This window comes from Burkholderia sp. Bp9012 (genome assembly GCF_003853825.1).
In the GTDB taxonomy this organism is placed as follows: Bacteria; Pseudomonadota; Gammaproteobacteria; order Burkholderiales; family Burkholderiaceae; genus Burkholderia; species Burkholderia diffusa.
In genome coordinates, this window is sequence record NZ_QTQA01000039.1 from 1 (window position 1) to 50,596 (window position 50,596).

45 protein-coding genes and 2 pseudogenes are annotated in these 50,596 nt (G+C 68.2%); 27 read left to right on the forward strand and 20 right to left on the reverse strand.

The window, feature by feature from the left end:
* From glyA to DIE11_RS33030, 7 genes and pseudogenes are all read left to right on the forward strand, one after another.
* Positions 1–195, forward strand: a pseudogene (gene glyA / locus DIE11_RS33000) (serine hydroxymethyltransferase); the annotation flags it as partial.
* Positions 196–201: 6 nt separating this feature from the next.
* Positions 202–681: a transcriptional regulator NrdR gene (nrdR, locus tag DIE11_RS33005; RefSeq protein ID WP_006760615.1), complete on the forward strand. Its 480-nt coding sequence runs from the start codon at positions 202–204 to the stop codon at positions 679–681.
* A gap of 153 nt (positions 682–834) precedes the next feature.
* Positions 835–1,395: a GspH/FimT family pseudopilin gene (locus DIE11_RS33010; protein WP_124629540.1), complete on the forward strand. Its 561-nt coding sequence runs from the start codon at positions 835–837 to the stop codon at positions 1,393–1,395.
* Entirely contained in the window at positions 1,392–1,814 is a 423-nt protein-coding gene (locus tag DIE11_RS33015; protein WP_124629541.1) for a hypothetical protein, read from the forward strand. The genes DIE11_RS33010 and DIE11_RS33015 overlap by 4 nt, the downstream gene beginning before the upstream one ends.
* On the forward strand, positions 1,798–2,637 hold the full coding sequence (locus tag DIE11_RS33020) for a PilW family protein (RefSeq protein ID WP_124629542.1): 840 nt from the start codon (positions 1,798–1,800) through the stop codon (positions 2,635–2,637). Before DIE11_RS33015 ends, DIE11_RS33020 begins: the two co-directional genes overlap by 17 nt.
* A 106-nt stretch (positions 2,638–2,743) precedes the next feature.
* Positions 2,744–3,292, forward strand: a complete 549-nt coding sequence (locus DIE11_RS37295) for a pilus assembly protein (RefSeq protein ID WP_124629543.1) — start codon at positions 2,744–2,746, stop codon at positions 3,290–3,292.
* Positions 3,289–3,747: a type IV pilin protein gene (locus DIE11_RS33030; protein ID WP_124629544.1), complete on the forward strand. Its 459-nt coding sequence runs from the start codon at positions 3,289–3,291 to the stop codon at positions 3,745–3,747. The genes DIE11_RS37295 and DIE11_RS33030 overlap by 4 nt, the downstream gene beginning before the upstream one ends.
* Before the next feature lie 63 nt (positions 3,748–3,810).
* On the opposite strand, the gene DIE11_RS33035 is transcribed toward DIE11_RS33030, so the two are convergent.
* From DIE11_RS33035 to DIE11_RS33045, 3 genes are all read right to left on the reverse strand, one after another.
* Positions 3,811–4,254 carry a DUF3318 domain-containing protein gene (locus DIE11_RS33035; protein ID WP_124629545.1) on the reverse strand — a complete coding sequence of 148 codons (444 nt, stop codon included), beginning with the start codon at positions 4,252–4,254 and terminating at the stop codon, positions 3,811–3,813.
* A 43-nt stretch (positions 4,255–4,297) separates the two neighbouring features.
* Positions 4,298–4,687 carry a phage holin family protein gene (locus DIE11_RS33040; RefSeq protein WP_059604455.1) on the reverse strand — a complete coding sequence of 130 codons (390 nt, stop codon included), beginning with the start codon at positions 4,685–4,687 and terminating at the stop codon, positions 4,298–4,300.
* Between the two features lie 124 nt (positions 4,688–4,811).
* Positions 4,812–5,114 carry a YqjD family protein gene (locus DIE11_RS33045; RefSeq protein WP_006754606.1) on the reverse strand — a complete coding sequence of 101 codons (303 nt, stop codon included), beginning with the start codon at positions 5,112–5,114 and terminating at the stop codon, positions 4,812–4,814.
* Between the two features lie 318 nt (positions 5,115–5,432).
* Between DIE11_RS33045 and DIE11_RS33050 the strand changes: the two genes are divergently transcribed.
* Positions 5,433–6,071 (forward strand): peroxiredoxin, encoded by a 639-nt coding sequence (locus DIE11_RS33050; protein ID WP_034182833.1) that lies wholly within the window; start codon positions 5,433–5,435, stop codon positions 6,069–6,071.
* Positions 6,072–6,217: 146 nt separating this feature from the next.
* Here DIE11_RS33050 and DIE11_RS33055 read toward each other — a convergent pair whose 3' ends face one another.
* On the reverse strand, positions 6,218–7,405 hold the full coding sequence (locus DIE11_RS33055) for an acyl-CoA dehydrogenase (RefSeq protein ID WP_124629546.1): 1,188 nt from the start codon (positions 7,403–7,405) through the stop codon (positions 6,218–6,220).
* A 172-nt stretch (positions 7,406–7,577) separates the two neighbouring features.
* Between DIE11_RS33055 and DIE11_RS33060 the strand changes: the two genes are divergently transcribed.
* Together DIE11_RS33060 and DIE11_RS33065 are read left to right on the forward strand one after the other, a co-directional pair.
* Positions 7,578–8,369, forward strand: coding sequence for an IclR family transcriptional regulator (locus tag DIE11_RS33060; protein ID WP_059604464.1), 792 nt, complete (start codon positions 7,578–7,580; stop codon positions 8,367–8,369).
* 127 nt (positions 8,370–8,496) lie between these two features.
* Positions 8,497–8,907 carry a GFA family protein gene (locus DIE11_RS33065; protein WP_059604558.1) on the forward strand — a complete coding sequence of 137 codons (411 nt, stop codon included), beginning with the start codon at positions 8,497–8,499 and terminating at the stop codon, positions 8,905–8,907.
* 187 nt (positions 8,908–9,094) lie between these two features.
* Here DIE11_RS33065 and DIE11_RS33070 read toward each other — a convergent pair whose 3' ends face one another.
* The gene (locus DIE11_RS33070) at positions 9,095–9,898 is read right to left on the reverse strand and encodes an EAL domain-containing protein (RefSeq protein WP_124629547.1); all 804 of its coding nucleotides are present in this window, start codon (positions 9,896–9,898) and stop codon (positions 9,095–9,097) included.
* A gap of 380 nt (positions 9,899–10,278) precedes the next feature.
* On the opposite strand from DIE11_RS33070, the gene DIE11_RS33080 reads away from it, so the two are divergent.
* From DIE11_RS33080 to fahA, 5 genes are read left to right on the forward strand one after another with little or no spacing between them, the layout of a single operon-like run.
* On the forward strand, positions 10,279–11,967 hold the full coding sequence (locus DIE11_RS33080; protein WP_124629548.1) for an FAD-dependent oxidoreductase: 1,689 nt from the start codon (positions 10,279–10,281) through the stop codon (positions 11,965–11,967).
* Between the two features lie 29 nt (positions 11,968–11,996).
* Positions 11,997–12,227, forward strand: a complete 231-nt coding sequence (locus tag DIE11_RS33085; protein ID WP_014897947.1) for a DUF2783 domain-containing protein — start codon at positions 11,997–11,999, stop codon at positions 12,225–12,227.
* Positions 12,224–13,585: an MFS transporter gene (locus DIE11_RS33090; protein WP_124629549.1), complete on the forward strand. Its 1,362-nt coding sequence runs from the start codon at positions 12,224–12,226 to the stop codon at positions 13,583–13,585. The genes DIE11_RS33085 and DIE11_RS33090 overlap by 4 nt, the downstream gene beginning before the upstream one ends.
* Positions 13,586–13,600: 15 nt before the next feature.
* A complete protein-coding gene (hmgA, locus tag DIE11_RS33095; RefSeq protein WP_124629550.1) occupies positions 13,601–14,935 on the forward strand; it encodes a homogentisate 1,2-dioxygenase in 1,335 nt (444 codons plus the stop codon).
* Positions 14,932–16,236 (forward strand): fumarylacetoacetase, encoded by a 1,305-nt coding sequence (gene fahA, locus DIE11_RS33100; protein ID WP_124629551.1) that lies wholly within the window; start codon positions 14,932–14,934, stop codon positions 16,234–16,236. The genes hmgA and fahA overlap by 4 nt, the downstream gene beginning before the upstream one ends.
* 145 nt (positions 16,237–16,381) lie before the next feature.
* Here the strand turns inward: fahA and DIE11_RS33105 are convergent, their stop codons facing one another.
* From DIE11_RS33105 to DIE11_RS33125, 5 genes are all read right to left on the reverse strand, one after another.
* A complete protein-coding gene (locus tag DIE11_RS33105; RefSeq protein WP_124629552.1) occupies positions 16,382–17,542 on the reverse strand; it encodes an MFS transporter in 1,161 nt (386 codons plus the stop codon).
* 93 nt (positions 17,543–17,635) lie between these two features.
* Complete coding sequence (locus DIE11_RS33110) at positions 17,636–18,805, reverse strand: MFS transporter (RefSeq protein WP_124629553.1); 1,170 nt, start codon at positions 18,803–18,805, stop codon at positions 17,636–17,638.
* Positions 18,806–19,066: 261 nt separating this feature from the next.
* Positions 19,067–19,834: a 5,6-dimethylbenzimidazole synthase gene (gene bluB, locus DIE11_RS33115; RefSeq protein WP_059604489.1), complete on the reverse strand. Its 768-nt coding sequence runs from the start codon at positions 19,832–19,834 to the stop codon at positions 19,067–19,069.
* Positions 19,835–19,953: 119 nt separating this feature from the next.
* A complete protein-coding gene (locus DIE11_RS33120) occupies positions 19,954–20,952 on the reverse strand; it encodes a 2-hydroxyacid dehydrogenase (RefSeq protein ID WP_124629554.1) in 999 nt (332 codons plus the stop codon).
* A 30-nt stretch (positions 20,953–20,982) separates the two neighbouring features.
* Positions 20,983–21,969 (reverse strand): LysR family transcriptional regulator, encoded by a 987-nt coding sequence (locus DIE11_RS33125; protein ID WP_124629555.1) that lies wholly within the window; start codon positions 21,967–21,969, stop codon positions 20,983–20,985.
* Between the two features lie 755 nt (positions 21,970–22,724).
* On the opposite strand from DIE11_RS33125, the gene DIE11_RS33130 reads away from it, so the two are divergent.
* Positions 22,725–23,936 carry an alanine--glyoxylate aminotransferase family protein gene (locus DIE11_RS33130; protein WP_059604498.1) on the forward strand — a complete coding sequence of 404 codons (1,212 nt, stop codon included), beginning with the start codon at positions 22,725–22,727 and terminating at the stop codon, positions 23,934–23,936.
* A gap of 63 nt (positions 23,937–23,999) precedes the next feature.
* Here DIE11_RS33130 and DIE11_RS33135 read toward each other — a convergent pair whose 3' ends face one another.
* Positions 24,000–24,935: an AraC family transcriptional regulator gene (locus tag DIE11_RS33135; protein WP_059604501.1), complete on the reverse strand. Its 936-nt coding sequence runs from the start codon at positions 24,933–24,935 to the stop codon at positions 24,000–24,002.
* 133 nt (positions 24,936–25,068) lie between these two features.
* Between DIE11_RS33135 and DIE11_RS33140 the strand changes: the two genes are divergently transcribed.
* Positions 25,069–25,959 (forward strand): DMT family transporter, encoded by an 891-nt coding sequence (locus DIE11_RS33140; protein ID WP_108064726.1) that lies wholly within the window; start codon positions 25,069–25,071, stop codon positions 25,957–25,959.
* A gap of 113 nt (positions 25,960–26,072) precedes the next feature.
* On the opposite strand, the gene DIE11_RS33145 is transcribed toward DIE11_RS33140, so the two are convergent.
* Positions 26,073–27,287, reverse strand: a complete 1,215-nt coding sequence (locus DIE11_RS33145; RefSeq protein WP_124629556.1) for an MFS transporter — start codon at positions 27,285–27,287, stop codon at positions 26,073–26,075.
* 348 nt (positions 27,288–27,635) lie between these two features.
* On the opposite strand from DIE11_RS33145, the gene xdhA reads away from it, so the two are divergent.
* The 4 genes from xdhA to DIE11_RS33165 all read left to right on the forward strand — a co-directional run bounded on the left by xdhA (position 27,636) and on the right by DIE11_RS33165 (position 32,764).
* Positions 27,636–29,207 (forward strand): xanthine dehydrogenase small subunit, encoded by a 1,572-nt coding sequence (xdhA, locus tag DIE11_RS33150; protein WP_124629557.1) that lies wholly within the window; start codon positions 27,636–27,638, stop codon positions 29,205–29,207.
* Between the two features lie 18 nt (positions 29,208–29,225).
* Positions 29,226–31,589 carry a xanthine dehydrogenase molybdopterin binding subunit gene (gene xdhB, locus DIE11_RS33155; protein WP_124629558.1) on the forward strand — a complete coding sequence of 788 codons (2,364 nt, stop codon included), beginning with the start codon at positions 29,226–29,228 and terminating at the stop codon, positions 31,587–31,589.
* Position 31,590: 1 nt separating this feature from the next.
* Positions 31,591–32,265, forward strand: a complete 675-nt coding sequence (gene xdhC, locus DIE11_RS33160; protein ID WP_124629559.1) for a xanthine dehydrogenase accessory protein XdhC — start codon at positions 31,591–31,593, stop codon at positions 32,263–32,265.
* Positions 32,266–32,362: 97 nt separating this feature from the next.
* The gene (locus tag DIE11_RS33165; RefSeq protein WP_124629560.1) at positions 32,363–32,764 is read left to right on the forward strand and encodes a nuclear transport factor 2 family protein; all 402 of its coding nucleotides are present in this window, start codon (positions 32,363–32,365) and stop codon (positions 32,762–32,764) included.
* A gap of 43 nt (positions 32,765–32,807) precedes the next feature.
* On the opposite strand, the gene DIE11_RS33170 is transcribed toward DIE11_RS33165, so the two are convergent.
* The 3 genes from DIE11_RS33170 to DIE11_RS33180 all read right to left on the reverse strand — a co-directional run bounded on the left by DIE11_RS33170 (position 32,808) and on the right by DIE11_RS33180 (position 36,025).
* The gene (locus DIE11_RS33170) at positions 32,808–33,755 is read right to left on the reverse strand and encodes a LysR family transcriptional regulator (protein ID WP_059604519.1); all 948 of its coding nucleotides are present in this window, start codon (positions 33,753–33,755) and stop codon (positions 32,808–32,810) included.
* A gap of 69 nt (positions 33,756–33,824) precedes the next feature.
* Entirely contained in the window at positions 33,825–34,463 is a 639-nt protein-coding gene (locus DIE11_RS33175) for a 2-hydroxychromene-2-carboxylate isomerase (RefSeq protein ID WP_059604522.1), read from the reverse strand.
* A gap of 107 nt (positions 34,464–34,570) precedes the next feature.
* Complete coding sequence (locus tag DIE11_RS33180) at positions 34,571–36,025, reverse strand: TAXI family TRAP transporter solute-binding subunit (RefSeq protein ID WP_124629561.1); 1,455 nt, start codon at positions 36,023–36,025, stop codon at positions 34,571–34,573.
* A 454-nt stretch (positions 36,026–36,479) separates the two neighbouring features.
* Here DIE11_RS33180 and DIE11_RS33185 point away from each other — a divergent pair, with 454 nt between their 5' ends.
* The 3 genes from DIE11_RS33185 to DIE11_RS33200 all read left to right on the forward strand — a co-directional run bounded on the left by DIE11_RS33185 (position 36,480) and on the right by DIE11_RS33200 (position 41,618).
* A complete protein-coding gene (locus DIE11_RS33185) occupies positions 36,480–36,845 on the forward strand; it encodes a BON domain-containing protein (protein ID WP_124629562.1) in 366 nt (121 codons plus the stop codon).
* 236 nt (positions 36,846–37,081) lie between these two features.
* Positions 37,082–39,172, forward strand: coding sequence for a D-(-)-3-hydroxybutyrate oligomer hydrolase (locus DIE11_RS33190; protein WP_124629563.1), 2,091 nt, complete (start codon positions 37,082–37,084; stop codon positions 39,170–39,172).
* A gap of 610 nt (positions 39,173–39,782) precedes the next feature.
* Entirely contained in the window at positions 39,783–41,618 is a 1,836-nt protein-coding gene (locus tag DIE11_RS33200) for a S10 family peptidase (RefSeq protein WP_124629564.1), read from the forward strand.
* A gap of 153 nt (positions 41,619–41,771) precedes the next feature.
* Here the strand turns inward: DIE11_RS33200 and DIE11_RS33205 are convergent, their stop codons facing one another.
* The 5 genes from DIE11_RS33205 to DIE11_RS33225 form a co-directional block, all read right to left on the reverse strand.
* Positions 41,772–42,560 (reverse strand): sulfite exporter TauE/SafE family protein, encoded by a 789-nt coding sequence (locus tag DIE11_RS33205; RefSeq protein WP_124629565.1) that lies wholly within the window; start codon positions 42,558–42,560, stop codon positions 41,772–41,774.
* Between the two features lie 306 nt (positions 42,561–42,866).
* Complete coding sequence (locus DIE11_RS33210; protein ID WP_124629566.1) at positions 42,867–44,306, reverse strand: DHA2 family efflux MFS transporter permease subunit; 1,440 nt, start codon at positions 44,304–44,306, stop codon at positions 42,867–42,869.
* Positions 44,307–44,427: 121 nt separating this feature from the next.
* A complete protein-coding gene (locus tag DIE11_RS33215; RefSeq protein ID WP_124629567.1) occupies positions 44,428–45,159 on the reverse strand; it encodes a DsbA family oxidoreductase in 732 nt (243 codons plus the stop codon).
* A gap of 195 nt (positions 45,160–45,354) precedes the next feature.
* Complete coding sequence (locus DIE11_RS33220) at positions 45,355–46,149, reverse strand: transcriptional regulator (RefSeq protein ID WP_059604541.1); 795 nt, start codon at positions 46,147–46,149, stop codon at positions 45,355–45,357.
* Complete coding sequence (locus DIE11_RS33225) at positions 46,146–47,120, reverse strand: ornithine cyclodeaminase family protein (RefSeq protein ID WP_124629568.1); 975 nt, start codon at positions 47,118–47,120, stop codon at positions 46,146–46,148. Before DIE11_RS33225 ends, DIE11_RS33220 begins: the two co-directional genes overlap by 4 nt.
* Positions 47,121–47,452: 332 nt before the next feature.
* Between DIE11_RS33225 and DIE11_RS33230 the strand changes: the two genes are divergently transcribed.
* From DIE11_RS33230 to DIE11_RS33245, 3 genes and pseudogenes are all read left to right on the forward strand, one after another.
* A complete protein-coding gene (locus DIE11_RS33230; protein WP_124629569.1) occupies positions 47,453–48,232 on the forward strand; it encodes an ABC transporter substrate-binding protein in 780 nt (259 codons plus the stop codon).
* A 67-nt stretch (positions 48,233–48,299) separates the two neighbouring features.
* Complete coding sequence (locus DIE11_RS33235) at positions 48,300–49,544, forward strand: FAD-binding oxidoreductase (protein WP_124629570.1); 1,245 nt, start codon at positions 48,300–48,302, stop codon at positions 49,542–49,544.
* A 480-nt stretch (positions 49,545–50,024) separates the two neighbouring features.
* Positions 50,025–50,596: pseudogene (locus DIE11_RS33245) on the forward strand (hypothetical protein); the annotation flags it as partial.

The window sequence follows — 50,596 nt, forward strand, 5'->3', positions numbered from 1 at the left end:
GAAAAGCCGTTCGTGACGAGCGGGATCCGTCTGGGTTCGCCGGCGATGACGACGCGCGGCTTCGGCCCGGCGGAAGCCGAGCAGGTCGGCAACCTGATCGCCGACGTGCTCGAGAACCCGGAAGACGCAGCGACGATCGAGCGCGTGCGCGCGCAAGTAGCCGAGCTGACCAAGCGTTTCCCGGTTTATCGCTGATCCAGCATGCGCTGCCCGTTCTGCCGGCACGAGGACACGCAGGTCGTCGACTCGCGTGTGTCCGAAGATGGCGCCGCGATTCGTCGGCGCCGTCGTTGCTCGGCTTGCGACAAGCGCTTCACGACGTACGAGCGGGTCGAGCTGAACCTGCCGGCCGTCGTGAAGAAGGACGGCAGCCGCACGGAATTCGACCGTCGCAAGATCGTCGCCAGCATGCAACTCGCGCTGCGCAAGCGGCCGGTTGCGGCTGACGCGATCGACGCGGCGGTTGCCCGCATCGAATATCAACTGCTCGCGACCGGCGAGCGTGAAGTGCGTAGCGAGAAGCTTGGCGAACTCGTGATGAACGAGTTGCGCGGCCTCGATACGATCGCCTATGTCCGTTTCGCATCGGTTTACCGCCGGTTCGAGGATGTTTCCGAATTTGCCGACGTGATCGAAGAGTTCCGTCGCGCGTCCCCCTCCAAACCTCCGCGTAAGCGCTGACGCGCTGCGTCCGTTCATCGTCTTCTCCGTGGGTTCAGTTCGCGCCGATTGTGTCGGCCGCGATCGCATGTCGCCAGTCGGCCGTTCGGCTAATGGCGCGTGTCTGCTTGCGTCGCTACAGTCGTCGCATCACGTTGACGGAGGGCGATGGCGATGGGACTGCACCGACAGGGCGTTGAACAACGCGTGCGACGCTGCGGCGGCTTTACGCTCGTCGAGCTGATGGTCGCGATCGCGCTCGCAGCCGCGATCGGGCTATACGCAACACCTGCATTCGATCAGTGGCACATGCGTGAACGTGTGGATGCACGCACGCGTGCGTTGCTCGGCGCGCTGTCGTTCGCGCGCACCGAAGCAACACGTCTCGGCGTGCGCGTCACGCTGTGCAGGGCCGGGCGCGACGGCGGTTGCGTGCGTTCAGGCGAGCGGTGCGACCTGCCGGGATGGTCGTGCGGATGGATCGTCAGCGGGCAGTTCGACGGACGGTCGCGCGTGCTGCGGCGCTATCCGCGCGATGCCGACATCGCTGTCGCGGGGGCGGCGCACGATCTGGCATTTGCTCCGCCGGCGGGTCAGGTGCTTGGCGGGATCAGACGTTTCGAGTTGCGTCCGCAGCGCACGCTGTCCGGTGACGACACACGCGTGTCGCGCTGCGTCCGGATCGCGGCAGGCGGCCGGGCGCGCGTCGTCACCGGTCGTTGCGAAGCGGCATGAAGCGCGCGCGCAAATCGATGCACGGCACGTCGCTGCTCGAAGCGGTGCTGGCCGTCGCGCTACTTGCAACCGTGATGCTGGCCGTGGCCGGCAGCCAGCTTGCGATGACGCGCGCGCAGCGGGCGACGATCTGGCGTGAACGCGCGCTGTGGCTGGCCGATGCTCGCATTGAGCGCCGGCACGCAGCGGCAGGCGCGGACGACGGCATCGCGGCGCTCGCGTCCGCATCGTTGCCCGGCGGCACGACGGCGCTCGACGATGGGCCGGCGGGTGTCCGCTACGTGACGGTCGGCTGGCGTGACGCTCACGCCCATGCGCTGACATCGGCGCGCTGCGAAAGTGCGCGGGCAACGGTTGGGCCACCGTCGTGCGTGCGGATTCCGTTTCGGGAGGCCGAGGTCAATGCCGATGAACGGTGAGCGTCGCAGCCGCGCGCATACGCTGCTCGAAGTGATGATCGCGATGACGGTCGGTCTGCTGGTGCTTGCCGCTGCCGGTGCGCTGTATCACGCCCAGCGCGTCGCGCAGCGGCGAGCGGAAGACGGGTTCCGGATGCGCGATGCGGCCGCGACCGCACTGATGCTGATCGGCGAGCAGATCCAGATGGCCGGGTTTCGGCCGCTCGATGTCGAAGGGCCGCCATCGTTACCGCCCGTGTTCGGCTGTTCCGCGGGGCGCGTGCGAGGGAATGGAGCGCAGGTGCGCTGCGAAGCGATGCGCGCAGCGTCGGACGCATTGCTGGTTCGGTATGTCGGCGATGCCGTGTCGACGTGGCCGACGATTGGGGCACAGGTGTCGGATTGTCTCGGGCAGGGTGTTGGCGCGCCTGGTGAGCGGCCGCTCGTGGAAAATCGTTTCGACGCGCATGTCAGCCCGTCGACGGGTGAGCCCGAGTTGTACTGCGAGGGAAGCGGGCGCCCGGGTACGCCCCAACCCGTCGTGTCCGGCATCGATCAACTGCGCGTGCGTTACCTCCGTCGCGAAGCCGCGCAGTTCGTCGACGCGGGGGCGATGGGCAGCGGCGACTGGCGCGATGTCGTTGCCGTGCATGTGTGCGTGCGTGCGCGTGGCGAACCGATGCACGGGCCCGCGCGTCATGTCGATTGCGACGGCCGCACGGCCGTTTCGTCGGACGGTCGCGCGCATCTGGCGTTGCATCGAATCGTCGCGTTGCGCAATGCCGCGGTCGCATCCATCGATCCCGTGGGTGACGCGGCGCAGGATCATGAGGTGTTGCGATGATCGACGCGAACCGATTCGTCGACCAGCTCGCAATGCGAATCGCGGCAGGTTTCGACAGGCAGCGCGCCGTGGCGTTCCGCGACGTGCGGCACGCGGTGAGGGCCCCATGCTGAGCGGAACAACATCACGCACACGCTTTCCGTCCACCAGCCGCCACTGGCGTCGCGACGCAGGCCTTGCACTGCCTGCCGTGATCGCGGTTGGCGCGGCGGTCGCCGCGCTGACCGGCACATGGTTCGAATCCGCATTGACAGAATCGCGCCGCACACGTGCATTGTCGGACCGGCTGATTGCATTTCACGCAGCCGATGCGGCGGTCGCAGCCTGCACAGCGCGATTGCTCCGAGGCGGGGCGCCGTACATCGACGAGCTCGCGTCATCGGCCGAGCCGGACGCATGGCGGCGTGCGACCGCGCTGGGTGTCGCCGAAGCATTCGCGCCGTTCGCATCCTGGCCGATGGCGGCCCAGCCGCCGCGTTGCCTGATCGAAGCCTGGCGAGGCGTCGGCCCTCGAGGGAGTCGTGCTTACCTCGTCACCGCGCGTGGTGTCGGTAGCCATGCGTCAAGCGTGGTCTGGCTGCAGAGCCAGGTCGCGGTGCGACACGGACGCATCGTTGCACTGCGCTGGCGTCGCGTCGCGGCGGTTCATCGATGAAACAGCCTCCATTGCTGCGCCGATCGGTGGCGTTCACGTTGCTCGAACTGATGATCGTGCTCGCGATCGTCGCTGCGCTGGCCGGGTGGGGTATTCCGTCGTATCGCGAGCACGTCGCGTGCGTGCATCGCGCATCCGCGGTCGCTGCGCTCTACCGTGCGGCTCAGTATCTCGAAACGCTCGACGGCACGCCGCCACGGACGCTGCCAGACGCATATTCGCAGGCGCCCCCGGACGGGCAGGCGGTCTACGACATCGCGCTGCGGCGAGCAGCCGGCGACGATGCACCGGTGGCCTATGAACTCATTGCACGCCCGCTCGATGCAGGCCCAATGCGCGACGACGCATGCGGTGCTTTCACGCTGCGCGCGGACGGGACGAAAGGCAATGCAGGATCTAACGATGCGGACGCCGACGCCGACGCACGGGAGCGGACATGCTGGGGCGTGCGTTGATCACGCAATCACGCACGGAAAACGCGCAACGGCGCCGGGCCCATGCGCGCCTGTCGTTGCGTGTCAGTCGTCGTTCGTGGCAGGGTTGCGCTCGTCGCGCGACTGTTTCCAGATCCGATAGATCTCCCATGCAGCGAAGCCGACGGAGCCCCACTTCAGCGCGGGGCCAGCGCTCGCGCGTAGCAGCGAGCGTATGGGTTTCGCCAGCACGAGCGACGCGAGCGAACTCAACATCGGGTACTGGTTGACGAGTTGGCCGAGGCTCGCGTTCAGGTTCTTGGCGGACTGGCTGAAGCCGGTGCCCGACAGGCCGGGGACGAATACCTTGAGCCAACTGAAGCGCGTGACGGCGTGGCGCATTTCGGCGGCGGCTTCGGCAAGCTCGAGCCGTTCGACCTCGGATCGCAGGATCAGCAATTCCTTGCGGAGTGCGCGATGCTGCGACGCGCTCCAGTTCGATCGCGACGAATGGGGGCGGGTTGAATGGCCCGTGACGTTCTGGCTCATGGCGCGTCGGCGAAGTAGGTGAGGGAGGGGAACGCGACTGCGTTCACGGCTTGCCGCGGAAAATTTCGCGATCTTTATCGAGCTCGGCGAGCGTCGCCTCGAACACGGTCGGCGCGTCGCGCAGGCCCGAACGCGCTTTCAATGCACATCCGATGCCCGCGATCGCGTACAGCGCGGTGATGGCCGCGAGCGACTGCCAGCGATAGGTGTCCCAGAACGCGATCGTGACGAGCACGGTCAGGCTGATGAGCGCCATCGTCGCGAGCATCATGGCCGCGAGCCCGAGGAACAGCACGCCCATCAGGCGTTCCTTCTCCTCGGCGAGTTCGATGCCGACCAGTTCGAGGCGCGTTTGCAGGAGGCCGATTGCGGAGCCGACGAGGCGGCGCAGCGGTCCCTGGCCGGACGGCTGCGGGTGGGTGTCTGTCGTCATGGATGAGGCGCTTGTGCGCGCAATGAGCGGCTAGGGCAAAGCCGGCCGGGGGCGGACCGCCGGCTGGCTTCGGCACCCATACGCCGCACCGGGCGGCACATGGGGCGGAACGGCGTTGAGCGCGTTACTTGCGGTTGATCAGCAGGCCGATCAGCACGCCGACGCCGGCAGCGACGCCGATCGACGTCCACGGATGCTCGTGCACGTAGTCGTCGGTCGCGCGCGCGGCCTTCTTGCCTTTCTCGACCACCACGACCTGGACGTCGGTTGCCTTTTCCTTGGCCTGTTTCAGGCGCGACATGGCTTTCTCGCGCAGCTCGGCCGCACGGTCGCCCGTGCTGCTCGCTGCCTGCTTGAGCAGATCCTCGGCGTCCGCGAGAACGGTTTTGATATCCGACATCAGCTTCTCCTTGTTGATTTCCGACATTGCAACTCCCTTCATGCTGTCATGCTGCAGGTTCACATCGTAGCGAAACCCTTGCCTGCTGGCGAGCCGGGAAGACACGCGGCGGCGGTGCAAGACCACATGGTAAATGACTCGTAAGCATTGACAGAGCCACAAATGCTGCGAAAAGTTTCCCTTGTGGCCGTCGGTCGTGTCCCGATACCGGGTAAAAATGACAAAAAAGTATGAATATCAAACAGAATAATCGTTCGCGCCGTCCATTGCTTCCCGTAAGCTGATGGACTGTCCCGCGCCGTCCAGCGCGCGGTTTCAACCAGCATCGTTCGAGGAGGGAACATCATGAGTCTGCGTCTTGGTGACATCGCACCGGATTTCGAGCAGGAATCGAGCCTGGGCCCCATCAAGTTTCACGAGTGGCTGGGCGACAGCTGGGGCGTCCTGTTCTCGCACCCGGCCGACTACACGCCGGTGTGCACGACTGAACTCGGGCTGACCTCGAAGCTGAAGGGCGAATTCGAGAAACGCAACGTGAAGGTGATCGCGCTGTCGGTCGACGGCGTCGAATCGCACAAGGGCTGGATCAACGACATCAACGAAACGCAGTCGACCGTCGTCGGTTTCCCGATCATCGCCGACGCGGACCGCAAGGTGTCGCAGCTGTACGACATGATCCACCCGAACGCGAACGAAACGCTGACGGTGCGCTCGCTGTTCGTGATCGACCCGAACAAGAAGGTGCGGCTCACCATCACCTATCCGGCCAGCACCGGCCGCAACTTCGACGAAGTGCTGCGCGTGATCGACTCGCTGCAGCTGACCGACAACTACAAGGTCGCGACGCCCGGCAACTGGAAGGACGGCGACGACGTCGTGATCGTGCCGTCGCTGCAGGATCCGGAAGAGCTGAAGAAGCGTTTCCCGAAGGGCTTCAACGCTGTGCGTCCGTACCTGCGCCTCACGCCGCAGCCGAACAAGTAAGCAGCGGCGGGTGAACGCGGTACCGGGCCGGCGGCCCGAAGCGCGGATCCGATGAAAAACGGCCCGTCCGGCAGTCATGCCGGGCGGGCCGTATCTTTTTGCGCGTACGCCGCGGCACTGCCGCGTACGACGCCGCATCCGGACGATCAGAAGAACGCCTGGATGCCCGTCTGCGCACGGCCGAGGATCAGCGCGTGGATGTCGTGCGTGCCTTCGTACGTGTTCACCACTTCGAGGTTGACGAGATGGCGCGCGACGCCGAATTCGTCCGAGATGCCGTTGCCGCCGAGCATGTCGCGCGCGAGCCTCGCGATGTCGAGCGCCTTGCCGCACGAGTTGCGTTTCATGATCGACGTGATTTCGACGGCCGCCGTGCCTTCGTCCTTCATCCGGCCGAGACGCAGCACACCCTGCAGGCCGAGCGTGATTTCGGTCTGCATGTCGGCGAGCTTCTTCTGGATCAGCTGGTTCGCGGCGAGCGGCCGGCCGAACTGCTTGCGGTCGAGCACATACTGCCGCGCGGTGTGCCAGCACGACTCGGCCGCGCCGAGCGCGCCCCAGGCAATGCCGTAGCGCGCCGAGTTCAGGCACGTGAACGGGCCGCGCAGGCCGCTCACGTTCGGCATCAGGTTCTCTTCGGGCACGAACACTTCGTCGAGGACGATCTCGCCGGTGATCGACGCGCGCAGCCCGACCTTACCGTGGATCGCCGGCGCCGACAGGCCCTTCCAGCCCTTCTCGAGGATGAAGCCGCGGATCGCGTCCTTGCCGTTTTCTTCCAGTTTCGCCCACACGACGAACACGTCGGCGATCGGCGAGTTGGTGATCCACATCTTCGAGCCGGATAGGGAATAACCGCCGGCCACCTTCGTCGCGCGCGTGACCATGCTGCCCGGGTCGGAGCCATGGTTCGGCTCGGTCAGGCCGAAGCAGCCGATCCATTCGCCGGTCGCGAGCTTCGGCAAGTATTTCTGCTTCTGCGCGTCCGAGCCGAATTCGTGAATCGGCACCATCACGAGCGACGACTGAACGGACATCATCGAGCGGTAGCCGGAGTCGACGCGCTCGACTTCGCGCGCGATCAGCCCATAACTCACGTAATTGAGGCCGGGGCCGCCGTACTCTTCCGGAATCGTCGGGCCGAGCAGGCCGATCTCACCCATCTCGCGGAAGATCTCGGCGTCGGTGCGTTCATGGCGGAATGCCTCGGTGACGCGCGGCGCGAGCTTGTCCCGCGCATACGCGTGCGCGGCATCGCGCACCATCCGCTCTTCTTCGGTCAGTTGCTGGTCGAGCAACAGCGGATCGTCCCAATGAAAAGTTGCAGCGCTCATCGTGTCATCTCCTGTTGGCCAGGGTGGGCGCGTCAGCGCTTGCCCTGATCCCATGCTTTGCGGTCGGTCCCGGGTTGGCGCTTCGCGGCCTGCCCCGATATCTAACGTTCGCTTGACTATAGTTCCGCTGTGCGGAACAATGTTTTGCAAAACGAACCCAGTGTAGCATCACATGACGCTTTCAACCATCGACGAAACCACGATCGACGAGCGCAAGTTCGTCGTTGCGCTCGCGCGCGGGCTCGACCTGCTGCGCGCATTCCGGCCCGGCGAGACGATGCTCGGCAATCGCGACTTCGCGGAGCGCACCGGGCTGCCCAAGGCGACGGTGAACCGGCTCGCCTATACGCTGACCGTGCTCGGCTACCTGCGCTATGACGAGACGCTCGGAAAGTATGCGCTCGACGCCGGCGTGCTGTCGCTCGGCTACGCGCTGCTGTCCGGCTCGGGGACGCTCGATCTCGCCCGGCCGCACATGCAGGCGCTCGCGCGCGAGATCGGTGCGGCCGTGTCGCTCGGCTGCCGCGACGGGCTCGACATGATCTATCTGGAGACGATCCGCAGCGAAACCGCGCTGACGCTCGGGCTTGCGCCCGGCTCGCGGTTGTCGATGCTGACGAGCTCGATGGGGCGCGCGTACCTGGCCGTGCAACCGGAGGACGTGCGCCGCGCGCTCTATGCGGATCTGCACCGGGCCGCCGGCGGCGCGGCCGACGCGGATGCGCTCGTCGCGGCCGCTCGGGACGCGGTGGCCGAGTTCTCCGCGGGCGGATGCTGCTATTCGTTCCGCGCGTGGCACATGGACGTGAACGCGGCGGCCGTGCCGTTTCGCGAACCGCGCGAGGGGCGCTGGCTGATCCTGAGCTGCAGCGGGCCTGCGTCGTCGATGGACGAGGACGTGTTCCGCACGCAGGTCGGGCCGAAGCTGAAGGCGCTCGCGCAGCGGCTCGGGCAGACGGTCTGAAACGGTCGCGGCGAGCGGCGCGTCGGCGGGCCGACCGGGCACCGGAGGGGGCGCCGCAGCCGGTTGCACCGCGCGCGAACCGCGCTCATCATCGTCCACCGGTTCCCCGACGATAACGAGGTTCGCGATGTCCCACCCGGAAACCATGGAAGGCGGTTGCGCATGCGGGGCGATCCGCTACCGGATCGCCGGCATTCCGGCCGACGCAGGCTTTTGCCATTGCCGGCTCTGTCAGCGCACGACGGGGGCGGCGGTCGTCGCGTCGGCATCGGTGCCGCTCGACGCATTCGAATACCTGCGGGGTGAGCCGACGGTCTATGCGTCGAGCGCGTGGGGCGAGCGGCGCTTTTGCGGCCGCTGCGGCGCGCAGTTGGAGTACCGCCTGACCGATGCGCCGACGACCGTGGAAATCAACTACGCAACGCTCGACGAGCCGGCGCGGCTGCGTCCCGCGTGGCACGTCTGGTACGGGGATCGCTTCCCGGGCATCGAGATCGACGACGATCTGCCGAAATTCGACGATGGCGGAACGGCATAGGCTGCGGCCGTCGCCGTGCCGGCATCGAATCCGCGCGCAAGTGCGTTCTACCTTTCACGCATGAACGGAAGAGGAACCGGCCGGTTTCGGGCGGCGATGCCCGCCGCCCCCGATTCCCGAAGCAATCCGGGCGTCGGATTCCGCCATCCGGCGTGCCGCGCCCCGCGCGGGCCGGGCACCCGCCCGCTCAGGCCGGGACGACCTTCGCGAACACCGGCCCCTGCATGAACCGCACGTCGTGCTGGCGCAGCAGCTCGCACTGCGTCTCGTCGACGACGCCGTCGAAGATCAGCGGAATCCGCACGCGCTGCGCATACGCGACCAGCGCCTTCACCATCCCGTCGCGCAGCGCGATGCCCGCATCCATCTTGATGTAGTCGGGCCGCGCCATCTCCGATTCAACCGCGAGGATCCGGCCCGGGTCGGGCAGCTTGTCCGCGACCTTGAAGCCGTGATGCTGGTAGCTGCGCGTCAGGTAGCCGAGGAAGGTCTTGTGCGCGACCGCGACCGCCGGCAGCTCGATCACGATTCGCTCGGTCGGCAGCCCGAAGCGCTGCAGCACCGACGAAAAATGCTTGCCGTGGTCGTACTTCACGCTCTTGAGCAGCCGTTCGTGTACGCGCAGGAACAGCAGCCCGTGTCGTTGCGCGCCGAAGAAGTTGATCGCGTGCAGCGCGCGCGACAGCCGGTCGATCGCGACGAGCGTCTGGTCGTCGACAGCGGAGTCGACCGGGTCGTGCGGCGTGCCCGTGACCAGCGTGACGGCCTGGAAGCCGAGTTCGTCGCCGTAGCGCTCGATCGCGTCAGCAAACGACGTCGACTGCGGCGCGCCGGGCATCGTCACGTCGTAGATCGGTTCATAGGCGCTCGCGAGCGTGCGCTCCGGCAGGATTGCGCACGCGGTGCCGCCCTCGGCGAGCGCGAGGTGTTCCCGCAGATACGGCAATTGCCCGGCACGGACGATCAGCTCGGGAATGTTGGGCGGAATCATCGGCGTAGGAAGGAAAAATGGCGGCCGAAAGGGCCGCCTCGTGCCTTGATATTAGCAGCGCGCGCCCGGCTCGGCTTGGCGTTTCGCTCATATGGTTATCCCGTCCTCGAGCCGATGGCTAGGGTTTACGTTGATTTCACTATTCGTAATTGGTTTTACTATTCGTAAATCCAAAGATTTGTCGCCGATCAAGAAAAGCGGCGTTCGGGCGCCCGGAGCGGCGGCCGTTTCCCGAATCGAATCAACAGGAAGCAAGGAGCGAGACGTGGCGGTTGACAGCAAGTGGGCGAGGCAGGGCGGGCCGCGGCAGCGGCGGGCAACGGGCATGAGCGGGACGACGCGACGCGCGTCGGCGCACGGACGGCAGGGCTGAGGAGCGGATGGCGACCATGAGCATCGATTACCAGACGCTGAAGTTCGACTACCGGCCGCGCGCGACGCGGGGCGCCGGCGATGACACCGCCATCCACCCGGTGGTGGTGGTCGGGGCGGGCCCGGTGGGCCTGTCGGCCGCGATCGACCTCGCGCAGCAGGGCGTGCCGGTCGTGCTGCTCGACGACGACGACACGCTGTCGACGGGCTCGCGCGCGATCTGCTTCGCGAAGCGCACGCTCGAGATCTTCGATCGTCTCGGCTGCGGCGAGCGTTTCGTCGACAAGGGCGTGAGCTGGCACGTCGGCAAGGTGTTCCTGCAGGACGAACAGCTGTATGCGTTCGACCTGCTGCCGGAGGAAGGCCATGCGCGTCCCGCATTCATCAACCTGCAGCAGTACTACGTCGAAGGCTATCTGGCCGAGCGCGCGTTCGCGCTGCCGAACATCGACATCCGCTGGAAGCACAAGGTGACGGGTGTCGCGCAATCGGCGGAACACGCCACGCTCACCGTCGAGACGCCGGAAGGCATCGAGACGCTGCGCGCGCAGTACGTGATCGCGGCCGACGGCTCGCGCAGCCCGATGCGCGCCGCAATGGGCCTCGAGAGCCGCGGCCGCACATTCAAGGACCGCTTCCTGATCGCCGACGTGAAGATGAAGGCGGAATTCCCGACCGAGCGCTGGTTCTGGTTCGATCCGCCGTTCCACCGCAACCAGTCGGTGCTGCTGCACCGCCAGCCCGACAACGTCTGGCGCATCGACTTCCAGCTCGGCTGGGACGCCGATCCGGTCGCCGAGAAGCAGCCGGAGCGCGTGATCCCGCGCGTGCGCGCGCTGCTCGGGCCGGACGCCGAGTTCGAGCTGGAATGGGTGAGCGTCTATACGTTCCGCTGCCAGCGGATGGATACGTTCCGGCACGGCCGCGTGCTGTTCGCGGGCGATTCCGCGCACGGCGTGTCGCCGTTCGGCGCGCGCGGCGCGAACAGCGGCGTGCAGGACGCGGACAACCTCGCGTGGAAACTGAAGCTCGTGCTCGACGGCCGCGCGGACGACCGCCTGCTCGACACCTATGCGAGCGAGCGCGAGTTCGCGGCTGACGAGAACATCCGCAACTCGACGCGCTCGACCGACTTCATCACGCCGAAGAGCGCGGTGTCGCGCGTGTTCCGCGACGCGACGCTGAAGCTCGCGCGTGACTGCGAGTTCGCGCGCAAGCTCGTGAACAGCGGCCGCCTGTCCGTGCCGGCCGTGCTGGCCGATTCGCCGCTGAATACGCCGGACCGCAACGGCGACGCGTTCGCGTGCGCGATGCGGCCGGGCGCGGCGGCGGCCGATGCGCCGGTGCGCGCGCACGGCGCGTCGGGCTGGCTGCTGCGGCACCTGGGCGACGGCTTCGCGGGCATGCTGTTCGGCCTGCCGGGCGACGCCGCCGCGCTCGCGCAGGCACTCGACGGCCTGGCGCTGCCGGTGCGGCCGGTGCTGGTCGTGCCGGCCGGACACGCGCAACCGGTGGCTGGCGTCGACGTCGTGGAGGACGTCGACGGTTTCGCCGCGCAACGCTACGACGCGAAGCCCGGCACGTTCTACCTGCTGCGCCCCGACCAGCACGTCTGCGCGCGGATGCGCTCGCTCGAGCGCCAGGCGATCGCCGACGCGCTGGCGCGCGCGACCTGCGCGCGCGGAACACCGCATTGAACACGACAACGATACCGGAGACACCCGTCATGCCCCGACTCGATACCCGCCCGCGCCTGGCCGATCCGGACGCGTTCTACGAAGCGCTGATCGACATGCATCGCGATCTGTCCGACGCCGACAGCCAGCTCGTCAACGCGAAGCTGATCCTGCTGCTCGCGAACCAGATCGGCGATGCCGACGTGCTGCGCGAAGCGATGGCGCTCGCGCGCCAGGGCGTGACACCGCCCGTGCATCCGGCCGCCGAGGTGGCGCAATGAGCGCGGCGCCGGCCGACGCGCGCGTGCTCGAAGTCGAGCGCGTGATCGACGAGACTCATCGCCCTGGCTTTCACTGGATGCTGCTCGCGTTGTGCGGGCTGTGTCTCGTGATCGACGGCTTCGATGCGCAGGCGATGGGCTACGTCGCGCCGAGCGTGATCGCCGAATGGGGCGTGCCGAAGCAGGCGCTCGGCCCGGTGTTCAGCGCGAGCCTGTTCGGGATGCTGCTCGGCGCGCTCGGGCTGTCGGTGCTGGCCGACCGGATCGGGCGGCGCCCGGTGCTGATCGGCTCGACGCTGTTCTTCGCGGTGACGATGCTCGCGACGCCGTTCGCAAGCTCGATTCCCGTGCTGATGGCGCTGCGCTTCGTCACGGGCCTCGGCCTCGGCTGCATCATGCCGAACGCGATGGCGCTGGTCGGCGAATTCAGCCCGGCCGCGCATCGCGTGAAGCGGATGATGATCGTGTCGTGCGGCTTCACGCTCGGCGCCGCGATCGGCGGCTTCATCAGCGCCGCGCTGATTCCGGCGCTCGGCTGGCGCTCGGTGTTCTTCGTCGGCGGCGCGGTGCCGCTCGTGCTCACGCTCGCGATGCTCGCGCGGCTGCCCGAGTCGCTGCAGTTCCTGGTGCTGAAAGGGCGCGACGCGCAGGCCCGCGCCTGGCTCGCGCGCTTCGCGCCGCAGGCCGGCATCGACGCGAGCACGCGCCTCGTCGTGCGCGAGCGCGCGGCGAGCGGCGCGCCGGTCGCCGAGCTGTTCCGCCATGGCCGCCTGCCGGTCACGCTGCTGTTGTGGGCCATCAGCTTCATGAACCTGATCGACCTGTACTTCCTGTCGAACTGGCTGCCGACCGTGATGCGCGACGCGGGCTATTCGCCGGGCACGGCGGTGATCGTCGGCACGGTGCTGCAGACGGGCGGCGTGATCGGCACGCTGTCGCTCGGCTGGTTCATCGAACGCTACGGCTTCATGCGCGTGCTGTTCGCGTGCTTCGCGTGCGCGGCCGTCTCGGTCGGACTGATCGGCTCGGTCGCCCATGCGCTGCCGTGGCTGCTGATTGTCGTGTTCGCGGGCGGATTCTGCGTGGTCGGCGGGCAGCCAGCCGTGAATGCGCTCGCGGGCCAGTATTACCCGACGTCGCTGCGCTCGACCGGCATCGGCTGGAGCCTCGGCATCGGCCGGATCGGCTCGGTGCTCGGGCCGCTCGTCGGCGGACAACTGATTGCGCTCAACTGGACCAACGGCGCGCTGTTCCACGCAGCCGCGGTGCCCGTGCTGTGCTCGGCGCTGTTCGTGCTGGGACTGGCCGGCGTAACGCGGCGCAGCGGTGCGCAGGCGCCGAATGCCGCCATGAATTGATGGAGAAAGGAAACGATGACGCTTGACCTGTCGAAACCGGCGAACGCCGGCTACCTGAGCGGTTTCGCGAACGAATTCGCGACCGAGGCACTGCCCGGCGCGCTGCCGCATGGCCGCAACTCGCCGCAGCGCGCGCCGTACGGACTGTATGCGGAGCAACTGTCGGGCACCGCGTTTACCGCGCCACGCAGCCACAATCGCCGCTCGTGGCTGTACCGGATCCGGCCCGCGGCCGTGCACCGGCCGTTCGAGCCGTTCACGGGCACGCAGCGGCTCGTGTCGGAATTCGGCGACTCGGCCGACGTGCCGCCGACGCCGCCGAACCAGCTGCGCTGGGATCCGCTGCCGATGCCGGCCGAACCGACCGATTTCGTCGAAGGGCTCGTGACGATGGCCGGCAACGGCTCGGCGGCCGCGATGAACGGCTGCGCGATCCACCTGTACGCCGCGAACCGCTCGATGCAGGACCGCTTCTTCTACAGCGCCGACGGCGAACTGCTGATCGTGCCGCAGCAGGGGCGGCTCTTCATCGCGACCGAGTTCGGCCAGCTCGACGTCGAGCCGTTCGAGATCGCGGTGATCCCGCGCGGCGTGCGGTTTTCCGTCGCGCTGCCGAACGGCGATGCGCGCGGTTACATCTGCGAGAACTTCGGCGCGCTGCTGCGCCTGCCGGACCTCGGCCCCATCGGCTCGAACGGGCTCGCGAACCCGCGCGATTTCCTCACGCCGCAGGCCGCGTACGAGGATCGCGAGGGCGCATTCGAGCTGGTCGCGAAGCTGAACGGGCGCCTGTGGCGCGCGGATATCGGACATTCGCCGTTCGACGTCGTCGCGTGGCACGGCAACTACGCGCCGTACAAATACGACCTGCGGCTGTTCAACACGATCGGCTCGATCAGCTTCGACCATCCCGATCCGTCGATCTTCCTCGTGCTGCAGTCGCCGAGCGACACGCCCGGCGTCGACTCGATCGATTTCGTGATCTTCCCGCCGCGCTGGCTCGCGGCCGAGGATACGTTCCGCCCGCCCTGGTTCCACCGCAACGTCGCGAGCGAGTTCATGGGGCTCGTGCACGGCGCGTACGACGCGAAGGCCGAAGGCTTCGTGCCGGGTGGCGCGAGCCTGCACAACTGCATGTCGGGCCACGGGCCGGATGCGGACACGTTCGAGAAGGCATCGGCGAGCGACACGACGAAGCCGCACAAGGTCGACGCGACGATGGCGTTCATGTTCGAAACCCGCACGCTGATCCGGCCGACGCGCTACGCGCTCGACACCGCGCAGCTGCAGGCCGACTACTTCGAATGTTGGCAAGGCATCAAGAAACACTTCAATCCGGAGCAACGATGAGCGATACCCAAGACTGGCGCGCGACGCTCGACCCGGCCCGCAAGAGCTGGGTCGAGACGGCGAACGATCCCGCCTGCGATTTCCCGATCCAGAACCTGCCGTTCGGGATCTTCAGCGATGCGAAGCAACCGGCGCGCCGCGCGGGCGTCGCGCTCGGCGACCAGATCGTCGACCTCGCCGCGCTCGCGCGTGCGGGCCTCGTGACGCTGCCGGCCGGCGCCGATGCGTTCGCTGCACCGACGCTCAACGCATTCATCGCGCTCGGCCGCGACGCATGGCGCAGCGTGCGCGTGCAACTGTCGGACCTGTTCTCGCGCGAGAACGCGCGGCTGCGTGACGATGCGGCGCTGCGCGCGCAGGTGCTCGTCGCGCAGCGCGACGCGACGCTTCACCTGCCGGTCGACATTCCCGGCTACACCGATTTCTATTCGTCGAAAGAGCATGCGACCAACGTCGGTTCGATGTTCCGTGATCCGAAAAATGCGCTGTTGCCGAACTGGTCGGAGATGCCGATCGGCTACAACGGCCGAGCGTCGTCGGTGGTCGTGAGCGGCACGCCGGTGCGGCGCCCGAACGGCCAATTGAAGCTGCCCGACCAGGAGCGTCCGGTGTTCGGCGCATGCCGCAAGCTCGACATCGAACTGGAAACGGGCTTCATCGTCGGCCGCGGCAACGCGCTCGGCGAGCCGATCGCGTGTGAGGATGCCGAAGCACATATCTTCGGGATGGTGCTGCTGAACGACTGGAGCGCGCGCGATATCCAGCAGTGGGAATACGTGCCGCTCGGCCCGTTCAACGCGAAGACTTTCGCGACGACGACCTCGCCGTGGATCGTCACGCTCGACGCGCTCGAACCGTTTCGCGTCGAGCAGCCCGAACAGTCGCCGCAGCCGCTCGCGTATCTACGGCACGCGGGCAAGCATGCGTTCGACATCGCGCTCGAAGTGACGCTGCGCGCGGAGGGTGCCGCCGAAGCGACGTCGATCTGCCGCACCAACTTCAAGCACATGTACTGGACGATGGCGCAGCAGCTCGCGCATCACACGGTCGCGGGCTGCAACACGCGCGTCGGCGACCTGATGGGATCGGGCACGATCAGCGGGCCGACGAAAGATTCGTTCGGCAGCCTGCTCGAACTGACGTGGAACGGCAAGGAGCCGCTCGCGCTGAACGGCGGCGGCAGCCGCGCGTTCATCGAGGACGGCGACGAGCTCACGCTCGCCGGATGGTGCCAGGGCGACGGCTATCGCGTCGGCTTCGGCACGTGTGCCGGCAAGATCTTGCCGGCGTTGAAGGCGTAACGCGCAACGTAGCGATCATGAGCACGACGGCCCGCATTGCGCGGGCCGTCGTCGTTTTTGCAGTGTGACCGGCGTATCCGTGGCCCGGCGGCGCGTGTTCGCGCCGTCGTCGTCCGGGCGGCGCGCTGCGGCGGGCGCGCCAATGTCAGACCGCGCGCTGCAACGCGGCGCGTCGTTCCCACAGCGCGGCCGCGACGAACGCGGCGGCGCAGACGACCAGCACGCCGATCAGCGCGTTGCTGCCCAGTTGCTCCATCAACGCGCCGGCAACCAGCGGGCCGCCGAAGCTCGCGGCGCTCCACGATGCCGACACGAGCGAACTCGCGGTGACGAGCGCCGCGCCGCGGAAGCGTTCGCCGCATGCGACCAGCGACAGCGTGTAGATGCTGCCGGCCGCCGCGCCGAGCACGAACAGCAGCGGCCAGCACAGCCACGGATCGGCGATCACGAGCGGCAGCAGCGGCAGGCCGGCGAGCACGATCCAGCCGGCGCCGAGGTGCACGCGTTCGCGGCCGAGCTTGTCCGCGAGCCAGCCGATCGGGAACTGCATCGCCGTATCGCCGAACAGCATGATCGATGCGAGCAGCACGGCGGTCGCGCTCGCGACGCCGTGATCCATCGCATAGAGCGGCAGCAGCGACAGCGCGAGCGTATCGAACAGCGCGAAGAAGCCGGTGCCGATGATCAGCGCGGGCATGCGCGGCAGCACGGCGAGCCAGCTGTCGTGCGCTGCGTGATGCGCGTCGTCGCCGGCGAGCGGCGCGCGCCGGATCGTCGCGAGCGTCGGCAGTGCGAGCAGGAACAGTGCGCCACACAGCGCGAAGCGGATGCTCGTCGCGCCGGCGATCTGGCTGACGAGCACGGGGCCCGCCATCTGGAACAGCGTGAAATTCGTCGCGTAGATCGCGACCACGCGGCCGCGCGTCGAATCGTCGGCGAGCTGGTTGACCCACGCCTCGCCGATCGTGAACAGCAACATCAGCGCCGCGCCGCACAGCACGCGCAGCACGCCCCATACGATCAGGTTCGACGTGAACTGCATCAGCGCGGTGGCTGCAGCAAGCAGTACGACCGACACGACGATCGCGCGTCGCGAGCCGATGTGTCGCGCGAGCGCGGTGACGAACGGGACGATTGCGAGGCCCCCCAGGGCCTGCGCGGCTGTCAGCATGCCGACGACGTTGGTGCCGTGTCCGGCCTCGGTCAGCGCGAGCGCAGTGAGCGGCAGTGTGGCGCCGGTGCCGAGACCGACGACCGCGACGCTCAGGATCAGCGCAAGGAAATCACGGTTGAGAATGGCTTTCATCGGGCGCGATGCTACACCGCGGACCCTGAAAGGTCCATGAAGGCCATCAGGTTCGCATGGAGTTGTGCGCGCAACGATTGCAGCAGGGTTGCGTTACACGTACTCGGTCGGCACGGCGACCGGGCGGCGTTCGAGCGACGCCGACCACAGCGTGAGCGCCAGTGCCGCGACAGCCATCGCGACGCCGACCCACGGCAGGTTCACGAGCGACATGCCGGAGCCGATCGCCATGCCGCCGAGCCAGGCGCCCGTCGCATTGCCGAGGTTGAACGCGCCCTGGTTCAGCGTCGACGCGAGGTTCGGCGCGTCGCTCGCGCGATCGACGATCAGGATCTGCAGCGGCGGCACGATCGCGAACGCGAGGATGCCCCACACGAAGATCGTCGCGAGCGCCGCGAACGGCAAATGCATCGTGCCCGCGAACAGTGCGAGGACGATGCCGATCAGCGCGAGCGTCGCGATCAGCGACGGCATCCGGCGCCAGTCGGCGAGCTTGCCGCCGAGCGTGCCGCCGACCGTCAGGCCGAGGCCGAACAGCAGCAATACGTAGGTGACTTGACGCGGCGAGAAGCCCGTCACGTCCTCGAGGATCGGCGTGATGTACGTGAACACGCTGAACAGGCTCGCGGAAGCAAGCACGCTGATGCCGAGCACCATCAGCACCTGCGGGTGCTTCAGCACGCTGAATTCCCGCGTGATGCTGGTGTCGGGCATCGCGAGGTTCTTCGGCAGGCAGACCGCGAGCGCGGCGGCCGCGGCGATGCCGATGCCGGTGACGGCCCAGAACGTCGCGCGCCAGCCGAACGCCTGGCCGAGCGCGGTGCCGAGCGGCACGCCGAGCACGTTCGCGAGCGTGAGGCCGGTGAACATCAGCGCGATCGCCTGCGCGCGCCGGTTCGGCGCGACCAGGTTGCTCGCGACCACCGAACCGATCCCGAAGAACGCGCCATGGCAGAACGCGGTGACGACGCGCGCGGCCATCAGCACCGCGTAGCCGGGCGCGATCGCGCAGAACAGGTTGCCCGCGATGAACAGCCCGATCAGGCCCATCAACGCGCGCTTGCGCGGCATCTTCGCGGTGACGATCGCGAGGATCGGCGCGCCGATCGTCACGCCGAGCGCGTAGCCCGACACGAGCATGCCGGCGGCCGGGATCGACACGCCGAGGTCGCGGGCGACGTTGGGCAGCAGCCCCATGATCACGAACTCGGTGGTACCGATTCCAAATGCGGCAACGGCAAGGGCGAAGAGAGGTAACGGCATCGCGGTGGGCTACGGAAAGGCCGCGGCCCGAGGTCGGCGCGGGATGCGCGGGGCGGGCGGGGCGGAGAGGCATCAGCCGCGATTCTACTTCAGTGAAAACCCCTATGCTCGGGGCCAAAACGGATGTTGCCGGCGTGCGACGCGGTAACGGCCGGGGGCGCCTCACAGTGTGGGATTGGGCGGGTCCAGCGGCGGCGCGCGGCGAAATTCGGGTCGGAGCGACGCCGGTGGAGCGGCGCCTTACGCGCGCTGTGGGTTCGGTCAGCGTTCGGGCAGGGCGCCGGCGGGTGCCGAGTCTGAGCGGTCGTCCGGTTCGGCAACTGCGGGCGACGGCGATGGCGACGATCCGGCTGTCGCGCCGGCGTTTGCCGTGCAATCGGCGGCCTGCATCACCGGTGCGTCCCAGCCGTTTTCGAACAGGCATGCCTCGATCGGCATCCGCGCGGCCCAGCGCTCCTCCTCGAGCATCGGCTTCGCGTAGAACGCATCGACATGCCCGACGCACAGCACGGCGATCGGCTTCGCGCCGGCCGGCATGCCGAGCAGCGTGCGCAGCGCGTCGACGTCGAACAGCGACACCCAGCCCATCCCGAGCCCTTCCGCGCGCGCGGCGAGCCACATGTTCTGAATCGCGCAGGCGGCGGACGCGAGGTCCATCTCCGGCAGCGTGCGGCGGCCGAACACGTGGCGCTCGCGATCGTCGGTCAGCGCGACGACCAGCAACTCGCCGCATTCGCGCACCCCTTCGACCTTCAGCCGCATGAATTCGTCCTGCCGCTCGCCGAGTGCGTCGGCGGTCGCGCGGCGCTCGGCCTCGACCAGCGCGTGGATCGCGGTGCGCAGCGCGGGATCGGTGATGCGGATGAAGCGCCATGGCTGCATGAAGCCGACGCTCGGCGCGTGGTGCGCGGCGCGCAGCAGCCGCGCGAGCGTGGCCGGATCGACGGGCGCCGGCGTGAAGTGGCGCATGTCGCGCCGTTCGAAGATCGCGCGGTAGACCGCGGCAATGGCGGAGTCGTCGAAACGCATGAGCGGCAGAAGCAAGGGGGAAGTCGGCGCAACGATAGCAGACGCCGGACGGGCGGCGTTACATCAGTCAAAACAAAATGATGAATCGTTGACGGATCACGTGCGCCGAGCGCCGAGGATCAGCGCCCCGTCGTGACGACGTTGGTCGGCGTGCCGGCGTGCCACGCCTCGATGTTCAGCAGCGTCGTGTGCGCGATCTCGGCGAGCGCCTCGCGCGTGAAGAACGCCTGGTGCGACGTGACGATCACGTTCGGGAACGTCAGCAGGCGCGCGAGGACGTCGTCCTGCAGCGGCAGGTCGGAGTGATCCTCGAAGAACAGACCGCTCTCCTCCTCGTACACGTCGAGCCCGAGATGGCCGAGCTGGCCGCTCTTGAGCGCGTTGACCAGCGCCTGCGCGTCGACGAGGCCGCCGCGGCCGGTATTGATCAGCATCGCGCCGTGCTTCATCCGCGCGAGTGTCTGCGCGTTGATCAGATGGTGCGTCGACGGCAGCAGGGGGCAGTGCAGGCTGACGATGTCCGAATGGTGCAGCAGCTCGTCGAGTTCGACGTAGCGCGCGCCGAACGCGATCAATTCGTCGTCGTACGGCGGCATCGAGTGCGCGAGCACGTGCATCCCGAAGCCCATCATGATCTTCGCGAACACACTGCCGATCAGGCCGGTGCCAATCACGCCGACGGTCTTGCCGTGCAGGTCGAAGCCCAGCAGGCCGTTCAGCGAGAAGTCGCCTTCGCGCGTGCGTGCGACCGCGCGCGGCAGCCGGCGGTTGAGTGCAAGGATCAATGCGACCGCGTGTTCGGCAACCGCATGCGGCGAATACGCCGGCACGCGCACGACGGCGATGCCGAGCCGCTCCGCGGCCGCCAGGTCGACGTGGTTGAAACCCGCCGAGCGCAGCGCGATCAGGCGCGTGCCGCCGTCAGCGAGCCGTTGGAGCACGGCCGCGTCGACGGTGTCGTTGACGAACGGACAGACGACCTCGAAGCCGTGCGCGAGGATCGCGGTCTCCGCGTCGAGGTGCGACGGCTGGAAGTGCAGCCGATAGCCGAATTGCCGGTTGGCGGCGGTAAACGATTCGTCGTCGTACTGCCGGCTGCTGAACAGGATTACACGCACGCTGCACCTCCGATGGCTGTCGCGTGCAGTTTACTGCAGGCCCGTCTGCCGGCCGGTGGCGATGTCGGTGCGATCGGGCGTGCGCAGGAAGCCGTAGCCGGTCCGCTCGCGGGCCGCTTGTGCGCCGAAATGCTCGAGCGCGTGCTCGACGAAGCTTCGCGTGCGGGCCGGCACGTACTGGCGGTTCGGGTAGACGAGGGACAGCTGCGTGTCCGTGTCGTCGATCCGGTAGGCGGGCAGGAGCCGCACGAGCGTGCCGGTGGCGAGCGCGTCGACGATGCTCGCCTCGGGCAGCACCGCGATGCCGGACCCGGCGACGGCCGCCGCCTGCACGAGCGCCAGCTGGTTGACCGTGCAGGTCGGGCGCACCGTGATCGAATGCGTGACGCCGTCGTGGCCGACCAGCCGCCACGCGGGCGCATGCTGGTGCGGCGCGAGCGCGACCCAGTCGTGGCCCGGCAGGTCGTCGGGTGCGCGCGGCTCGCCGCGCCGTTCGAGATACGCGGGCGCCGCGCAGGCGACGAACGGGTTCGGTGCGAGTGCGTGGCCGATCAGGGTCGGGTTGCCGTCGAGCCGGTTGCCCGTCGCGATGCCGACGTCGTAGCCGGATTCGAGCACGTCGAGCGGCCCTTCGGCGACGGTAAGCTGCACGCGCAGTTCCGGGTAGCGGTGCCGGAAACTGCTGACGAGCGGGGTGAGCGCAAGCGGCGACAGCAGGCCCGACGCGACCACGCGCAGCGTGCCGGCCGGCTCGCGCACGGCGTGCGCGACGGACGCCTCGAGATGATCGAATTCCTCGAGCAGCGCACGGCAGCCGTCGAGGTAGCGCAGGCCGGCCTCGGTCAGCGACAGGTTGCGCGTGGTGCGGTGGATCAACCGCGTGTTCAGGTGAGACTCGAGCATCGCGATCGAGCGCGTGACGAGCGCATTGGATACGCCTAGATGGTGCGCCGCGCGCCGGAAGCTCTGCTGTTCGGCGACGCAGACGAACACACGCATGGTCTGAATCTGGTTCATGGCTCGCGAATTTCTGGCCCGGTTGATTGATTTTGGTTGTGATTTTTCGTTGCGCGACCTGGAAAAGCGTCGCGTGACACCAGGTTCTGGCCCATATCGAAAAATCGGATTTCGATTCTGCAGACGATTGTTCATTACAGAACCGATATCCGTCAACCTGAGAAAAAGGGCGGGTTGCGTAAAATCGAAATCGCGGGTATCGATTTAGCGGGGAAGTGGCGTGTGTGTGTGCGGGGGATAGCCGGAAGTGTATTGAGTGAAACTGCCGGCGGTTTGAATATTTGTCATGTAAATCAATGTATTGTGCGTGATCGTGTGTGGCGGGGTGCGGTATTGGGTGAAATCGCTCACCAATTGATGCCGCGATAATGGATGTTTTTTGCCCGGGTCTGGTTTTCGTGGGCCGATTCCACTCTGCACGATTTTCATCGTGATGGCCGGTATTCCGGTTGATGCATGTATCGTGCAGAACGCGGGCATCCGGAGCGCGTCGCAATACTGCGCGAGAAAATCGCGGACATCGAACCGCGGATGGAACCGTTTCGCATGCGCACGGCAATGCTGCGGGATTGCGCAACCCGGTCGTGCGACGCAGGCCCGGCTGGCTGGCCCGGTCCGTCGACCGGGCCAGCGTCACGCTGTCCGGCCGCGCGTGCCTCTTGCGCGCGAGCGCGGAACGCGGAATGATCGACCAGTTGGCCGTGCCGTGCGGCGAACGACGTCCGAGCGTTTTCTTCCTACCTCCCTTGCCTGCCATGTCCATCGATTACTCGCCGATTCCCTGTCCCGTCGTCGTGCCGCTCGACGCGATCCTGCCCGAAGAACCGCTGCTGATGATGGGGGCCGGCCCGGTCCCGATCCCGGCCGCCGTCGCGAAGGCGAACACGATCGTGATCAACCACCTCGGCGCGACGATGGCGAAGATCATCGAGCAGGTGAAGGAGATGGCGCGCTACGTGTTCCAGACCCGCACGAAGTGGGTGCTCGGCGTTGCCGGCCCCGGCTCGGCCGCGATGGAGATGGCGATTTCGAACCTCGCGTGGCGCGGTACGCGCGTGCTGTCGATCCGCAACGGGTTCTTCAGCGCGCGGATGGCCGAGATGGCCACGCGCGTCGGCGCCGACGTCGCCACGCTCGAGGTGGCCGACCGCTCGGTCGCGAGCCTCGACGAAATCGCGGACGCGATCGCGCGGGAGCGGCCCGAGATCGTCACGATCGTGCAGGGCGAGACGTCGAACACCGTGTGGAACCGCGATCTGCGCGACATCGCGGCGCTCGCGAAGGCGGCCGGTGCGCTGGTCGTGGTCGACGCGGTGTGCACGCTGTCGACGATGCCGCTCGAGATGGACGCGTGGGGCATCGACGCGGTGATCACGGGGGGCCAGAAGGGGCTGTCGTCGATCCCCGGTGTGTCGCTGATCGCATTCTCCGACGCCGCGTGGGAGCGCATGAAGCATCGTCCGGAACCGAACGCGCACTGGTGCCTCGACATGGCGCTCGCGGAGAACTTCTGGCACAACGCGGGCTATCACTACACGGCGCCGGTGTCGGGCGTGCTCGCGCTGCACGAGGCGCTGCGGCTCGTCTGCGCGGAGACGCTCGAAAGTCGCTTCGCGCGCCACCTGCGCTGCTCGCTCGCGCTGCAGGCGGGCGTCGAGGCGATGGGGCTCGCGCTCTATGCGCCGAAGGACTGCCGGCTCAACTCGGTGGTCGGGATCGAGACGCCCGAAGGGCTCACGCCCGGGATGGTGTGCGGCCATATCTCGAAGCAGTACCAGGTCGAGATTTCGGGCTCGTTCGGGCTGCCGATCGTGCGGATCGGGCAGATGGGCGAACAGTGCCGCGAACACAACCTGTTCCGCACGCTGCACGCGTTCGGCCGCACGATGGTCGACCTGAAGGTGCCGGTCGACCTGCCGGCCGGCGTGGCTGCGCTCGAGCAGGAACTGTCGCGGCGCGGTACGTGAGCGGAGAGACGCGAGGCGGGTGCGCGGCACGAAACCGCCTCGTCGACAGCCGGGGTGCGGCGTTCAGCCGCCCTGCATCGCGCGCCGGTACGCGTTCGGCGTCGTGCCGTGCGCGTCGCGAAAGCGGTGGCTGAAGTGGCCGGCGTTCGCGTAGCCGCATTCGGCCGCGACCTGCGCGAGCGGTAGCGCCGTCGTGCGCAGCAGCAGGCGCGCCCGCGCGAGCCGCTGCTCGGCCACCCACGCGTGCGGCGCGCGGCCGAACGACAGCCTGAACATCCGCGAGAAATGGTATTCGGACAGCGCGGCGACGTTCGCCAGCTCGCCGAGCGTCAGCGGCTGCGACAGGTAGCTGTCGATATAGTCGCGCACGCGGCGGCGCACGGCCGGCGCGAGTCCGCCGCGGAACGGCACATCGGTGCGCGTCGTGCTCTGGCCGCGCAGCAGCAGGCTCAGCACGTCGTGCGCGGCTTCGTTGACGCGCAGCCGTCCGTCGGCATCGTCCCAGCGTTCGAGCGCAAGCGAACGGAACTGTGCCGCGACGCGTGCATCCTCGAAATAGGTGCGGTCGGCGAGCTTCAGCTCGCGCGGCTCGCGATCGAGCTCGCGGATCGCGCGCTGCGTGAAGTGCTCGGGCAGGAAGTAAAGGTGGATGAAGTGCATCTCGCCGCGCACCCACCAGCGCGACTCATGGTCGCCCGGCAGCGCGCACAGCAGGCTCGGCGCGCCGTAGCGCGGCACGCGTTCGCGCTCCGTCCGGTAGCCGCCGTCCAGATAGCACGACAGCGTGTGGTGGCCGGGCTGTTCGTAGATCGTTTCGCTTTCGTCGGTGATGCGCGTCCATTCGGCGATCGCGAGATGGTCGCCGAGCCACGTGAAGCGCTCGAGCGTCGCGTTCGCCTCGGCGAGCGTGCGGCACACCGACTGCAGGCCGAACGGCATCGCACCGCCGGCAAGGGCAGCCGCGTGGTCGATGGGCGGGGCGTACAGGGGCGAACTCATGATGGGGCGAGTATAAGCGCGCGCGAAGCGCGCCGTGCGGCCACCCGAAAAAGACCGCAATTCCGGACAATCCGCGCGGGCAGGGTGGCGGCACAGTCGGAGTCCGCTTCACTCGTTCCGCTTCGTTGCCGCCATGAACCTGTCGCTCTATTTCGTTACCGTGCTGATCTGGGGCACCACCTGGATCGCGATCAAATGGCAGCTCGGCGCCGTGCCGCCGCCCGTGTCGATCGCGTGGCGCTTCTGGCTCGCGGCCGCCGTGCTGTTCGCGCTGCTGCGCGTGATGCGCCGGCCGGTGCGCCCGCCGCGCGAGGCGTGGCGCTACCTCGTCGCGCAGGGCTTCGCGCTGTTCTGCCTGAATTTCCTGTGCTTCTACTATTCGGAGCAGGTCGTGCCAAGCGGCCTCGTCGCCGTGATCTTCTCGACCGCTCCGCTGCTGAACTCGATCAACGGCCGGCTGTTCATGGGCCGCCCGCTGCGGCCGTCCGCGATCGCCGGCGCGCTGCTCGGGCTGACCGGCATCGCATGCCTGTTCTGGCAGCAGATGGCCGGCCATCTCGACGATCACGCGACCTGGACGGGCCTCGCGATCGCGTTCGCGGGCACGATGTGCTTCTCGGCCGGCAACCTGCTGTCGAGCCGGATGCAGTCGATGGGCCTGCACCCGCTCGTGACCAACGGCTGGGCGATGCTGATCGGCGCGGCGATCCTGACGGTCGGCAGCGCGATGGCCGGGCTGCCGTTCATGATCGACCCGAGCCCGCGCTATCTCGGCGCGCTCCTCTATCTGGCCGTGCCGGGCTCGGTGATCGGGTTCACTGCTTACCTGACCCTCGTCGGCCGGATCGGGCCCGAGCGCGCCGCATACTGCACGGTGCTGTTCCCGATCGTCGCGCTTGCCGTGTCGACGGTCTTCGAGGGCTACCAGTGGTCGCCGCTCGCGGTGGTCGGGCTGTTGCTCGTGGTGGCCGGCAATCTCGTCGCGTTCGACCTGACGCGACGGTTGTTCCTGCGAACGGCCTGACCGGGGCGGCCCGTCGCGATGGCCGCCGGAAACAAAAAAACGCCCGCGCGATGCGGGCGTTTTCCTTTGGGCGCCAGGGCAGCCGCCGCCTGGTCGTCCGGCGAGCGGCTCGCTCAAGCCGCCGCGCCGCTCCCCGCGACCCGCGCCTGCCGCTGATACAGCACCATCGACAGCGCGACGCCTGCCGCCGCGGCCACCGCCGCGAACAGGAACACCTGCGGATAGCCGAACTCACCGGCCACATAGCCCGCGAGCGGGCCCGTGATGCCGAGCGAGAGGTCGAGGAACACCGAATACGCGGACAGCGCCGCGCCGCGGCTTGCCGGCGGCACGAGCCCGACGGCCTCGACGCCGAGCGCCGGGAAGATCAGGGCGAAGCCGAAGCCGGTCAGCGCGGCGCCGACGAGCGCGACGTGCGGCACCGGCGCGAGCCACAGCAGCACGAGGCCCGAGCATTCGAACGCGAACGACACGATCGCGACGCGGAAGCCGCCGTAAGTCTTGATCGTGTTCGCGAACAGCAGGCGCGCGCCGATGAACAGCGTGCCGAACACGGTCAGCGACAGCGCGGCGTTCGGCCAGTGGCGCGCCGCGTAGTACAGCGTGACGAAGGTCGCGATCGAGCCGAAGCCGGCGGAGCCGAGCGCGAGACCGAGGCCGTGCGGCAGCACGCGCGTGAACACGCTCGCATACGACATCCGTTCGCCGTGCACGAGCGGCACGGAATCGATCAGGCGTGCAAGGTAGAAGCCGGTCGCGGCGAGCGCGATCACGATCACGCCGATCAGCGCCGGATTCAACGTATGCGCGATCGCGACGCCGACGGGCGCGCCGAGCGCGAGTGCGCCGTAGGTCGCGATGCCGTTCCACGAAATCACTTTCGCGTTGTGCGCGACGCCGACCCGGCCGATGCCCCAGAGGATCGCGCCGGTGCCGCACAGGCTCTCGCCGACGCCGAGCACGAGCCGGCTCGCGACCAGCAGCACGAGGCTCGCGACCGGCCAGTGGGCCAGCAGCAGCGCGACGAGCAGCAGAACGCCCGACACGCCGCAGCCGATCAGCCCGCGCAGCACCGTCTGCTTCGGCCCGAGTGTGTCGGCGAAGCGCCCGGCGAGCGGGCGCGACGCGAGGGTCGCGAAATACTGGACGCTGATTGCGCCGCCCGCGACGATGGCGGAAAAGCCGAGGTCGTCGTGGACGAAGCCCGGCAGCACCGCGAGCGGCAGGCCGATGGTCAGGTAGCAGATGAACGTGAAGCAGACGACGGACACGATTTGCAGCGTGACCGCGAACCCGCTGCGCGGCGGTGTGGCGGAATCGGTTGACATGGGGTCGGAACGAATGGGCGAAACGGGCGGAAGACGGCGAAAAAGGGAATCGGGATTTTCCCATGGAACCGGTTTTCATGCAGGTACCATTTAGTTAATCGCGACCCGTTTCCGTTGCCGAAGAATCGCTGACGGAACGGTGCCGGCAGGCCTGGAACCCAGATGGGGCAAGGTGCTCGACGCCCGCCGTGCGGCCTCGGCGCCCATATCGCGGCAGTTATATGGGCCCCATGCGTGATGGGCTATGGGTTGCGGAATTTGATGGTGATAGCGTGCAAACTGTCAGAGAAACGTCGGTCGAGCGCCCCGCGCAGGCCGCCTTGCCCCCACTTGAAGAACGATAGAGACATGAGTGAGCCGATCCGCTTCTACCATCGTCACGCGGTCCGCGAAGTCAGCGGCGCGGACGTCACCCGCACCGTGCTGCAATACCTGCGCGAGGACGCGCACTGCACCGGCACCAAGGAAGGCTGCGCGGAAGGCGACTGCGGCGCGTGCACGGTCGTGGTCGGCGAGCTGACCGACGCGGGCACCGTCGCGTTCAAGGCCGTCAACGCCTGCATCCAGTTCCTGCCGACGCTCGACGGCAAGGCGCTGCTCACGGTGGAAGACCTGCGCCAGCCGGACGGTTCGCTGCACCCGGTGCAGCAGGCGATGGTCGATTGCCACGGGTCGCAATGCGGGTTCTGCACACCCGGTTTCGTGATGTCGATGTGGGCGCTGTACGAGAAGCATGGCCACGAAGGCTGCGGCAGTGCGTGTGCAAAGGCGAAGGACGTGCCGACGCGCACCGAGATCGCCGATGCGCTGACCGGCAACCTGTGCCGCTGCACCGGCTACCGCCCGATCGTCGACGCGGCCGTGCAGATGTTCGACGCAACCGGCGAAGGTGCGCCGGCGTCTACCGCGCCGGTCGACACGGCCACGCTCGCCCGTACGCTCGCAACGCTCAAGCGCGACGACACGTTCGACTACACGACGGCCGACGGCGCGCGCTTCGCGGCGCCGCGCACGCTCGACGCGCTGGCCGCGCTGAAAGCCGAGCGTCCCGCTGCGCGGATCCTCGCCGGCAGCACCGACATCGGCCTGTGGGTCACCAAGCAGATGCGCCGGCTGGACGACCTGATCTACGTCGGCCAGATCGCCGAACTGCAGAACGTCGTGCGCGGCGACGACTGGATCGAGATCGGCGCGGGCGTGACGGTCGAGAACGGGTATGCGGCGCTCGCCGACACGTATCCGGAACTGACGGAAATGTGGAAGCGCTTCGCGTCGCTGCCGATCCGCAACGCGGGGACGATCGGCGGCAACGTCGCGAACGGTTCGCCGATCGGCGACTCGATGCCGGGCCTGATCGCGCTCGGCGCGCGGGTCGTGCTGCGCGGCGGCGACACGGTGCGCGAGCTGCCGCTCGAGGCGCTCTACACCGGCTATCAGCAAAAGGACATGGCGCCGCACGAATTCGTCGTCGGCCTGAAGGTGCCGACCCGCACCGGCGCGCGTGCGAAGCTGCAGTTCCGGACGTACAAGCTGTCGAAGCGCTTCGACTCCGACATTTCGGCGGTGTGCGCGGCGTTCGCGTTCATCGCGGACGGCGAACTGATCCGCGAGCCGCGCATCGCGTTCGGCGGGATGGCCGCGACGCCGAAGCGCGCGACGCACACGGAAAGCCTGCTCGACGGCGCGCAATGGCACGAAGCCACCGCGCAGGCCGCGATGCAGGCGCTCGAGCGCGACTACCAGCCGCTCACCGACATGCGTGCGACGAGCGCGTATCGCCTCGATACCGCGAAGAACCTGATGTATCGATTCTGGCTGGAGACGCGTCCGCACGACCCGCTGCCGCCGCAAGCCCTGAATGTGCGTGAAGTGGCCGCCGAAGCCGGCGCCGACGTTGCCGATGTCGCGGCGCGCGTCTGAAGACGGAGAACACCGAAGATGAACCAGCAAGCAGAACCGTTCCTGAACACCCTCGACCCGCAGGCCGACGCCGCGCAGGTGCACGTCTCGCGCGCGCACGAATCGGCCCACCTGCACGTGAGCGGGCGCGCGACCTACACCGACGACATCCCGCTCGTCGCGGGCACGCTGCACGCGGCGCTCGGGTTGTCCGCGAAGCCGCACGCGAAGATCGTGTCGATGAACTTCGACGCGGTGCGCGCGACGCCCGGCGTGGTCGCCGTGTTCACGGCCGACGACATCCCCGGCGTCAACGATTGCGGCCCGATCATCCACGACGACCCGGTGCTCGCCAAGGGCATCGTGCAGTTCGTCGGCCAGCCGATGTTCATCGTCGTCGCGACGTCGCACGAAATCGCGCGGCTCGCCGCGCGCCGCGCGCAGGTCGACTACGAGGAGCTGCCCGCGATCCTGACCGCGCAGGATGCGCGCAAGGCCGAAACCTACGTGATCCCGCCGCTGAAGCTCGCGCGCGGCGACGCGGCCGCGCGGCTCGCCGCCGCGCCGCATCGCGAGTCGGGCGAGATGCTGCTCGGCGGCCAGGAGCAGTTCTACCTGGAAGGTCAGATCGCCTACGCGGTGCCGAAGGACGACGACGGGATGCATGTGTATTGCTCGACGCAGCACCCGAGCGAGATGCAGCATCTCGTCGCGCACGTGCTCGGCGTCGCGTCGCACAACGTGCTGGTCGAATGCCGCCGGATGGGCGGCGGGTTCGGCGGCAAGGAATCGCAGTCGGGCCTGTTCGCGTGCTGCGCGGCGCTCGCCGCCTGGAAGCTGCTGTGCCCGGTGAAGCTGCGTCCGGACCGCGACGACGACATGATGATCACCGGCAAGCGGCACGATTTCCATTACCGCTTCGACGTCGGCTACGACGACGACGGCCGCCTCGATGGCGTCGCCCTGGACATGACGTCGCGCTGCGGCTTCTCGGCGGACCTGTCGGGCCCGGTGATGACGCGCGCGGTGTGCCACTTCGACAACGCGTACTGGCTCGGCGACGTCGACATCGCCGGCTACTGCGGCAAGACCAACACGCAGTCGAACACCGCGTTCCGCGGCTTCGGCGGCCCGCAGGGCGCGTTCGCGATCGAATACATCCTCGACGACGTCGCGCGCTCGCTCGGCCGCGATCCGCTCGACGTGCGCTACGCGAACCTGTACGGCAAGACCGAACGCAACGTGACGCCTTACGGGCAGACGGTCGAGGACAACGTGCTGCATGAACTGCTCGGCGAACTCGAAACGACGAGCGACTACCGCGCACGGCGCGCGGGCGTGCGCGAATTCAACGCACGCAACGCGGTGCTGAAGAAGGGCATCGCGCTCACGCCGGTGAAGTTCGGCATCGCGTTCAACGTCACGCACTTCAACCAGGCCGGCGCGCTGGTGCACATCTACACCGACGGCTCGGTGCTCGTGAACCACGGCGGCACGGAGATGGGGCAGGGGCTCAACACGAAGGTCGCGCAAGTGGTCGCGCACGAGCTCGGCATCCGCTTCGGCCGGATCCGCGTGACGGCGACCGACACGAGCAAGGTCGCGAACACGTCCGCGACGGCCGCGTCGACGGGCTCCGACCTGAACGGCAAGGCCGCGCAGGATGCGGCGCGCCAGCTACGCGAGCGCCTCGCGGCGTTCGCGGCGAAGCAGTTCGGCGACGGCAAGATCGATGCGGCCGACGTGAAGTTCGGCAACGATGTCGTGTGGGTCGGCGGCCACGGCGTGCCGTTCGGCGAAGTGATCGCGAAGGCCTACCTTGCACGTGTGCAGTTGTGGTCCGACGGTTTCTACGCGACGCCGAAGCTGCACTGGGATCAGTCGAAGCTGCAGGGCCGGCCGTTCTACTACTACTCGTACGGCGCGGCCGTGTCGGAAGTCGTGATCGACACGCTGACGGGCGAGATGCGCACGCTGCGCGTCGACGCGTTGCACGACGTGGGCGCTTCGCTGAACCCGGCACTCGACATCGGCCAGGTCGAAGGCGCATTCATCCAGGGGATGGGCTGGCTCACGACCGAGGAGCTGTGGTGGAACGCGGGTGGCAAGCTGATGACGCACGCGCCGTCCACGTACAAGATTCCGACCGTCAACGACACGCCGCCCGAGTTCAACGTGCGGCTGTTCCAGAACCGCAACGTCGAGGACAGCATCCACCGGTCGAAGGCCGTCGGCGAGCCGCCGCTGCTGCTGCCGTTCTCGGTGTTCTTCGCGGTGCGCGACGCGATTGCCGCGGTCGGCGACTACCGGGTGAATCCGCCGCTCGACGCGCCGGCCACCGGCGAGTCGATCCTGCGTGCGGTGAATGCGGTGCGCGCGGCGGGCGCCGCGCGGGCAGGCTGATATGAACCGGCCCCCATGCTCACTGCGCTCGCAGCATGCCGCGTCGCATGCGCCCGCCGCCGGTTGCAACGGCGCGTGCGACAACGCGCCGTCGATCGAGACGTTCGCACCGGGCACCGGCCGGCGCAACCGCGCGAGCGCGGCGCAGCCGCCGATGCACGTCGTGCTGTTCGGCGCGGGGCACGTCGGTCATGCGCTGGTCACGCTGCTCGGCGCACTGCCGTGCGTCGTGCAGTGGGTCGACACGCGCGACGAGCTGTTCCCGGACGAATGTCCGCCGAACGTGCAGCCGGAATCGACCGACACGCCGGAGGCCGTTGTCGACGCGGCGCCGCCCGGCGCGTACTTTCTCGTGATGACGCACAATCATGCGCTCGATTTCTCGCTCGCCGCGCAGATCATGCGGCGGCGCGACTTCGCGTACTTCGGGATGATCGGTTCGCGCACCAAGCGCGTGAAGTTCGAGCGCCGGCTCGCGGCGCGCGGCGTCGATCCGGCGCGGCTCGCGGAGATGGTGTGCCCGATCGGCATCGCGGGCATCGTCGACAAGGCGCCCGGCGCGATCGCGGTGGCCGTCTGCGCGGAACTGCTGCAGGCCCGCTCGGGCATGCCGGTGGCCGATGCGAAGGCGGCCGCGGCGGGGCGCGTGCGCGACGACGTGAGCTGCGCGCGGTGACGACGCGGGCCGGCACGCCCGACGCACGTCCGCCGGTTTTTGCCTACACTGCACGGATCGCGCGGCATCGGGCCGCGCGTCTTTTCGTGCAGGCACCATGTCCGATCCCCAGGTCTATCTCGACGCACTCGATGCAAGCGTCGTCGACATCGAGCGCTGGCTGTCCGGCACCGATACTTCACCCGCGGCGCTCGAGGCGCTGATTGCACCTTTTTCCGCCGATTTCACGATGATCATGACCGACGGCCACGCGCTCGACCGCGACGGCACGCGTGCACTGTTCGCGAGGCTCGGCGGCGCGAAGCCGGGGCTGCGCATCGCGCTGTCGGACATCCGCGTGCTCGCGGCCGACGCATCGCATGCGGTGCTCACCTATCTCGAAGCGCAGCATGCGGCATCGGGCGAACTGCCCGCGCGTCGCGCGACCGCCGTGTTCGCGCGCGACGCGGCAGGCATCGTGCGCTGGACGCATCTGCAGGAAACCTTCTGCACGGCCTGAGCGGCGGGGCTGCGTCGTCGCGCGCAGGCCGTGCCGCGCGGTGTCACCGCTTGCGGCCGCGTGCGGCAGTCAGCTCGTCGGACACGCTCTGCATCAGCGCGCACAGCCACGCGATGTCGGTCGGGCGATCGGGGTGCGGGTGCGTGAGCAGGTAGCTCTTGATGCGCGGGAACGGCACGGGCGGCGTGACGACGACGAGCGGCAGCAGTTGCGCATAGTGCGTCGCGAAGCGGCGCGTCGTCGTGAAGATCAGGTCCGACTGCAGCAGCACCTGCGGCACGATCCCGAAATACGGCAGCGTCGTCACGATCCGCCGCGTGAGGCGCGCGCGTGCGAGGCCGATCTCGATCGCGTTTCGCTTGTCGCCGGTGTAGGGCGTCGGCGCGACGTGCGCGGCCGACGCGTACGCTTCGCGCGTCAGCGGTGCACGGGCGAGCGGATGCGCATCGCGCATCAGGCACACGATCGTGTCGGAGAACAGGTCCTGGCGCGCGAACCGCGGGTCGGGCTTCGGCCAGTTGCCGATCACGAGATCGAGCGCGCCCGATTCGAGCGCCTCCGCATGATCGAGCGCGGGATTCAGCGAGTCGATTTCCAGATGTGCATGCGGCGCCGCGTCGCGAAAGCGTTCGATCAGCGTCGGCATGAAGAAATCGTTCAGGTAGTCGGGCGCGGCGACGCGGAACGTGCGCCGCGCCGACGACGGGTCGAAGTCGCCGTGCGGCGTCGCGATGAAGTCGACCTCGCGCAGCGCGCGCGACGCCGCGCCGAGCAGCGACGCGCCGTACTCGGTCGGCACCATCCCGGACTTGCCGCGCACGAGAATCGGGTCGTTCAGCGTCTCGCGCAGCTTGCGCAGCGCGGTGCTGATCGCGGGCTGGGTCTGGTTCAGCCGCAGTGCGGTCTGCGTGACGCTGCGCTCGAGCAGCAGCGTGCGCAATACGCGCACGAGCCAGATATCGAGCGAGGCGGTACGGTCGTCGTCTTCCATTGGTGCGCGGTGATTCGGGAGAAGCGTAACCTTACCGCAGCCACGTGTCGCGGTGCGTGATACCGGCCATCACGCGCGCCCCTTCGGCAGCGTGCTGATCCGCTTGACCTCGCGCGATTCGAGCCAGTTCGGCGTGCGCGCGCAGTACAGCACCATTGGCAGCGCGTCCTCGCCCCAGAACAGCTGCTGGTTCATCCAGAACGTCGGCACGCCGAACACGCCGAGCGCGATCGCGTCGTCGGTGTTGCGGCGCAACTGCGCGCTCGTTTCCTCGAATTCGATCAACTCGTCACCGTGCCCGACGCCGACGCGCTCGCACAGCGCGGCGAACCCGTCCGGCGTCGACGGATCGTTGCCGTCGTGCCAGATGAAGCGGAACATTTCGAGCACGGTCGCGATGTCGGCGCGCAGCGCGATCGCGAGGCGCAGCACCTTGTCGGTGTCGAACGGATGCGCGGGCGGCATCTTGAAGCGGATGCCGAGCTGTTCGGCGCGAAACAGCGCATGGCGGTACGTGAACATGCGCTTGGCCGGCACGTCGGCGCTCGGGCGCTGTCCCCAGTGGCGCTGCAGGTCGGGCAGCGACACGGCGACGGGGTCGAACGGCACGTCCGGCCACTTGTCGTGCTGTTCGAGCAGCAGGTAGGAGAACGGCGACACGAAGTCGAAGAACCAGGCGGGTTGGGCAGTGTCGAGGCCGGTTGTCATGGCGATCTCCAGAGAATGGGGCGTGTGCGCCTCGCGGCGGCCTTCATGTTAAGCGGCGGCGCGCGGATGCAGCCGCGCGTATGCAGCAATGATCGTGGATCGGCCGCTCATGCGGAACCGGGAGTCGCCCGAGGGGGCTCGCCGGCCGGCGACGCGGCCGCGCCGCCGCGCGCCGCCGCGAGGCCGCCGGCGCCGGGTGTGCCCGACGTGCCGGACGCGGCGTCGTGGTCGTGCGCGGTGAGCCGCTCGCGCACGAAGCCGATGTGCTCGCGCAGCACGTAGAACTGCCCCGCATACGCGAGCGGCATCTTCATCCGGTTCACGGCTTCCTCGATGTCGTCGAGCTCGTCGAGCAGATGGACGCGCTCCTCGGCCGTATGCTCGCCGAGCGCGCGGCGCTCGAGCGCGATCAGCGCGCCGTACCAGCGGTAGATACGCGAACGTACGCGCCAGCCATACAGCGACGGCACCAGCCGCAGCCCGGGGATCAGCACGACGATCAGCGGCACCACCACGACCAGCAGCCGGTCGACGAGACTCGCGACCCAGAACGGCAGCCGCCGGTACAGGAAGGTCTTGCCCGACTTGTAATAGCGCGCCGCGTCGTCGGACAGCGGGAAGCCGCGCGTGACGGCCGACGGGAATTCGCCCGCGTGCTGCAGGATTGTCGCGTGGCCGTGCACCTCGCGCGCGGCCTCGATCAGCAGGTCGGACAACGCGGGGTGCAGCGAGTCGCGCGCGACCAGCTCGATCGTCGGCGCGACCGTATGGATGTCGGCGGGCGGCAGGTTGCGGCCGAGATCGTAGACGCCCATCGGCAGCGTGATCGCGGTCAGGTACGGGAAGCGCCGCGCGTACGCCTCGGCCTGCGTGAACGAGTACACGTGCACGCCGGGCGCGCGGAACAGTTTCGCCATGACCGGGATCTGCGTCGAGTCGCCGGACAGGAATGCGGCGTCGATCCTGCCGTCGAGCAGCGCGGTTGCCGCGTCCTCGCCGGCCGTCGGCAGCAGCTCGGTGGAGCCGCCCGGCACGATGCCGTTCATCTTCAGCAGCGCGAGGCTCAATTCGCGCGCGCCGCTGCCTTCGGCGCCGAGCGCGAGCCGCTTGCCCTTGAAGTCGGACAGGCGCGCGACCACCGGGCCGCGGTACATGATCGCGAGCGGCACGTAGCCGATGCTGCCGAGCGATACCAGGTGCTCGTCGCGCTCCTTCGGGCCGATGCCGCTCTGCACGAAGCCGACGTCGACCGGCGCGTTCGGGTTCGACAGCCGCTCGAGGTTCTGCGCGGATCCTTCGGATGACTGGACGTCGAGCGTGACGCCGTTCTTCGCGAGGATCGCCTTGTATTTCTGCGCGGCGTTCCAGTAGGTGCTGCCGGGCGGACCGGACGAAATCACGAGCGTGGACGGCGGCGCCGGCTGGATCAGCTTGACCGCGAGCCAGACCGCCGCGACCGCGAGCAGCACGGTGGGGCCGATCGACAGCGCGAGGTCGCGCCACGACACCGCGACGAAGCGGGCGAGGATGCGGCGGGGCGGGCGAGGGCTGGCTGGCTTCATGGAGTCGACGGATGACACGGGCGTGACGCGTCGGTGACGCGCGTCACGGACGATGTACGCGATGCAGGTTCTGGCGGCGATGGTACCCGGTTTCGCCCGGCATGCGCGAGTCCGGCCCCGTGGCGCGGCCGCGGACTCGGGCGCGCGAGCCCGCGGCCGCCGGGTGGTCGCGCGTCAAAAGCTTTGCGCTTCGGCGGGCGCTGGATTACATTGTGCGTCGCAGCCGCGACCGATTCGCGCGCGACCCGGCACGCAATGAGACCGGGCGCGTCCGGCCGGCGGCTGTCCGGCCCGGCCGGCCCGCATTCGCGTGCGCCGGTCGCCGGCCCGCGTCGCCTCTCTCGCATCGCCGTGGAAATCATCGGCCGTCCCGCCCGTTCGCGCGCGGGCCGGCTGCCTTTGGGGGTATCCGGCCGTACTGTGCGCGGCCGTTCCGAAGTCATAAGGAGATAGCATGAAGTCGATCGTGTTGAGAGCGTTGGGTGTTGCGGCCGTGGCTGCCTGTCTGTCGGGCAGCGTATATGCGCAGTCGAGCGATGCGGCGGCAACCGAGGCGCCGGCTGCGGCAGCGAGCTCGCCGAAGGCCGCGGCCAAGACCGCGAAGAAGGCGAACCGCAAGCTCGGCTACGCGGTGCGCAAGGCAATTACGAAGGCAGGCGGCATCGACGTGGCGAACCTCGTCGTGCGCTCGAAGGGCGGCGCGATCTCGCTGGAGGGCACGGTGCCCGACCAGGCACAGATCGACAAGGCGGAAGAGGCAGCGAAGAGCGTGCAGGGCGTGACGTCGGTCACGAACAAGCTGACGGTCCAGCAGCAATGATGCCGGGCGGCGGCGCGCCAGCGCCGCGCGCCCGCTTGCGGCGGGCCCCGGCGTACCGGGGCCCGTTTGCGCTTTAGAATGCCTTGGGCCTGCCGCTTTGCGCCAGGCCCCCCCGAACGGGTATCCCCAAGGGACTTCCTTCGGGACGGAAAGCGCTGGACGGCCCCGCGTTCTTCAGAGGCCGTGAGCCGCGCACGACGCAGCGGCGGACCGATAACGATATCGAGAGGGCGGCAATGACGACGCACGGGTGGGGCAGTCGGATTCTCTTGGGCGCGGCGCTGGTCGCGGTCGCGATGCTCGGTGCCTGCAACGGTGACGATTCGGGCGAGCGCAACCGGTTGCCGGGTTTCGTGTCCGGCAGCGTGCGCACGACCGCCTATGACGGCACGAGCGACGATCTGCTGACGGCCGGCCTCGGCAAGACCGGGCTCGCCGCCGCCAGCGCGCCCGCGTTCGCGAATCCGTCCCGGCCGACGAGCGCCGAGCTGCGCCGGGTCGCGATCTGGTCGAACTACCGCGCGCTCGTCGACATGAGCGTCAATGGCGGCTACGGCCGTTTCTGGGGGCCGAACGTCGATCTCGACGGCAACGACACGCTCGGCGAAGGCAAGATCCCCGGCACCGAATATCTCGCGTATTCCGACGACGGCAGCGGCCGCAAGAACGTGACGCTGCTCGTGCAGGTGCCCGCGGGTTTCGATCCCGCGCAGCCGTGCATCGTCACGGCGACGTCGTCCGGTTCGCGCGGCGTGTACGGCGCGATTTCGGCGGCCGGCGAGTGGGGCCTCAAGCGCGGCTGCGCGGTCGCATACAACGACAAGGGCGGCGGCAACGGCGCGCACGAACTCGGCTCCGACACGATCACGCTGATTGACGGCACGCTCGCCGACGCCGTGCTCGCCGGCAACGCCAGTCTCTTTACCGCCAACGTGACGAGCGGCGACCTGGCCGCCTTCAACAGCCGCTTCCCGAACCGCTACGCGTTCAAGCACGCGCATTCGCAGCAGAATCCCGAACAGGACTGGGGGCATGTGACGCTGCAGTCGGTCGAATTCGCGTACTGGGCACTCAACGAGCAGTTCGGGCCGCTGCTCGACAGCTCGCATCACGGCGTGCGCTACCGCCCGGGCGACATCACGACGATCGCCGCGTCCGTCAGCAACGGCGGCGGCGCGGCGCTCGCGGCGGCCGAGCAGGACACGCGTCGCTGGATCACCGCGGTCGTGGTCGGCGAGCCGCAGGTCAACGTGCGGATGGCGCCGAACGCGGTCGTGCGCGAGGGCGGCCAGCCGGTGCCGTCGTTCGGCCGGCCGCTGGCCGACTACGCGACGCTCGCGAACCTGCTGGAGCCGTGCGCGGCCGCATCGGCGTCGCTCGCGGGCGCGCCGTACCTGAGCGCGCTGCCGGCCGCCACCACGCAGTCGATCCGCACGCAGCGCTGCGCGACGCTCGCCGCGGCGGGGCTCGTGTCGGGTGCCGATACACAAAGCCAGGCCGCCGACGCGCTCGCGCAACTGCATGCGGCCGGCTATCTCGCCGATTCCGACCTGCTGCAGGCGCCGATGTGGGATTCGCAGGCGATTCCTGCGATCGCGGTCACCTATGCGAACGCGTACACGCGCTCGCGCGTGACCGACAACCTGTGCAATTTCAGCTTCGCGACCACCAGCGCGGCGACGGGCGCGGTCGCGCCGCCCGCTACGTCGCCGATGCCGGCCGTGTTCGGTCTCGGCAACGGCGTCCCGCCGACCGCCGGCGTCAGTCTCGTGTTCAACACCGGCGCGGGTGTCGACCACCGGCTCGCGACGCCCGACGCGAGTTTCGCGGGCGCGCTGTGCCTGCGGCAGCTGTGGACCAACGGGATGCTCGACATGCCGGCGAACGTCGACGCAGTGCGCGTGAACGCGAACCTGCAGGGCAAGCCCGCGATCATCGTGCAGGGCCGCAGCGACGCGCTCGTGCCCGTGAATCATGCGTCGCGCGCATACGTCGCGCAGAACGGCATCAGCGAAGGCGGCCGCAGCCAGCTCGTGTTCTACGAGGTGACGAACGGACAGCACTTCGATGCGTTCCTGCCCGTCGCGGGCTTCGACACGCGCTTCGTGCCGGTCCACTACTACAATCTGCAGGCGCTGAACCTGATGTGGCGGCACCTGAAGAGCGGTGCCGCGCTGCCGCCGTCGCAGGTGATCCGCACGGTGCCGCGCGGCGGCACGCCGGGCGCCGCGCCGGCGCTGACGAGCGCGAACCTGCCGCCGATCTCGGCGTCCCCCGGCGCGAACACGATCACGACCGGCGCTGGCGCGATCGACGTGCCGCTCTGACGGCGCCGCCGCGCCGCGATACGGAAGCCGGACACTCGTCCGGCTTTTTTATTTTCGGCACCTGGAATCGGTCCCGCACTGGCCTTTTTCGGAATGGCACGCGCTGTAACAAATTATTACTTTACGACGTAAAACCCGGAATCTATTATGCGCCGATATTTTCACTTAATTTAATAAATTACCGTAAAGACAATATTCCTTTCCGTATAGTTAATCGATCCTTTCGATTTTATTAAATCGGCTCGAGCTGCGATTCGTCGCCGCTTTGCGATTGATCGGCATTTCGCCGAGGGGGTCGTTCGTCTCTTGGAGGCGAAGGCGCCTTTTCTGGTGGGCTTCGCGGGGAATGCTTTTGCTTGCTGTTTCTGGCGCATGCGGATGACGGGGCGGAATTCGCATTGCCGGGCATTATTGAATCGTCGTTTGCAATGGAATTGATTCCATTGTGCGGTCGAGGAATATGGGTGGGGTAAATCGTGCCGGTCGGTATTCGCCGATCCGGTAAAAAACTCGGAGTGCATCGCAAAACGAATGCGCTCCCGGTGCGGAGCGCCGGCGCAAATGATCCTTTGCGACCGGCGGTATTTATCGTTCTGTTCGAGAGGCAATAATGACGACACTGAAGTCCTTGAAAGACGGTTTCGCGCTATTTGGAACGACACTGAGCGTGCCGCTCGCCGCAGCCGCGGCCGCGGCGCTGCTCGTCACGGGGTGCGGCGGCGACGACGGGTCCGGCCCGACCGCCGCCACCGCGGCGGCCGCGACGACGTCGAACGGCAGCACGGCGGCCACCGCCAATGCAACGGCCGCCGTCCCGGCCGACCAGCCGTACGTCGACAACGACGTATACGGCACCGGGCCGAACGACGCGGTCACGGATTCGACCGAAGGGGCCGCGGTCGTGCACCGCCAGGTCACGATTGGCGGCAAGACAGTCCATTACACGGCCACCACGGGCCACCTGACCACGATCGATCCGATCACGTCGGCGCCGAACGCGAAGATGTTCTACGTCGCGTACACGCAGGACAACCCGGACCCGTCGAAGCCGCGCCCGGTCACGTTCTTCTACAACGGCGGCCCCGGCTCGTCGTCGGTCTACCTGCTGCTCGGCTCGTACGGGCCGAAGCGCCTGCAGTCGTCGTTCCCGAACTTCACGCCGCCGGCCCCGTACAAGCTGCTCGACAACCCGGACAGCCTGCTCGACCGCACCGACCTCGTGTTCATCAACCCGGTCGGCACCGGCTACTCGGCGGCGATCGCCCCGGCGAAGAACAAGGACTTCTGGGGCACTGATCAGGACGCGCACTCGATCGACCGCTTCATCCAGCGCTACCTGACCAAGTACTCGCGCTGGAACTCGCCGAAGTTCCTGTATGGCGAGTCGTACGGCACGGCGCGCAGCGCGGTCGTATCGTGGGTGCTGCACGAGGACGGCATCGACCTGAACGGGATCACGCTGCAATCGTCGATTCTCGACTACGCGAACGCGCTGTCCGCGCCGGGCACCTTCCCGACGCTCGCGGCCGACGCGTTCTACTGGAAGAAGACGACGCTCAACCCGACGCCGACCGATCTCGACGCGTACATGGTGCAGGCCCGCAACTATGCGGACAACACGCTCGCGCCGCTCGCGCAGAAGCCGAATCCGCAGGACGGCGGCTTCGTGAACGTGCGCCTGAACCTGAACCTGCAGACCGCGCAGCAGATGGGCTCGTACATCGGCACGGATCCGACGTCGCTGATCCAGACGTTCGGCAACCCGGCCGCGCTAGGCAACGTGCCGTCGTCGGACGACAACCCGCCGTACACGTTCTTCCTGACGCTCGTGCCGGGCACGCAGATCGGCCAGTACGACGGTCGCGCGAACTTCACGGGCAAGGGCATCGCGCCGTACATCCTGCCGAACTCGGGCAGCAACGATCCGTCGATCACGAACGTCGGCGGCGCGTACACGGTGCTGTGGAACAGCTACATCAACACCGACCTCAAGTACACGTCGACGTCGTCGTTCGTGGACCTGAACGACCAGGTGTTCAACAACTGGGACTTCAGCCACACGGACCCGACCGGCGCGAACAAGGGCGGCGGCAATACGCTGTACACGGCCGGCGACCTGGCGGCGACGATGAGCGTGAACCCGGACCTGAAGGTGCTGTCGGCGAACGGTTATTTCGATGCGGTCACGCCGTTCCACCAGACCGAGCTGACGCTCGCGCAGATGGCGCTCGATCCGACGCTCAAGGCGCAGAACCTGACGATCAAGAACTACCCGTCGGGCCACATGATCTACCTGAACGACGCGTCGCGGACCGCGCTGAAGGGCGATCTCGCCAACTTCTACGACGGCATCCTCGCGAATCGCACCGCACTGCAGCGCGTGCTGAAGCTGCAGGCGCGCACGCAGCAGCTCAAGCAGCAACAGTTGAAGCAGCAGGGGCAGTAAGCATCGCGTTGCGGCCCGCACGGTCCGGCCTTGCGCCGGGCGGTGCGGGTTCGCGAGGCCCCGGATGGACGACAGCCCGATCGGCGCAGGCCGGTCGGGCTGTTTTTTCAGTGCATGGCGATGCCGGCGGCTGAAGGAGGCGCCCGGCGGCGCCTACGCGAGCACGAGCCGCACGCCGACCGCGACGAGCGTCGCGGCGAGCAGGTTGCGCAGCAGCCGCTCGGGCGCGCGCGCCGACAGCAGGCTGCCGATAACGATGCCGGGCAGCGAGCCGAGCAGCAGCGACAGCAGCATCGACCAGTCGACCGAGCCGAGCAGCCAGTGGCCCATGCCCGCGACGAGCGTGAGCGGCACCGCGTGCGCGATGTCGGAGCCGACGATGCGCGTGGTCGCGAGCGTCGGGTACAGCAGCAGCAGCACGGTGACGCCGATCGCGCCGGCGCCGACCGACGTCATCGACACGAGCACGCCGAGCACGGCGCCCGTCAGCACGGTCGACCACAGCGTGCGCGCAGGGCTCGGCGCGAGCGGGTTGCGCGCGGCGAACGCGGTCAATTGCGGACGGAAGATCAGCGCAAGCGACGTGAGCAGCAGCGCGATGCCGAGCACGAGCTGGATCATGCGCGCGGTGCCCGGCGTGTTCATCCCGTGCGTGTGCAGCCACCACAGCGTGAGCGCCGCGGCCGGGACGCTGCCGGCCGCGAGCCGGCCCGTGATACGCCAGTCGATCGACCCCTTCAGGCCGTGGACGAGCGTGCCGGTCGCCTTGGTCGCGGCCGCGTACAGCAGGTCGGTGCCGACCGCTGTCGCCGGGTGGACGCCGAACAGCAGCACGAGGATCGGTGTCATCAGCGAACCGCCGCCGACGCCCGTCAGGCCGACGAGGATGCCGACGAACAGGCCGGACAGGGAGTACAGCAGATCGATATGGGGAAGCGACATCGGAAGCAGGCGGTTATGCGGCGTTCGGCGGCGGCGCGCGGCCACTGCGCGCGCGTCAAAGTCCGCCATTGTCGCAAATGTGGCGGGTGGATGTACGACTGCGTTAAAAATCGGCCGCGAAGGCCCGTGCGGCGGGCGGCTGGCGGGGCGTGAAACGGGCGTTCGATCGACGGCGGGGCCGATTACGCGATCGGCCCGAAAGGTATGACGAATCGGGAATGCGCGCCGCGCCCCGGCGCGCGCAAAAAAGGGCGCGACAGTGCGCGTCCCGGTGCGATGCCGGCGACCGGCGCCGCCTGCCGACGGTCAGTGCATCGCGGGGCCGACGCCTTCGACGCCGTTCTGCGGCCGGATGCGCAGCGCAAGGCCGATCAGCGCGGCGGCGGCGGCGAACGCCGCACCGAACGCGAAGGCCGCGTGGTAGCCGCCGTTCAGCGCGTCGAGCGGCGCGGCGTGCGCGGCCGCGAGCGCATCGGTGCGGGCGGCCGCAAGGCTCGCGAGCACGGCGAGGCCGAGTGCGCCGCCCATCATGAATGCGGTGTTGACGATGCCTGACGCGAGCCCCGAATCGGCCGGGTCGACGTCGCTCATCGCGGCGAGCAGCACCGGATTGAACGCGACGCCGGCGCCGATGCCGAGCAGCGTCATGCCCGGCAGCACGTGCCAGACGAAGCTGCCGTCCGCCGGCGCGCGCGAGAACAGCGCGAGGCCGCAGGCCGCGACGAGCAGGCCGGCCGCGATCGGGCCGCGGATGCCGAAGCGCATCACGATCCGCGCCGACAGCCCGAGCGAGAACGCGGCCATGATCAGGTTCGCCGGCAGGAACGCGAGCCCGACCTGCAGCGGCCCGTAGCCGAGCACGCGCTGCATGTAGAGCGCGGACAGGAAAAACCACGCGAACATGGCCGCCGCCCACAGCACGCCGATCACGTTCGCGAGCGCGACGTTGCGCGCGGCGAACAGCGTGAGCGGCATCAGCGGATGCGCGACGCGCGCCTCGATCGCGATGAACAGCGCGAGCAGCACGACGGCCGCGCCGATCAGCACGACGGTCTGCGTCGACAGCCAGCCGGCCTCGTTGCCGCCGACGATCCCGTAGACCGCGAGCATCAGCGACGCGGTCACGGTGATCGCGCCCGCGACGTCGAGCCGCGCGGCGCCGGCCGGCGCGCGCATGCGCGGCAGCAGCGCGACGCACATCGCATAGACCGCGATGCCGATCGGCAGGTTGACGAGGAAGATCCAGTGCCACGACAGCGTGCTCGTCAAGAGCCCGCCGAGCAGCACGCCGATGCTGCCGCCGCCCGCGCAGACGAAGCCGTAGACGCCCATCGCGCGCGCCCGTTCGCCCGGTTCGGTGAAGAGGTTCATGATCAGCGACAGCGACACGGCCGACACGATCGCGCCGCCGAAGCCCTGCACCGCGCGCGCGGCGATCAGCATCGTCTGCGACTGCGCGAGGCCGCAGGCGAGCGACGCGAGCGTGAACACGACGAGGCCGGCGAGGAACATGCGCCGCTGGCCGTACAGGTCGCCGAGCCGGCCGCCGAGCAGCAGGCAGCCGCCGAACGTCAACAGGTATGCGTTGACGACCCACACGAGGGCCGTCTCGGTGAAATGGAGGTCGGTGCTGATCGACGGCAGCGCAACGTTGACGATCGTGCTGTCGAGCACGATCATCAGCACGCCGAGGCAGAGGACGATCAGCGCGTACCAGCGCTTCTCGCCGTGGATCCCGTGGGTCATGGGCTGGCCGCCTTCTCTCTGATAGTTATTTGAAAGGCTGCATTGTAGACGTCATTCGCGCGCGCTTCCTGCCGGTTTATGGCAGGAGCGACGCGTAGCGGCGGTGCGCGGCGCCGGGAGGTTATCCGCGCGGCGGCAGTTCGCAGCCGTCGGGGCCGCATGCGGCGGCGTCGCCGGCGAATTCGACGATGGCGCTATCGCGCCACGCCTGCTCGAGTGCCTGCGTGAACACGTCGGTCGGCTGCGCGCCCGATACCGCGTAACGGCCGCCGAACACGAACAGCGGCACGCCGCGTCCGCCGATCTGCGCCGCGTGCGCGATGTCGGCCTCGACTTCGTCACGGTATGCGTCGCTGCGCAGCACGGCTTCGACGGCCGAGCGCTCGAGCCCCGCTTCGACCGCGAAGTCGATCAGCGCCGCGTGGTCGAACAGCGAGCCGTGCTCGCAGAAATACGCGCGGTACAGCCGCTCGGTCAGTGCATGCGCACGGCCGGTCGTTTCCGCGAGCTTCACGAGCCGGTGACCGTCGAGCGTGTCGCCGACGAACGTGCCGGGCAGGTCGTAGCGGAGCCCGACACTCGCGGCCGCATCGGTCGCCTGGCGCAGCATCTGGTCGACCTGCGCGGGCGACATCCGGTACTTGCCGGCGAGCATCGCCTCGACCGGTTCGACCGGCTGGCCCGGCATCAGCCGGTACGCGCGCAGCGCGACGTCGACGTGCTCGGCGTGCGCAAACGCGGCGAGCGCCTCGTCGAAGCGGCGCTTGCCGATCCAGCACCATGGGCAGATCAGGTCGGACCAGATTTCGACGGTCAGGGTCGGGCGGGCAGTCGGGGCAGGGGTGGTCGTCATGGGCGGTCCGGGACGGCAAATAAATGTAACCGGGACTATATCATTTTATGCTTCGGTGCTCCGTCGGCGTCTCGCCCGGGTGGAACGGGCCGGCCCGGACGCTTCACGAAGCATAGACACGCATGGTGTGTACCGGTAGCGATTGTCGATGGCGATGACGGCATGCCCGGCGCCGCCGCTCGCCGCACGCGCTGCTTACGCGTCGCCCTGCGTTTCCTTCAGATGCTTCAGGTGCTTGTAGACGGTCGCGCGCCCCATCCCGAGCACGTTCGCGACGTAGTTCGCGGCGCTCTTGCCACGGAACGCGCCTTCCGCGTACAGCGCTTCGACGAGTTCGCGCCGGTGTTCGCGCGTGAGCCCGTTCAAGCCGACCTGCCGCTCGCGCAGCCAGCCGTGCAGGAACGTGTTGATACGCTCCTGCCAGTCGTCGCGGAACAGCTCGTCCGGTTGCGCGACGATGCCCGCGCCCTTGATGAAGACGTCGAGCGTCGCGCGGACGTCGTCGAACACCGCGATGTTGAAGTTGATGCACATCATCCCGGCCGGGCGGCCTTCGTCGTCGAACAGCACGTTGCTCACGCAACGCATCCGCCGGCCGTCCCAGTTCAGCTTTTCGTACGGACCGATCACACGCTCGCGCGCCGAATGATCGATTTCCTCGAGCGCGGAGTCGTCGCCGACCTCGCGCTTCGACAGGTTGTTCGCGAGATACAGTACGGTCTGGTCGTGCAGGTCGTGGATCACGACTTCCGCATATGGGAAGAACAGCGCCGCGATGCCGTCGGCGATCGGTGCATAGCGGGTGAGCAGCAGGTCTTTGACGGGGGATTGCTTCTTGCGCATCGGAATCGCCATCTCGGGTGAGCGGGGGCCGGGCGGTGCGTCGGCACGGCGCGCCGGCGTGCCGTCGACCGGCTGGTCCGTGCGCCCGCGCGCTGCCGCCGCGGCGGTTGCGCCATTGTATCGGCCCCGCGCGCGCGTGCTGCTCATGCGCGCGTCAGATGCGTGTACAGCGCGTGCGCGATCGCGATGTCCTCGAGCCCAAGGCCGATCGAGCGGAAGAACGCATGACGCGTGCGCGACGGCGCCGCGCACGTGCCGGCGACGAGCGCGGGCAGGTCGCCGACGATCCGCTCGGGCGTCCAGCCGTGCCCGGCCGCCGCGATCTGCATCTCGCCCGCGCTCGCGGGCGTCGTGTGCCGGTAGTCGCAGTACACGTCCATGTCGGGCAACCACGCGGGCGGGATCTCGTGCGCGCGCGCGACGTTGGTGCTGATCGACGTGACGAGCGCGGGGCGCGTGAGAATGCCGTCCGCGAGCACCGGCGTGCCCGACGACGTGCACAGCATCACGACGTCCGCGTCGCGCACGCACGCCTCGACGCTGGCGGCCGCACGGGCCCGCGGATCGATCCGCGCAAGCGTCGCCTGTAGCGTCGGGTCGCCGGCGAGCGCGGGCGAATGGACGCTGATCGATGCCCAGTCGCGCAACGCCGCGGTGTGGCGCAGATGCGCGAGGCCGACCGCGCCCGTGCCGATCACGGCGAGCCGGCGCGCGTCGCGCGGTGCGAGGCAGTCGACCGCGAGCGCCGTCGTGCCGGCCGTGCGCTCGACCGTCAGCAGCCCCGCGTCGCACCACATCAGCGGCTGGCCGGTGCGCATCGACATCAGCGCCGTCCATGCGGTGACGATCGGTTTCCCGTCGGGTTTGCCGCCCGTCACGACGTACGGAGACAGCTTCGCGCCGAACACCTGCTCGTCGGCGAGCGCGCCGAGATACGTGATGAAATCGCCGGCCTGCTCGGGGAACAGCGTGAGGGTCTGCGGCGGCTGCACCGCGCGGGCCGACGCGAGCGACGCGAACATGCGGCGCAGCGTGCCGAGCACGTCGAGCGACGGCAGCGCCGCGCGCACCGCGGCTTCGTCGACGACCAGCGGCAGGGTCGGGGCGGGTTGCGTCATGGGACTTCTCCGGTCGGGGGCCGGACAGGACAGTCTCGAAATAGCGTGTCCGGCGGTGTTCGTGGTGGACTAAAAGTCTAATATAGACAATAGAATTCTGGCGAGTTTTTCTTTTTCGGACCGGGTTGCGCTATGCGTAACGGTAAAAACGACGCTAAATCAATGGCGTGGAGCGCGGGCGGTGGCGATTCGATCACTGCATCGCGCTTGCGATTATCGTATCCCCTATAGTCTATAGTAGACTAAGAGTCTATATTTTGCGTGCGGACCGGCGTGCCGTCGCACGATGACCGGTCTTCATCGCCTCAATCCGGAATCGAAGGACATCCGTCATGAACTGGAAGCTTTCCCTCTGCGCCGTCGCGGCGCTTGCGTGCGCGGCCGTCTCGGCCCACGCGGAACAGACCACGCTGCGCTTCGGGATCGAAGCAGCGTATCCGCCGTTCGAGAGCAAGACGCCGGCCGGCCAGCTGCAGGGCTTCGACGTCGACATCGGCAACGCGGTGTGCGCGAAGCTGAACATGAAGTGCGTGTGGGTCGAGAATGCGTTCGACGGGCTGATCCCGGCGCTGCAGGCGCGCAAGTTCGACGCGATCAATTCGGCGATGAACATCACCGCGAAGCGCAAGCAGAGCATCGACTTCACGCCGGCGATCTACGTGGTGCCGATCGTGATGGTCGCGCACCGCGGCTCGCCGCTGCGGCCCGATGCCGCCAGCCTGCGCGGCAAGCACGTCGGCGTGCTGCAGGGCTCGTCGCAGGAGGATTTCCTCAAGGCGCACTGGGCGAATGGGGGCGTGGCAGTCGTGTCGTATCAGGACCAGGACCAGATCTATGCCGATCTCGTCGCCGGACGTCTCGACGCGGCCGTGCAGGAAGCGCAGACCGCGCAGGAAGGTTTTCTCGACAAGCCGGCCGGCCGCGACTACCAGATCGTCGGCGACGCGCTGAAGGATCCCGCGACGCTCGGCGAAGGCACCGGCTTCGGGATGCGCAAGGGCGACAAGGCGCTGCAGGCGAAGATCGTCGGCGCGCTCGACGCGCTGAAGAAGGACGGCACGCTGAGTGCGCTGTCGCAGAAGTACTTCAAGCGCGACATCGTCGCGAAGTAAGCCTGGCCGCGCGCCGGCCGCGGTGCCGGCGCGCGTCGCACCGAATCTCGACGCAGTACGGGGAAGCATGGATTTCGACGTCATCGTTCTGGGGGCCGGCATCGTCGGCGTGTCGTCGGCGCTGCATCTGCAGGATCGCGGGCTGCGCGTCGCGCTCGTCGACCGGCGCGCGCCCGGCGAGGAAACGAGCCACGGCAATGCCGGGCTGATCGAGCGCTCGTCGGTCGTGCCGTACGCGTTCCCGCGCCGGCTCGGCACGCTGCTGCGCTACGCACGCAACCGCTCGGTCGATCTCTATTGGGACTACAAGGCATTGCCCGCGTATGCGGGCTGGCTCGCGCGCTTCTGGCGCGAATCGTCGCCGCAGCGGCTCGCGGCCGCCGCGCGCGACATGCTGCCGCTCGTCGCGGCGAGCGTCGTCGAGCACGACGCGCTGCTCGCGCGCACCGACGCGCAACCGCTCGTGCATGACGGCGGGTGGATCGAGGCGTTCCGTTCACCGGCGCTGTTCGACGCGGAAACGCGTGCGCAGCAGCGGGTGGCCGCCGCGCACGGGTTGCGGATGAGCGTCCTCGACGCGCGCGCGTTGCGCGAACGCGAGCCCGGCATCGGCGACGCATTCTGCGGCGCATTCCACTGGCAGGACCCGAAGACCGTGTCGAGCCCCGGGGGCCTGACGAAAGCGTACGCGCGGCTGTTCGAGCGTGACGGCGGCACGTTCGTGCGCGGCGACGCGGCGACGCTCGCGCAGGTGGACGACGGCTGGCGGGTCAATACCGAGCATGGGCCGATCGCGGCCCGCTCGGCCGTGGTCGCGCTCGGGCCGTGGTCCGATCACGTGTTCGCGCCGCTCGGCTACCGGATTCCGCTGCGCGCCAAGCGCGGCTATCACATGCATTACCGGCCGACCCGCGCGCCGCTGAACGTGCCCGTGTGCGATACCGAGGAGGGGTTCGTCGTCGCACCGATGGAGGGCGGCCGCCTCCGGCTCACGACCGGCGTCGAGATCGCGTTGCGCGGCGCGCCGCCGACCGGCGTGCAGCTTGCGCGCGCCGAGCCGCTGGCGCGCGACGCGTTCGGCATCGGCGAGCGGCTCGATCCGGCACCGTGGCTCGGGATGCGGCCGTGCACGCCCGACATGCGGCCGGTGATCGGGCCTGCGCCGCGCCATCGTCATCTTTGGTTCGCGTTCGGCCATTGCCACCACGGGCTGACGCTCGGCCCCGCGACCGGGCGTCTGCTCGCCGAGATGATGACGGGCGACCCGACCTACATCGATCCCCATCCGTACCGACCCGCGCGCTTCGGCTGAGCGCGTTTCGATACGACGGCCGCCGCAGTGCGGCCGTCACATTTTTTCATTTGGTTATCCGTATTATCCGCAGTCGCGCAGATGGAAATGATCTGCGTAATTGATCGGAAAGAAATCACGAAATAAGAAAAACGGTAAACAAGTAATTTATTAATGCATTTTCATGAAAATGAAATGCGGAGCAGGCGATCTGCCAGGGCAATCCGGCGGCGCTTTCACAACGGACGTCCCGATGTGGCACGGAATGTACCGGAACACGTTACTTCGGGCCTCGCAAACGTTACGTTACATCCGTGCGCCGGACGTCTCATTCGTCAGATTATTGTGGCCGTGCGACCCATTTATTTTCCCGGAAATCCATATAAAACCGTTATTGGCCCGCAATAGGCCAACGAATCAATCCGTTTTATCCGGGTGGCACACTTCGTGCAATCCGTCCCCATGCTTTATCAACGTAGTGCCAACCGAGATGGGGTAAAGATGGGACAAAAGATTGAATTGACGGGTGTGGCGCTGTCGGTCGCGACGGTGTTCGGGGTACTGGCTTCCGGTTCGGCTATCGCGGGGACGCTCGATGCGCTGCCGCTTCCGCAGGTAATCGTGAATCCGCCGACGAACAGCGTCTCGATCGGGCTGGCCGCGACCGGCACGTCACCGCTGGGTTCGATCACCGTGGCGGCGGGCGGGTCGGGCGCGATTCAGACGTCGCTGGGCGATCCGGCGCAGGCGTTGTCTGGCGCGGTGAACGCGCTGCAAGGCGCGCTCGGCGGCGCTGGCGGCACGGTGACGCCGCTCGCGCCGGTTCAAGGCGTGGTGAACCAGGTGACGGGGGCGCTCGCCGGCGGCAATCCGGCCGGCGCGCTGGGCACGGCGACGGGGACGTTGAGCAATGCGGTTGGTACGGTCACGGGTGCACTGGGTAACGTGGGCGGCGGTGCGAATCCGCTGGCGCCGGTTCAGGGTGTCGTCAATCAAGTGACGGGGGCGCTCGGTGGCGGCAATCCGGCAGGTGCGTTGACCGGTGCGCTGGGCACGGTCACGGGTGCACTGGG

Bases quoted from the DNA above. Each gene is read 5' to 3' on its own strand.
- nrdR (WP_006760615.1), top strand. From the start codon at position 202: ATGCGCTGCCCGTTCTGCCGGCACGAGGACACGCAGGTCGTCGACTCG.
- DIE11_RS33010 (WP_124629540.1), top strand. From the start codon at position 835: ATGGGACTGCACCGACAGGGCGTTGAACAACGCGTGCGACGCTGCGGC.
- DIE11_RS33015 (WP_124629541.1), top strand. From the start codon at position 1,392: ATGAAGCGCGCGCGCAAATCGATGCACGGCACGTCGCTGCTCGAAGCG.
- DIE11_RS33020 (WP_124629542.1), top strand. From the start codon at position 1,798: ATGCCGATGAACGGTGAGCGTCGCAGCCGCGCGCATACGCTGCTCGAA.
- DIE11_RS37295 (WP_124629543.1), top strand. From the start codon at position 2,744: ATGCTGAGCGGAACAACATCACGCACACGCTTTCCGTCCACCAGCCGC.
- DIE11_RS33030 (WP_124629544.1), top strand. From the start codon at position 3,289: ATGAAACAGCCTCCATTGCTGCGCCGATCGGTGGCGTTCACGTTGCTC.
- DIE11_RS33035 (WP_124629545.1), bottom strand. From the start codon at position 4,254: ATGAGCCAGAACGTCACGGGCCATTCAACCCGCCCCCATTCGTCGCGA.
- DIE11_RS33040 (WP_059604455.1), bottom strand. From the start codon at position 4,687: ATGACGACAGACACCCACCCGCAGCCGTCCGGCCAGGGACCGCTGCGC.
- DIE11_RS33045 (WP_006754606.1), bottom strand. From the start codon at position 5,114: ATGTCGGAAATCAACAAGGAGAAGCTGATGTCGGATATCAAAACCGTT.
- DIE11_RS33050 (WP_034182833.1), top strand. From the start codon at position 5,433: ATGAGTCTGCGTCTTGGTGACATCGCACCGGATTTCGAGCAGGAATCG.
- DIE11_RS33055 (WP_124629546.1), bottom strand. From the start codon at position 7,405: ATGAGCGCTGCAACTTTTCATTGGGACGATCCGCTGTTGCTCGACCAG.
- DIE11_RS33060 (WP_059604464.1), top strand. From the start codon at position 7,578: ATGACGCTTTCAACCATCGACGAAACCACGATCGACGAGCGCAAGTTC.
- DIE11_RS33065 (WP_059604558.1), top strand. From the start codon at position 8,497: ATGTCCCACCCGGAAACCATGGAAGGCGGTTGCGCATGCGGGGCGATC.
- DIE11_RS33070 (WP_124629547.1), bottom strand. From the start codon at position 9,898: ATGATTCCGCCCAACATTCCCGAGCTGATCGTCCGTGCCGGGCAATTG.
- DIE11_RS33080 (WP_124629548.1), top strand. From the start codon at position 10,279: ATGGCGACCATGAGCATCGATTACCAGACGCTGAAGTTCGACTACCGG.
- DIE11_RS33085 (WP_014897947.1), top strand. From the start codon at position 11,997: ATGCCCCGACTCGATACCCGCCCGCGCCTGGCCGATCCGGACGCGTTC.
- DIE11_RS33090 (WP_124629549.1), top strand. From the start codon at position 12,224: ATGAGCGCGGCGCCGGCCGACGCGCGCGTGCTCGAAGTCGAGCGCGTG.
- hmgA (WP_124629550.1), top strand. From the start codon at position 13,601: ATGACGCTTGACCTGTCGAAACCGGCGAACGCCGGCTACCTGAGCGGT.
- fahA (WP_124629551.1), top strand. From the start codon at position 14,932: ATGAGCGATACCCAAGACTGGCGCGCGACGCTCGACCCGGCCCGCAAG.
- DIE11_RS33105 (WP_124629552.1), bottom strand. From the start codon at position 17,542: ATGAAAGCCATTCTCAACCGTGATTTCCTTGCGCTGATCCTGAGCGTC.
- DIE11_RS33110 (WP_124629553.1), bottom strand. From the start codon at position 18,805: ATGCCGTTACCTCTCTTCGCCCTTGCCGTTGCCGCATTTGGAATCGGT.
- bluB (WP_059604489.1), bottom strand. From the start codon at position 19,834: ATGCGTTTCGACGACTCCGCCATTGCCGCGGTCTACCGCGCGATCTTC.
- DIE11_RS33125 (WP_124629555.1), bottom strand. From the start codon at position 21,969: ATGAACCAGATTCAGACCATGCGTGTGTTCGTCTGCGTCGCCGAACAG.
- DIE11_RS33130 (WP_059604498.1), top strand. From the start codon at position 22,725: ATGTCCATCGATTACTCGCCGATTCCCTGTCCCGTCGTCGTGCCGCTC.
- DIE11_RS33135 (WP_059604501.1), bottom strand. From the start codon at position 24,935: ATGAGTTCGCCCCTGTACGCCCCGCCCATCGACCACGCGGCTGCCCTT.
- DIE11_RS33140 (WP_108064726.1), top strand. From the start codon at position 25,069: ATGAACCTGTCGCTCTATTTCGTTACCGTGCTGATCTGGGGCACCACC.
- DIE11_RS33145 (WP_124629556.1), bottom strand. From the start codon at position 27,287: ATGTCAACCGATTCCGCCACACCGCCGCGCAGCGGGTTCGCGGTCACG.
- xdhA (WP_124629557.1), top strand. From the start codon at position 27,636: ATGAGTGAGCCGATCCGCTTCTACCATCGTCACGCGGTCCGCGAAGTC.
- xdhB (WP_124629558.1), top strand. From the start codon at position 29,226: ATGAACCAGCAAGCAGAACCGTTCCTGAACACCCTCGACCCGCAGGCC.
- xdhC (WP_124629559.1), top strand. From the start codon at position 31,591: ATGAACCGGCCCCCATGCTCACTGCGCTCGCAGCATGCCGCGTCGCAT.
- DIE11_RS33165 (WP_124629560.1), top strand. From the start codon at position 32,363: ATGTCCGATCCCCAGGTCTATCTCGACGCACTCGATGCAAGCGTCGTC.
- DIE11_RS33170 (WP_059604519.1), bottom strand. From the start codon at position 33,755: ATGGAAGACGACGACCGTACCGCCTCGCTCGATATCTGGCTCGTGCGC.
- DIE11_RS33175 (WP_059604522.1), bottom strand. From the start codon at position 34,463: ATGACAACCGGCCTCGACACTGCCCAACCCGCCTGGTTCTTCGACTTC.
- DIE11_RS33180 (WP_124629561.1), bottom strand. From the start codon at position 36,025: ATGAAGCCAGCCAGCCCTCGCCCGCCCCGCCGCATCCTCGCCCGCTTC.
- DIE11_RS33185 (WP_124629562.1), top strand. From the start codon at position 36,480: ATGAAGTCGATCGTGTTGAGAGCGTTGGGTGTTGCGGCCGTGGCTGCC.
- DIE11_RS33190 (WP_124629563.1), top strand. From the start codon at position 37,082: ATGACGACGCACGGGTGGGGCAGTCGGATTCTCTTGGGCGCGGCGCTG.
- DIE11_RS33200 (WP_124629564.1), top strand. From the start codon at position 39,783: ATGACGACACTGAAGTCCTTGAAAGACGGTTTCGCGCTATTTGGAACG.
- DIE11_RS33205 (WP_124629565.1), bottom strand. From the start codon at position 42,560: ATGTCGCTTCCCCATATCGATCTGCTGTACTCCCTGTCCGGCCTGTTC.
- DIE11_RS33210 (WP_124629566.1), bottom strand. From the start codon at position 44,306: ATGACCCACGGGATCCACGGCGAGAAGCGCTGGTACGCGCTGATCGTC.
- DIE11_RS33215 (WP_124629567.1), bottom strand. From the start codon at position 45,159: ATGACGACCACCCCTGCCCCGACTGCCCGCCCGACCCTGACCGTCGAA.
- DIE11_RS33220 (WP_059604541.1), bottom strand. From the start codon at position 46,149: ATGAGCAGCACGCGCGCGCGGGGCCGATACAATGGCGCAACCGCCGCG.
- DIE11_RS33225 (WP_124629568.1), bottom strand. From the start codon at position 47,120: ATGACGCAACCCGCCCCGACCCTGCCGCTGGTCGTCGACGAAGCCGCG.
- DIE11_RS33230 (WP_124629569.1), top strand. From the start codon at position 47,453: ATGAACTGGAAGCTTTCCCTCTGCGCCGTCGCGGCGCTTGCGTGCGCG.
- DIE11_RS33235 (WP_124629570.1), top strand. From the start codon at position 48,300: ATGGATTTCGACGTCATCGTTCTGGGGGCCGGCATCGTCGGCGTGTCG.